Source organism: Mediterraneibacter catenae (genome assembly GCF_008691045.1).
GTDB classification, from domain to species: Bacteria; Bacillota; Clostridia; order Lachnospirales; family Lachnospiraceae; genus Mediterraneibacter; species Mediterraneibacter ornithocaccae.
This window is the reverse complement of record NZ_VMSO01000008.1, coordinates 57,672-115,342: the sequence shown is the minus strand read 5'-3', so window position 1 is coordinate 115,342 and position 57,671 is coordinate 57,672. Positions and strand designations below refer to the sequence as shown.

At 42.5% G+C, this 57,671-nt stretch carries 59 protein-coding genes, 3 tRNA genes and 1 pseudogene (2 of these 63 cut by a window edge); 45 read left to right on the top strand and 18 right to left on the bottom strand.

The genetic code is table 11. The features are described 5' to 3' along the window. The 7 genes from FNY66_RS08085 to FNY66_RS08055 form a co-directional block, all read right to left on the bottom strand. Nucleotides 1-505: the 5' portion of a DUF5688 family protein gene (locus FNY66_RS08085; RefSeq protein ID WP_150310797.1), read on the bottom strand. 554 nt of this gene lie to the left of the window's left edge; the window shows 505 of its 1,059 coding nt (coding positions 1-505); its start codon is at nt 503-505; its stop codon lies off the left edge, out of view. Nucleotides 506-883: 378 nt separating this feature from the next. Beyond that, a tRNA-Arg gene (locus tag FNY66_RS08080) sits at nt 884-957 on the bottom strand. A gap of 379 nt (nt 958-1,336) precedes the next feature. Then, nucleotides 1,337-2,212, bottom strand: a complete 876-nt coding sequence (locus FNY66_RS08075) for a DUF3881 family protein (protein WP_087149879.1) — start codon at nt 2,210-2,212, stop codon at nt 1,337-1,339. 36 nt (nt 2,213-2,248) lie between these two features. After that, complete coding sequence (gene serS / locus FNY66_RS08070) at nt 2,249-3,535, bottom strand: serine--tRNA ligase (RefSeq protein WP_087149878.1); 1,287 nt, start codon at nt 3,533-3,535, stop codon at nt 2,249-2,251. A gap of 22 nt (nt 3,536-3,557) precedes the next feature. Then, nucleotides 3,558-4,085: a DUF4446 family protein gene (locus tag FNY66_RS08065; protein WP_087149877.1), complete on the bottom strand. Its 528-nt coding sequence runs from the start codon at nt 4,083-4,085 to the stop codon at nt 3,558-3,560. Between the two features lie 71 nt (nt 4,086-4,156). Further along, nucleotides 4,157-5,074 (bottom strand): ParB/RepB/Spo0J family partition protein, encoded by a 918-nt coding sequence (locus FNY66_RS08060; RefSeq protein ID WP_150310796.1) that lies wholly within the window; start codon nt 5,072-5,074, stop codon nt 4,157-4,159. 2 nt (nt 5,075-5,076) lie between these two features. Next, entirely contained in the window at nt 5,077-5,844 is a 768-nt protein-coding gene (locus FNY66_RS08055) for a ParA family protein (protein ID WP_087149875.1), read from the bottom strand. Nucleotides 5,845-6,109: 265 nt separating this feature from the next. On the opposite strand from FNY66_RS08055, the gene FNY66_RS08050 reads away from it, so the two are divergent. Next, nucleotides 6,110-7,081: an alpha/beta hydrolase gene (locus FNY66_RS08050; protein ID WP_408631285.1), complete on the top strand. Its 972-nt coding sequence runs from the start codon at nt 6,110-6,112 to the stop codon at nt 7,079-7,081. A gap of 166 nt (nt 7,082-7,247) precedes the next feature. Here FNY66_RS08050 and rsmG read toward each other — a convergent pair whose 3' ends face one another. From rsmG to rpmH, 8 genes are all read right to left on the bottom strand, one after another. Further along, nucleotides 7,248-7,961 carry a 16S rRNA (guanine(527)-N(7))-methyltransferase RsmG gene (rsmG, locus tag FNY66_RS08045; protein WP_150310795.1) on the bottom strand — a complete coding sequence of 238 codons (714 nt, stop codon included), beginning with the start codon at nt 7,959-7,961 and terminating at the stop codon, nt 7,248-7,250. 99 nt (nt 7,962-8,060) lie between these two features. Further along, nucleotides 8,061-9,947 carry a tRNA uridine-5-carboxymethylaminomethyl(34) synthesis enzyme MnmG gene (mnmG, locus tag FNY66_RS08040; protein ID WP_150310794.1) on the bottom strand — a complete coding sequence of 629 codons (1,887 nt, stop codon included), beginning with the start codon at nt 9,945-9,947 and terminating at the stop codon, nt 8,061-8,063. After that, nucleotides 9,913-11,283 carry a tRNA uridine-5-carboxymethylaminomethyl(34) synthesis GTPase MnmE gene (gene mnmE, locus FNY66_RS08035; protein ID WP_150310793.1) on the bottom strand — a complete coding sequence of 457 codons (1,371 nt, stop codon included), beginning with the start codon at nt 11,281-11,283 and terminating at the stop codon, nt 9,913-9,915. Before mnmE ends, mnmG begins: the two co-directional genes overlap by 35 nt. A 120-nt stretch (nt 11,284-11,403) precedes the next feature. After that, nucleotides 11,404-12,300: an RNA-binding cell elongation regulator Jag/EloR gene (gene jag, locus FNY66_RS08030; RefSeq protein ID WP_150310809.1), complete on the bottom strand. Its 897-nt coding sequence runs from the start codon at nt 12,298-12,300 to the stop codon at nt 11,404-11,406. A 64-nt stretch (nt 12,301-12,364) separates the two neighbouring features. Next, entirely contained in the window at nt 12,365-13,705 is a 1,341-nt protein-coding gene (locus FNY66_RS08025) for a YidC/Oxa1 family membrane protein insertase (protein ID WP_150310792.1), read from the bottom strand. A gap of 12 nt (nt 13,706-13,717) precedes the next feature. Continuing rightward, a complete protein-coding gene (yidD, locus tag FNY66_RS08020; protein WP_205131081.1) occupies nt 13,718-13,930 on the bottom strand; it encodes a membrane protein insertion efficiency factor YidD in 213 nt (70 codons plus the stop codon). A 20-nt stretch (nt 13,931-13,950) separates the two neighbouring features. Beyond that, a complete protein-coding gene (gene rnpA, locus FNY66_RS08015) occupies nt 13,951-14,304 on the bottom strand; it encodes a ribonuclease P protein component (RefSeq protein ID WP_150310790.1) in 354 nt (117 codons plus the stop codon). A gap of 59 nt (nt 14,305-14,363) precedes the next feature. Beyond that, complete coding sequence (gene rpmH / locus FNY66_RS08010; protein WP_004847680.1) at nt 14,364-14,498, bottom strand: 50S ribosomal protein L34; 135 nt, start codon at nt 14,496-14,498, stop codon at nt 14,364-14,366. Nucleotides 14,499-14,929: 431 nt separating this feature from the next. Here rpmH and dnaA point away from each other — a divergent pair, with 431 nt between their 5' ends. From dnaA to FNY66_RS07905, 21 genes are all read left to right on the top strand, one after another. Continuing rightward, complete coding sequence (dnaA, locus tag FNY66_RS08005; protein WP_150310789.1) at nt 14,930-16,300, top strand: chromosomal replication initiator protein DnaA; 1,371 nt, start codon at nt 14,930-14,932, stop codon at nt 16,298-16,300. Between the two features lie 339 nt (nt 16,301-16,639). Next, nucleotides 16,640-17,749, top strand: coding sequence for a DNA polymerase III subunit beta (gene dnaN / locus FNY66_RS08000; RefSeq protein WP_087149867.1), 1,110 nt, complete (start codon nt 16,640-16,642; stop codon nt 17,747-17,749). A gap of 13 nt (nt 17,750-17,762) precedes the next feature. Continuing rightward, nucleotides 17,763-17,975, top strand: a complete 213-nt coding sequence (locus FNY66_RS07995) for an RNA-binding S4 domain-containing protein (protein ID WP_087149866.1) — start codon at nt 17,763-17,765, stop codon at nt 17,973-17,975. Between the two features lie 88 nt (nt 17,976-18,063). Continuing rightward, nucleotides 18,064-19,152: a DNA replication/repair protein RecF gene (recF, locus tag FNY66_RS07990; protein WP_150310788.1), complete on the top strand. Its 1,089-nt coding sequence runs from the start codon at nt 18,064-18,066 to the stop codon at nt 19,150-19,152. A gap of 11 nt (nt 19,153-19,163) precedes the next feature. Next, a complete protein-coding gene (gyrB, locus tag FNY66_RS07985; protein WP_150310787.1) occupies nt 19,164-21,101 on the top strand; it encodes a DNA topoisomerase (ATP-hydrolyzing) subunit B in 1,938 nt (645 codons plus the stop codon). A 265-nt stretch (nt 21,102-21,366) separates the two neighbouring features. Beyond that, nucleotides 21,367-23,874 carry a DNA gyrase subunit A gene (gene gyrA / locus FNY66_RS07980; RefSeq protein WP_087149863.1) on the top strand — a complete coding sequence of 836 codons (2,508 nt, stop codon included), beginning with the start codon at nt 21,367-21,369 and terminating at the stop codon, nt 23,872-23,874. A gap of 254 nt (nt 23,875-24,128) precedes the next feature. Next, nucleotides 24,129-24,581: a DUF2975 domain-containing protein gene (locus tag FNY66_RS07975; protein WP_150310786.1), complete on the top strand. Its 453-nt coding sequence runs from the start codon at nt 24,129-24,131 to the stop codon at nt 24,579-24,581. A gap of 12 nt (nt 24,582-24,593) precedes the next feature. Then, the gene (locus FNY66_RS07970; RefSeq protein ID WP_087149861.1) at nt 24,594-24,812 is read left to right on the top strand and encodes a helix-turn-helix domain-containing protein; all 219 of its coding nucleotides are present in this window, start codon (nt 24,594-24,596) and stop codon (nt 24,810-24,812) included. Next, complete coding sequence (locus FNY66_RS07965) at nt 24,805-26,379, top strand: DUF4153 domain-containing protein (protein WP_190324809.1); 1,575 nt, start codon at nt 24,805-24,807, stop codon at nt 26,377-26,379. The genes FNY66_RS07970 and FNY66_RS07965 overlap by 8 nt, the downstream gene beginning before the upstream one ends. A 97-nt stretch (nt 26,380-26,476) precedes the next feature. Then, nucleotides 26,477-26,686: a pro-sigmaK processing inhibitor BofA family protein gene (locus FNY66_RS16140; protein ID WP_087149859.1), complete on the top strand. Its 210-nt coding sequence runs from the start codon at nt 26,477-26,479 to the stop codon at nt 26,684-26,686. 204 nt (nt 26,687-26,890) lie between these two features. Then, nucleotides 26,891-27,982 (top strand): P-loop NTPase family protein, encoded by a 1,092-nt coding sequence (locus FNY66_RS07955; protein ID WP_143449234.1) that lies wholly within the window; start codon nt 26,891-26,893, stop codon nt 27,980-27,982. Continuing rightward, on the top strand, nt 27,979-29,193 hold the full coding sequence (locus FNY66_RS07950) for a CpaF family protein (RefSeq protein WP_150310784.1): 1,215 nt from the start codon (nt 27,979-27,981) through the stop codon (nt 29,191-29,193). The genes FNY66_RS07955 and FNY66_RS07950 overlap by 4 nt, the downstream gene beginning before the upstream one ends. Nucleotides 29,194-29,266: 73 nt before the next feature. Then, nucleotides 29,267-29,896 (top strand): type II secretion system F family protein, encoded by a 630-nt coding sequence (locus FNY66_RS07945; protein WP_229409477.1) that lies wholly within the window; start codon nt 29,267-29,269, stop codon nt 29,894-29,896. 28 nt (nt 29,897-29,924) lie between these two features. Beyond that, on the top strand, nt 29,925-31,178 hold the full coding sequence (locus FNY66_RS07940) for an immunoglobulin-like domain-containing protein (RefSeq protein WP_150310783.1): 1,254 nt from the start codon (nt 29,925-29,927) through the stop codon (nt 31,176-31,178). 18 nt (nt 31,179-31,196) lie between these two features. Next, on the top strand, nt 31,197-31,418 hold the full coding sequence (locus FNY66_RS07935) for a Flp1 family type IVb pilin (RefSeq protein WP_150310782.1): 222 nt from the start codon (nt 31,197-31,199) through the stop codon (nt 31,416-31,418). Nucleotides 31,419-31,445: 27 nt separating this feature from the next. Next, nucleotides 31,446-32,903: a DUF5702 domain-containing protein gene (locus FNY66_RS07930; RefSeq protein ID WP_150310781.1), complete on the top strand. Its 1,458-nt coding sequence runs from the start codon at nt 31,446-31,448 to the stop codon at nt 32,901-32,903. 113 nt (nt 32,904-33,016) lie between these two features. Then, on the top strand, nt 33,017-33,841 hold the full coding sequence (locus tag FNY66_RS07925) for a pilus assembly protein (RefSeq protein ID WP_150310780.1): 825 nt from the start codon (nt 33,017-33,019) through the stop codon (nt 33,839-33,841). Beyond that, the gene (locus tag FNY66_RS07920) at nt 33,820-34,302 is read left to right on the top strand and encodes a prepilin peptidase (protein WP_229409476.1); all 483 of its coding nucleotides are present in this window, start codon (nt 33,820-33,822) and stop codon (nt 34,300-34,302) included. Before FNY66_RS07925 ends, FNY66_RS07920 begins: the two co-directional genes overlap by 22 nt. Next, on the top strand, nt 34,289-34,678 hold the full coding sequence (locus FNY66_RS07915) for a TadE family protein (protein WP_229409475.1): 390 nt from the start codon (nt 34,289-34,291) through the stop codon (nt 34,676-34,678). Before FNY66_RS07920 ends, FNY66_RS07915 begins: the two co-directional genes overlap by 14 nt. Nucleotides 34,679-34,684: 6 nt before the next feature. Next, nucleotides 34,685-35,551: a DUF6382 domain-containing protein gene (locus tag FNY66_RS07910; protein ID WP_150310779.1), complete on the top strand. Its 867-nt coding sequence runs from the start codon at nt 34,685-34,687 to the stop codon at nt 35,549-35,551. A gap of 73 nt (nt 35,552-35,624) precedes the next feature. Next, the gene (locus FNY66_RS07905; protein WP_087149851.1) at nt 35,625-36,209 is read left to right on the top strand and encodes a rhomboid family intramembrane serine protease; all 585 of its coding nucleotides are present in this window, start codon (nt 35,625-35,627) and stop codon (nt 36,207-36,209) included. A 4-nt stretch (nt 36,210-36,213) separates the two neighbouring features. On the opposite strand, the gene FNY66_RS07900 is transcribed toward FNY66_RS07905, so the two are convergent. Then, on the bottom strand, nt 36,214-36,945 hold the full coding sequence (locus FNY66_RS07900) for a sensor histidine kinase (protein WP_150310778.1): 732 nt from the start codon (nt 36,943-36,945) through the stop codon (nt 36,214-36,216). Nucleotides 36,946-37,145: 200 nt separating this feature from the next. Between FNY66_RS07900 and FNY66_RS07895 the strand changes: the two genes are divergently transcribed. Next, nucleotides 37,146-37,553: an HIT family protein gene (locus tag FNY66_RS07895; RefSeq protein WP_150310777.1), complete on the top strand. Its 408-nt coding sequence runs from the start codon at nt 37,146-37,148 to the stop codon at nt 37,551-37,553. Between the two features lie 12 nt (nt 37,554-37,565). Further along, a complete protein-coding gene (locus FNY66_RS07890; RefSeq protein WP_087149848.1) occupies nt 37,566-38,117 on the top strand; it encodes an RNA polymerase sigma factor in 552 nt (183 codons plus the stop codon). A 56-nt stretch (nt 38,118-38,173) separates the two neighbouring features. Here the strand turns inward: FNY66_RS07890 and FNY66_RS07885 are convergent, their stop codons facing one another. Next, nucleotides 38,174-39,244, bottom strand: a complete 1,071-nt coding sequence (locus FNY66_RS07885) for an undecaprenyldiphospho-muramoylpentapeptide beta-N-acetylglucosaminyltransferase (RefSeq protein WP_087149847.1) — start codon at nt 39,242-39,244, stop codon at nt 38,174-38,176. Between the two features lie 94 nt (nt 39,245-39,338). On the opposite strand from FNY66_RS07885, the gene FNY66_RS07880 reads away from it, so the two are divergent. Both FNY66_RS07880 and FNY66_RS07875 read left to right on the top strand, forming a co-directional pair. Further along, on the top strand, nt 39,339-40,124 hold the full coding sequence (locus FNY66_RS07880) for a DUF4367 domain-containing protein (protein ID WP_150310776.1): 786 nt from the start codon (nt 39,339-39,341) through the stop codon (nt 40,122-40,124). 64 nt (nt 40,125-40,188) lie between these two features. Beyond that, on the top strand, nt 40,189-40,683 hold the full coding sequence (locus FNY66_RS07875) for a DUF6147 family protein (RefSeq protein ID WP_150310775.1): 495 nt from the start codon (nt 40,189-40,191) through the stop codon (nt 40,681-40,683). 263 nt (nt 40,684-40,946) lie between these two features. Here FNY66_RS07875 and FNY66_RS07870 read toward each other — a convergent pair whose 3' ends face one another. Beyond that, nucleotides 40,947-41,189, bottom strand: coding sequence for a TIGR03905 family TSCPD domain-containing protein (locus tag FNY66_RS07870; RefSeq protein WP_087149844.1), 243 nt, complete (start codon nt 41,187-41,189; stop codon nt 40,947-40,949). 464 nt (nt 41,190-41,653) lie between these two features. Between FNY66_RS07870 and FNY66_RS07865 the strand changes: the two genes are divergently transcribed. From FNY66_RS07865 to FNY66_RS07775, 19 genes and pseudogenes are all read left to right on the top strand, one after another. After that, the gene (locus FNY66_RS07865; RefSeq protein WP_150310774.1) at nt 41,654-42,697 is read left to right on the top strand and encodes a hypothetical protein; all 1,044 of its coding nucleotides are present in this window, start codon (nt 41,654-41,656) and stop codon (nt 42,695-42,697) included. A gap of 133 nt (nt 42,698-42,830) precedes the next feature. Next, complete coding sequence (locus tag FNY66_RS07860) at nt 42,831-44,177, top strand: glucose-6-phosphate isomerase (RefSeq protein ID WP_150310773.1); 1,347 nt, start codon at nt 42,831-42,833, stop codon at nt 44,175-44,177. Nucleotides 44,178-44,381: 204 nt separating this feature from the next. After that, nucleotides 44,382-45,458 (top strand): 6-phosphofructokinase, encoded by a 1,077-nt coding sequence (locus FNY66_RS07855; RefSeq protein WP_087149841.1) that lies wholly within the window; start codon nt 44,382-44,384, stop codon nt 45,456-45,458. 82 nt (nt 45,459-45,540) lie between these two features. After that, complete coding sequence (gene dnaX, locus FNY66_RS07850; RefSeq protein WP_150310772.1) at nt 45,541-47,175, top strand: DNA polymerase III subunit gamma/tau; 1,635 nt, start codon at nt 45,541-45,543, stop codon at nt 47,173-47,175. Between the two features lie 3 nt (nt 47,176-47,178). Further along, entirely contained in the window at nt 47,179-47,532 is a 354-nt protein-coding gene (locus FNY66_RS07845) for a YbaB/EbfC family nucleoid-associated protein (protein WP_150310771.1), read from the top strand. A gap of 2 nt (nt 47,533-47,534) precedes the next feature. Beyond that, nucleotides 47,535-48,131, top strand: a complete 597-nt coding sequence (gene recR / locus FNY66_RS07840; protein WP_150310770.1) for a recombination mediator RecR — start codon at nt 47,535-47,537, stop codon at nt 48,129-48,131. Between the two features lie 48 nt (nt 48,132-48,179). Further along, complete coding sequence (locus FNY66_RS07835) at nt 48,180-49,322, top strand: LacI family DNA-binding transcriptional regulator (RefSeq protein WP_150310769.1); 1,143 nt, start codon at nt 48,180-48,182, stop codon at nt 49,320-49,322. Between the two features lie 211 nt (nt 49,323-49,533). Beyond that, nucleotides 49,534-50,187 (top strand): fructose-6-phosphate aldolase, encoded by a 654-nt coding sequence (gene fsa, locus FNY66_RS07830; RefSeq protein ID WP_087149836.1) that lies wholly within the window; start codon nt 49,534-49,536, stop codon nt 50,185-50,187. Between the two features lie 56 nt (nt 50,188-50,243). Next, on the top strand, nt 50,244-51,080 hold the full coding sequence (locus FNY66_RS07825) for a transketolase (RefSeq protein ID WP_150310768.1): 837 nt from the start codon (nt 50,244-50,246) through the stop codon (nt 51,078-51,080). Further along, complete coding sequence (locus FNY66_RS07820) at nt 51,068-52,009, top strand: transketolase family protein (protein ID WP_087149834.1); 942 nt, start codon at nt 51,068-51,070, stop codon at nt 52,007-52,009. Before FNY66_RS07825 ends, FNY66_RS07820 begins: the two co-directional genes overlap by 13 nt. 185 nt (nt 52,010-52,194) lie before the next feature. Next, nucleotides 52,195-53,388, top strand: coding sequence for a LysM peptidoglycan-binding domain-containing protein (locus FNY66_RS07815; RefSeq protein ID WP_150310767.1), 1,194 nt, complete (start codon nt 52,195-52,197; stop codon nt 53,386-53,388). Between the two features lie 77 nt (nt 53,389-53,465). Beyond that, entirely contained in the window at nt 53,466-54,662 is a 1,197-nt protein-coding gene (locus FNY66_RS07810) for a DUF5711 family protein (RefSeq protein ID WP_150310766.1), read from the top strand. 8 nt (nt 54,663-54,670) lie between these two features. After that, nucleotides 54,671-55,489, top strand: a complete 819-nt coding sequence (locus tag FNY66_RS07805) for a CvpA family protein (protein ID WP_087149831.1) — start codon at nt 54,671-54,673, stop codon at nt 55,487-55,489. Between the two features lie 68 nt (nt 55,490-55,557). Beyond that, a tRNA-Ala gene (locus FNY66_RS07800) sits at nt 55,558-55,630 on the top strand. A 44-nt stretch (nt 55,631-55,674) separates the two neighbouring features. Further along, nucleotides 55,675-55,747 (top strand) — tRNA-Asn (locus tag FNY66_RS07795). A gap of 308 nt (nt 55,748-56,055) precedes the next feature. Beyond that, on the top strand, nt 56,056-56,577 hold the full coding sequence (locus FNY66_RS07790) for a DUF5720 family protein (RefSeq protein WP_087149830.1): 522 nt from the start codon (nt 56,056-56,058) through the stop codon (nt 56,575-56,577). A gap of 28 nt (nt 56,578-56,605) precedes the next feature. Continuing rightward, nucleotides 56,606-56,887: pseudogene (locus FNY66_RS07785) on the top strand (helix-turn-helix domain-containing protein); the annotation flags it as partial. 79 nt (nt 56,888-56,966) lie between these two features. After that, nucleotides 56,967-57,356, top strand: coding sequence for a hypothetical protein (locus FNY66_RS07780; protein WP_229409474.1), 390 nt, complete (start codon nt 56,967-56,969; stop codon nt 57,354-57,356). 236 nt (nt 57,357-57,592) lie between these two features. Beyond that, on the top strand, nt 57,593-57,671 hold the 5' end (the start) of the coding sequence (locus tag FNY66_RS07775; RefSeq protein WP_150310765.1) for an RNA-binding domain-containing protein. 1,235 nt of this gene lie beyond the right edge of the window; only the first 79 of its 1,314 coding nucleotides appear in the window; the start codon lies at nt 57,593-57,595; its stop codon lies off the right edge, out of view.

The window sequence follows — 57,671 nt, the reverse complement described above, 5'->3', positions numbered from 1 at the left end:
GATGAAGCTGATCCTGTGTAAGACCATAATTACGCATCATCTCATTTGTGATAAGAACCGATGCATTTCCGTTCTCCGTTTCACCGAGATCAATCCGGTAGACTGCAGCGAGATCTTCCATTTCCTGATGCGGTACAGACTGAAGCATCTCGGCATTCTGATCTTTTCCAACCACTTCTACTGTGAGCATATTTTTCACCGCACTGTAATCCGCAAGGAATCCAAGATCAAACTGATTCCGTTCTCCCAGTGTTCCTACAAGCGTATCTGCCAGTCTGTTCATCACTGCGGTAAACTGGCTTCCCGTCTGATAATCCAGAAAAGCGTCTTCCAGATTGATACTTACTCCTACACGGCTTCCTTCCGGCGTAATAGAGATTCCCGAATACGATTCGCCCTGCAGCTTGTTCACGGCAGTATCTTTGATCTCCGCGTTTCTAAGATCGTCCGTGAGAAAGTCCGGCAGAGCTACCTTCACCTTTTCTCTGAATTCATTGAATTCCATACTGTTCCTCCTTCGAATCTGATTTTGAGCAAAAATATAGAGCACTCATGCATTTCATTCATTGAAAAAGCATAAGTGCTCTATGTATTTATAACGCTATTTACTTTGATTTATTTTCATTGAAACAGGAACGTACAACTTTTTGATTAGCAGGATTTTTTGCAGAAATTTTGCTCTGATTAGCAGGAAGCCGTTTTTCATTAGCAAAAATCCTTTCATTTCTGCTAATTATTAGCAGCTAATGGAATTGTACAGTTCAGAGTCCGATTAGCAAATTGTGAACTGCTAATCGCCGTTAGGTTTAGTGTTCGGATTTTTTCAGAAATTGAAAGAAGCCGAAAACCTTGATTTTTCAAGGAATTTTCGGCTTCTCGGTTACGTTCCTGGGCGGATTCGAACCGCCGGCCTTCCGCTTAGGAGGCGGACGCTCTATCCTGCTGAGCTACAGAAACTTATATAAAAACAGCTTTTTATCGCTGTTTTTAACTATTTTGTTGAACTGTTGACTTTTTTCCTCTTTGACTCAGGCGGACGTTCCGACGTCACCTTAGGAGGCGGACGCTCTATCCTGCTGAGCTACAGAAACTTATATAAAAACAGCTTTTTATCGCTGTTTTTAACTATTTTGTCGAACTGTTGACTTTTTTCCTCTTTGACTCAGGCGGACGTTCCGACGTCACCTTAGGAGGCGGTCGCTCTATCCTGCTGAGCTACGGAAACTTATATAAAAACAGTCTGTGATACAACTGTTTTTATCTTATATTATTTTTACATCTGTCCCAGACGCATTATTTAATATACCATATTTCTTTGTATTTCTCAACAACTTTATCAGAAATTAATATACCCCTGCAGCCAGATCGTACCTTTGTATCTCCGTCCGATTTCCGGCTCTCCCATTACTGACTCTGTCGGTACACAGACATCAAACTGCAGTTCATTTACATTCAGCTTCATCTGGTACACTTCTACTCCGGTCAATGTATTTTTCCTCTTTCTGACAGCCAGAATTTCACCCATGATTGAATATAAATCACATTCTATTCCATACGGCATAAAATACGTATCAACAATGGAGAATACATCTTCATTTACAAGTCTTCGTGACACCTGAGAATAAGTATCAATATCGTCCAGTGTCAAGGTTTCTATCGCTGTCTGATCTCCGTTTCTCGCGGCATTCAGAAGCATCTTTCTGTTATCAGAAGCTTCTCGTTCGCTCTTGAGACGACTTTCATCTTTTATCACCGGAAGCAATATAGTACCTGAAAGAGATAATCCTGAGAGCGTCACTGAAGTCGTCAGATTATCTACAAACCCTGCCTGACGCTCTCTCATATACTCAATTCCATTCTGCAGTGTAAATATCAGGCTGATCCCGATTCTGGAATCCTCGCACATTCCGACATACTGTTCTTTTTCTATCTTGCGTTCTACTGCAATTTCTGAATAAGTACTAATTCCGCTTCCCTGGAAATATGGAAAATAATATGCCGGTTCAAAGACATCATTTTCATCCAGCTCTCCACACAGAGATATTCCCATACACTGTCCATAGTCCTTTCTGACCTCACAAAAGTCTTCGCCGGGACGATAGGATACGATTGTCTGATGATTAAAATTCTCCTGTACATCATCAAGTATGCTGATAAGATCATTTCTTGCCCGGATATTATTGAATCCGATTGCTTTTAGATATTGATGCATTTGCTTTTTATCTACCTCATATTCTTCTGCCCCAGACTATTTTTTCGGAATGATCTTTTCATTCCCGCCCATATACGGTCTCAGCACCTCCGGAATGCGTACAGAGCCGTCTGCCTGAAGATTATTTTCAAGGAATGCAATAAGCATTCTTGGCGGTGCGACTACCGTATTATTTAATGTGTGAGCAAAATAATTTCCGTTTTCTCCTTTGACACGGATTCCGAGTCTTCTTGCCTGAGCATCACCTAAATTTGAGCAGCTTCCTACCTCAAAGTATTTTTTCTGACGCGGAGACCATGCCTCGACATCGACAGATTTTACTTTAAGATCCGCAAGATCTCCTGAACAGCATTCCAATGTACGTACCGGAATATCCATCGAGCGGAACAGATCTACAGTATTTTTCCATAATTTATCATACCACTCCATACTTTCTTCCGGTTTACATACAACGATCATCTCTTGTTTTTCAAACTGATGAATTCTGTATACACCTCGTTCTTCTATACCATGCGCGCCTTTTTCTTTTCTGAAACATGGTGAATAGCTTGTCAGTGTCTGAGGAAGCTGATCTTCAGTAAGCTGTGTATTGATGAATTTTCCGATCATGGAGTGCTCACTTGTACCGATCAGATAAAGATCTTCTCCTTCGATCTTGTACATCATAGCGTCCATCTCTGCAAAACTCATAACGCCTGTTACTACATTACTTCTGATCATAAATGGCGGCACGCAGTACGTAAATCCTCTTCCGATCATAAAATCACGGGCATACGCAATAACTGCTGAATGAAGTCTTGCAATATCTCCCATCAGATAATAGAATCCGTTTCCTGCAACTTTTCTGGCACTGTCAAGATCGATTCCTTCAAATGATTCCATAATATCAGTGTGATATGGTATCTCAAAATCGGGTACGACAGGGTCACCGAATCTCTCAAGCTCAACATTCTCACTGTCATCTTTTCCAATCGGAACAGACGGATCAATGATATTCGGAATTGTCATCATGATCTTTTTGATCTTCTCTTCTACTTCTTTTTCCTCGACTGAAAGTTCATCGATTCTTCCTGCGCTCTCGGATACTTTCTTTTTTAATGCCTCTGCTTCATCAAATTTTTTCTGTGCCATCATAGCACCGATCTGTTTTGAAGCTTTGTTCTTCTCAGCACGAAGTGCCTCCACTTCCTGCTTAATCTCTCTGTTTCTCTGGTCAAGTTCGATTACTTCATCCACCAAAGGAAGCTTTTCATCCTGAAATTTATTCTTGATATTTTGCTTTACAATATCCGGATTTGTTCTTAAAAATTTGATGTCTAACATATTGTTTGTCCTCTCATTCTTCTTATTCTTTCATATCTTTTATATCATATTCTTCCTGATAGATTGCTTTTTCCAGGCATTGCTGCTCTTCTTCTGAAAGTTCGATATAACTTTCACCTTTTACGATTTCTTTAATATAGGTATAACAACCTTCTCTGCTGTGCATGGCATTGAAAATCCATCCATTGTCATTCTCATCCAGCATAGTAAGTGCAAAGCTTAAGTTTCCACCCATTTCGTGAAATGCATCGTACTTTACGATTCCTACTTTCTGGTAATGACTTTCCATTTTTTTAGAGATTCCTTTTATTTTCTCTTCATTTTCTCTTACAAGTTCTGATATTTCTTCCAGTTCTGCAAATTTTTTAAAGATGCTTTTTTCAAGATTTTTTCCATTTCTCCCTTTCATAAACGTCGAGTAGCTTTTCTGCAAACGCTTATATTTATTATATAATATAACAAGAAGAACAATCAAAACTATCTGTAATATAAATACAACTATAAACAAATAAAAAGGGTCAATCCCAAGACTCCCCAGTATTCCATTCATCTAATATACATCTCCTTTTAATCATATATCTCCCTCTTCTTCACCGTCTTTTTCCCTTTTCTTTTCTCCATTTATTTATTCTGAATAGACATTATCAGATCGTATATTCTTTCCAGTTCATCTTCTGAATAATATTCTATCTCTATTTTTCCTTTTCCATTCGCTTTTGGATTGACACTTACTTTCGTTCCAATGATATTTTTCATATGATCTGCAAGATCATTGTAGACGAACATGCGTTCTTGTTTGATTTTTTTTACTTCTTTCTTAGGATTTTTTAGTGTCTTAACCAGTTTTTCCGTCTCACGTACACTCAATTTTTCATCAAAAATCTTATTTGCAAGCATATATTGCTGTTCTTCGTCATCGATAGCAAGAAGAGCTCTTGCATGTCCTGTACTGATCATGTCATCCACGATCATTTGCTGTACACGCTCACTGAGCTTTAGGAGCCTCATAGAATTAGTAACCGCAGTTCTGCTCTTTGACACTCTTTCAGCCACTTCATCCTGCTTAAGGTTAAATTCTTCAAGGAGTCTCTTATATGCCATCGCTTCTTCTATTGGATTCAGATTTTCCCGCTGAATATTTTCGATAAGGGAGATTTCTACTATTTCCTGGTTGGTGTATTCCTTTACTATAATAGGAACTTCTTTTATACCTGCCAATTTGGCAGCTCTCCATCTTCTTTCACCTGCTATGATTTCATAATAGTCTTTCTTCTTCTGAACTATAAGAGGCTGTAAAATGCCGAATTGCTTAATAGAGTCGGCAAGTTCCATAAGGGAATCTTCATCAAAATCCTTTCTTGGCTGATCTCTATTTGGCTCTACCTCGTTAATTTTGACCAGAATTTCCCCTGTACCTGTACTTTCTTCTGCTTTTTCAGTATTTGGAGTCTGCTTTTCATCAGATGATGGTGCTTTACTGCTTTTATTAGGGATCAGGCTGTCCAGACCTTTTCCCAGTCCATTTCTCTTTACTGCCATATCTATTCTTCTCCTTTATTGATTACTTCTTCTGCTAACAGCATATAGCTTTCTGCTCCTGTAGATTTTGGATCATAGAGATTAATTGGCATACCATAACTCGGCGCCTCTGCAAGCCTGATATTTCTCGGTATTATAGTTTTGTATATATTCTGGTTCAGATTATCTTTTACATTTTCAACAACCTGAAGTGACAGATTTGTTCTTGCGTCATACATAGTGAATACGACGCCTTCTATTTCAAGATGCGGATTCAGTCTCTCTTTTACCAGTTCTATTGTATGTATTAACTGGCTCAATCCCTCAAGTGCGTAGTATTCACACTGTATAGGTACGATAACTGAATCAGCAGTAGTCATTGCATTTATTGTCAGCATGCTGAGAGCCGGCGGACAATCTATAATAATAAAATCATAATTATCTTTGACTTTATCAATTTCATTTTTAAGAATATATTCTTTATTGTCCACGCCTATTAATTCTATCTCTGCTGCAGAAAGATCAATATTAGATGGCAGCACATCTATATTTTCCAATGCATCTCTACAAATGCACTCTTCTACCCCTGCATTGCCTATAATAAGATCATAAACTGTCTTTTCAGCTTCATCCTTATCAACACCTAATCCACTAGTCATATTTCCCTGTGGATCCATATCAAGTGAAAGTACTTTTTTGCCCATACTGGCAAGGGATGAAGAAAGATTAATGGCAGTAGTTGTCTTTCCTACTCCACCCTTTTGATTGGCAATTGCAATAATTCTCCCCATGTTTGCCTCCTAATACAACTCATCATAGTAGATACTTTTATATTATATCATATTTTCATTATTATTCCATAAAATGTTTCACGTGAAACATTTCTTTTTATTGTACATTTTTCATAATTTTTCAGCACAGCAATTTACTTTTGATTTGCACACAAAAAATCTATTGCTGAAATTATAAATTTAATGTTTCACGTGAAACATTAAGAAGTGATTGCTTTACTTGACCCATGACCTGTAGTATAATAATTATAAATATTGAAAGTAGGTGATATTTTTGGGCTGGAAAAGAAAAGTTGGTTTTGTTGCTACATTCACAGGTGCTATGCTGGGAACAATGCATATTATTAATAGAGTTTTTTCCTATATTGCAACTGCAGACGATTATTTAAATAAAGATTCATATAAATACTACAATTGGAGATTCGGAAAAATTGCCTACAAAAAGAAAGGAAACGGATCTCCTATTCTTCTTGTACATAATTTTAATGTCTGTTCATCTTCTGATGAATGGAAAAATATCGAGGGAGAACTTTCAAAAACAAATACAGTATATTCTATTGATTTATTAGGCTGCGGATGTTCGGATCATCCGGCTTTAACATATACAAATTTCTTATATGTGCAGTTGATTACTGATTTTATCAAACATGTGATTGGAGAGAAAACTGATATTATTGTATCCGGCGATTCTTCGTCATTTGTACTGATGGCGAGTGCAAATGATGAAACTATCATTAATCGGATTACTATGATCAATCCTCAGAATCTTATCTCACTTGCCAAGGTACCGACTAAACGCACAAAATTAATTAAACATCTGCTCTTTACTCCTGTTATAGGCACTTTTATATACAATATGAAAATAAACAAGCGCACAATTTCACAGGATTTTAAGTCTTCCTATTATTATGACCAGAATGCTGTGAGTGAAAAAGATATTTTGACATGCTTTGAATCTTCACACAAAGACAGAGGACGTTCAAAATATCTCTACGCATGTCAGAAATCAAGATATACAAATGCAAATATATTATTCTGTCTCAGTAAATTAAACAACAGCATATTTATTATTATTGGAAATGGAAATCCTGAAAACACACTTTCCGCAAGTCAATACCAGAATCAATTACCTTCTATAGAAATAGTTGGAATAGATAATACAAAACAACTTCCCCATGTGGAAAAACCTGATGAATTTATAGAACAAATCAGAATACTATTTTCAGATGAAGAATAAAATTCGAGATTTATTAAAGAAATAACATCATTGCACAAATTAGGAATACAGTGAAATAAAAACAGGCATCAAAAAAGAAGATACTGCGTAATAAATGCAGTATCTTCTTTTTTCTGTCGGATCCAGACAACAATACTGTTTTCTTAGTATTATTGAACTTATACAGTTAAAGCGGTTCCTTCGAAGGAACTCCTGCTTTCCTCGGATATTTTTGCGGTGTGTTCTTATCTTTTTCAATAACTACGAGTGCTCTTCCCATATCAGACCCCGGAAGCATAAACTTATCAATTTTACTGATTTTTCCTCCCAATATAGAAATTGCTTTTTCAGACTGGTAAATTTCTTCATCTGAATCTGCACTTTTATACGAAACAAAGCATCCGCCTTTTTTGACAAACGGGATGCAATATTCTCCTAGTGTGGATAAGTTTGCTACTGCCCTGGATACGCACATATCAAACTGTTCTCTATACTCTGCTTTTTTAGCATAATCTTCTGCTCTTCCGTGCAATGTCTCTACATTATCCAAATTAAGTTTTTCCACAACTTCATTCAAAAATTTAATTCTTTTATTAAGAGAATCAAGAAGAACTACTTTTATATGTGGAAAAGCAATCTTTATCGGAATTCCCGGAAATCCGGCTCCTGTACCTATATCGATCAGGGTAGATACATTTTTCATGTTATTAATTCTTACAATTGTAATACTATCTGTAAAATGTTTAAGATTGACTTCTTCATACGCTGTGATTCCGGTAAGATTCATCACCCGATTCCACTCGATCAGCAATTCATAATATCTGTCAAATTGCTCTTGCTGTATATCCGACAGATGAATTCCTAATGTATCCAGTTCTTTGATAAATTTGCTGTTATCCATCGATTTTATACTGATCCTTCCTTTTTACATTTTATCGCAGCAATTCAGCCATCTTCGTCCTGGCGGCTGAACTGCTTTCCTTATTCGTTTACATATTCATTATTTCAAGTGTACAAGCAGGACAGATACATCTGCCGGAGATACCCCTGATATTCTTGATGCCTGACCGATAGAAGCCGGTCTTATCTGGCTCAGTTTCTGCTTTGCTTCTATCCTCAGACTTTTAATCTGATTATAATCGATATTATCCGGAATCTTTTTATTTTCAAGTTTTTTAAACTGCTCGACCTGACGCATCTGACGCCTGATATACCCGTCATATTTGATATTTATATTTACCTGTTCTTCTACGTCATACGGAAGATCCGGTCTGTTCTCATCAATATCAGCAAGTTTATCGTAAGACAATTCCGGACGCCTGATCAGTTCTGCGAGTGTAGTTCCTGAATTAAGAGGTGTGCTCCCGTAAGATTTCAGGACTTCCTGTACTTTCTCAGAAGTTCCGATATTAGTATGATTAACTCTGTCTGTTTCTCTCTCGATCATCTGCTCCTTTTTTAAAAGTCTCTGATATCTTTCCTCGTCAATGAGTCCGACTTCATAGCCGATCTTTGTAAGACGCAGATCAGCATTATCCTGACGCAGGAGAAGGCGATATTCAGCCCTCGACGTCATCATCCGGTAAGGTTCATGGCTCTCTTTCGTCACAAGGTCATCGATCAGAACTCCTATATAGCCCTGTGAGCGGTCGATTATAATGCCATCCTTTCCCTGCAGTTTTCTGGCAGCATTGATTCCCGCGATCAATCCCTGTGCGGCTGCCTCCTCATACCCCGAACTTCCGTTAAACTGGCCTCCGCTGAACAAGCCCTCTACCGATTTAAATTCAAGTGTAGACTTTAACTGCCGTGCGTCGATACAGTCATATTCGATAGCGTAAGCATTTCTCACGATCTTTGCATGTTCGAGACCGGGTACGCTGCGGTACATTGCATACTGTACATCTTCAGGCAATGAACTTGACATTCCGCCTACATACATTTCTGTCGTGTGTATGCCTTCCGGTTCAATGAATACCTGATGCCTGTCTTTATCAGGGAATTTCACTACTTTATCCTCAATGGAGGGACAGTATCTCGGTCCTGTTCCCTCTATCGCTCCGGAGAACAACGGAGACCGGTCAAGATTACTGCGAATAATCTCATGCGTCTTCTCATTCGTATATGTGAGCCAGCAGGATACCTGGTCGATCTGCACATCTTCCGGATCAGTCGTAAAAGAAAACGGCACAACTCTTTCGTCACCTTTTTGTTCCTCCATCTTGCTGAAATCTATAGAATTTCTGTCTATTCTGGCAGGAGTACCGGTCTTGAAGCGATACATCCTGATTCCAAGAGACTTCAGGCTGTCTGTCAGATAATTAGCGCTCTGCAGACCATTCGGTCCTGTATAAGTACTCACATCTCCATAAATACATCTCGCTTTAAGATATGTTCCCGTACATAGGATAACAGCTCTGCAGCGATACACAGCACCCGAATAAGTCTGTACCCCTGTCACTCTGCCGTCTTCAGTCAGTATATCTGTCACCTCCATCTGACGGATATCAAGCCGTTCCTGATTTTCCAGTACCTGACGCATCGCTCTGCTGTAATCTGCTTTATCAGCCTGGGCACGAAGCGAATGTACGGCCGGTCCTTTTGATTTATTGAGCATTTTTGACTGGATAAATGTACGGTCTATCACCTTTCCCATTTCACCGCCAAGTGCATCCACCTCTCTTACGAGATGTCCTTTTGAACTTCCACCTATATTGGGGTTGCATGGCATAAGTGCAATACTGTCCACACTTACGGTAAACATGACTGTCCGAAATCCAAGCCTTGCCGTGGCAAGTGCTGCTTCACACCCTGCATGTCCTGCACCGATTACCGCTACATCATATTCATCTTTATTTTCCCATACAGAATTTGCTGAATATTTCATTGATCAAATCTTCTCCTACTGATTCTCCTGTTATGCTGCCGAGAGACTCATATGCATCCATAAGGTCGATGGAATAGAAATCTTCCGGCATGCCGTCCTCTATGCTCTGAATTACTTTTTTCATACTTTCCAAAGCCTGCTCGAGAGCATTTTTCTGCCTTACATTTGTTATATATATCTGATCATTAAATGAAATGTCTCCCTTTAAAAACATTTCTTTGATCTTATCCTCAAACTCTCTGATTCCCTGTTCTTCCTTGGCCGATACAGATATGACCGGAATATTTCCTGCCCTTTCTTTCATTTGCTCTGCCGATATCACTGTATCAAGATCCGACTTATTCAGAAGGATGATCGTATTTTTATCCTGTATAAGTCTCATGATCTTCTCATCATTTTCATCAAGCTCTTTCGACGCGTCTGCTACATAGATAATGAGATCTGCATTTTGAGCATACTCCAGTGCCCGGTCCACACCTATTTTTTCGACCACATCATCCGTCCTGCGTATTCCAGCCGTGTCGATCACATTCAGACTTACTTCCCCCAGCCTGATCTGTTCTTCCAGAATATCTCTTGTCGTTCCTTCTATATCTGTGACTATGGCCCGTTCGTGTCCGGAGAGCACATTCAGAAGGGATGATTTTCCGGCATTCGGCTTCCCGACTATGACAGTATTGATTCCTTCTTTCATCACCCTTCCGTTATCTGCAGAACGTATGAGAGCTTCCAGCTCCTCCGTAATCTCCTCCGCCACTCTTTTTAATGTATCTCCGTATCCGTCCACACTGATATGTTCCGGATCATCCAAAGCAGTCTCAATAAAAGCTGTGTGGTATATTATTTTATTTCTTATATCATTAATTTTATTTTTTATATTTCCTTTTAATTGACTTATAGAACTTTGGAGGGCATATTCACTTTCTGAGTTTATCACATCGATAACCGCCTCCGCCTGGGATAGATCCATCTTCCCGTTTAAAAATGCCCTTTTTGTAAATTCTCCCGGTTCTGCAGCCCGGGCTCCGTTTTTCAGAACAGTCTCCAGAACACGTTTTACTACGAATGTTCCTCCATGGCAGTTTATCTCTATTGTATCCTCTCCCGTAAATGTTCTCGGAGCTCTCATTACCATTACAAGCACTTCATCTATTATCTCCGGACCGTCAATTATATGTCCATAATGGATCGTATGACTCTGGGCCTCTGTTATCCTGTCTTTTCCTCTGTATACCTTTTCAGCAATATCAAACGCTTCTGCTCCGCTGATCCTGACGATCCCTATACCTGAATTTGTCATTCCCGTCGATATTGCAGCAATCGTATCACTCTTCATATAATCTCCTATCTACCGAAAGTCAAGACTTCGATCTGGATTGCGCTTTGCGCAATCATTATACCATATCCGTAAAAAAGGAAAAAGGACGTTTTAAACGCCCTTTTCTTGTTTTCCCTATTATCGTTTCAATGTCACTACGACTTTTCTGTAAGGTTCCTCTCCCTCACTGTGAGTCGTCACATAAGGATCTGACTGAAGTGCTGAGTGGATGATTCTTCTCTCGTAAGGATTCATCGGCTCAAGTGCAACAGGTCTTCTGTTTCTCTTTACTTTATGAGCGATATTTTTTGCAAGATGTTTTAATGTCTCTTCTCTTCTCGCCCTGTAGTTTTCTGTGTCAAGTTTTACTCTGACATATCCGTCCTGATGCTTATTTGCAACTCTGTTAGCCAGATACTGAAGAGCATCAAGTGTCTGTCCTCTCTTGCCGATCAGGATACCCATGTGTTCACCTTTCATGTCAACACAGAGAGCTCCGTCCTCGTCGATCGATGAAGCGATCTCCACTTCCATATTCATTGCCTTCAATGTATCCTTGACAAATTCCTCTACGGCTTTGATCGTCTGTTCTTCTACTTTTGCAAGTTCCTGCTTTTCTTTCACAGGCGCTTCACTTTCAGGTGCTTCAGCAGCCTGCTCTTTTACGGTGTTTTCTTTCACCGTTTTTTCCTTTGCAGGTTTCTCTTTCTTTTCCTGTGAAGAGAACTTTTCTTTCTTCTCTCTTCTTTCCTTTTTCTCTTTCTTTGGCTGGATCTGTTCCTTCTTCTCGTTTTCTTTATCTAATGAGAAGGACATTTCTTCTTTAATGATCTCTCTGATGTCCGGTTCCGGCTCTTCTTCTTCTTTTCTCCACGCCTCTATCACAGCCTGTTTCATACCGATTCCAAGGAATCCGGCACTTCCTTTTTCTATTACTTCATACTCAAGTTTATCACTGGTAACTCCGAGCTGGATCAATGCTTCTGTGATCGCGTCGTCCAATGTCTTTGCTGATACTCTGATACTACCTTTCATCCCGATTCCTACCTTTCTCATATGCAGCCCGTCTTCGTTTCACGGTCTGCTCTGGAATAGATAACTATTTCTTCTTCTTTTTATCTTTTGCCTTATCAGCCTTATCCTCAGTATCTTCAGGAGCTTTTTCTTCTGTCTTCTGACCGCTGTTATATCTGCTTACAAGATAAGCCTTTGATGTAAGACTTCCCGGTTTTGCATTCTTTGCGGACTCCTGAGCCTGTCTGATCTTCTCTTCCTTTGCCGGATCAGCAAGCTCTTTTCCTGACTTCGAAGAAGTTCCCACATTTCTTGTACTCTTCGTCGCCATCTTGTTGATTTCTTCTGCAGAAGTTCCTTTTTTCTCCCTCTTCTTCTGAGCCTTCTTGCGGTTCTCTTCGATCATATCTTCCACGCTCTTGCTCTTGAGATACTTATTAACCGCCAACTGCTGTACGCTTCGTACCGCTGCACTGGCCACCCAGTAAAGACCAAGACCTGCCGGAAGTGTGAAACCGAACACAACAGAGATCAGTGGCATCGTATATGTCATAGTCTTCATGGAATTCATCATCGGGTTGTCCGAATCCTGTGAAGATGTTGTTGTGTTCATCTGGGAAAGCTTCACACTGATAAACTGTGTCAGACCTGCCAGTATCGGAATGATGACTGCAAGGATAACTCCCACTACAGCTCCCGCCGCAAGCGCATCTTTAAGCAGTTCCCACGGATGAGATCCGATATCGATGCCGAGGAAATTGTTGAGGTGTCCCACTTCCCGAAGCGTCTCTCTCGCCGTATTCTCTACACCCGGCATCTTGTCGATCAGCGCTTCCCATGTACTGTTCTGGAACTTATACAGAGCCGTCATAATTCCGTCTGCCGTAGAGAAATCATACAGAGAAGCCGATGAACCTGCCACTTCTGTCAGTATATCCTTATATCCTGCTACAGCCTGTATCTTCTCGACAAGCGGTTCATATACATTTCTTACCTTTGTTACATATTCGGGAATGTTCTGAACTACAGGATACAGACCGAACAGGATTACGATCTGCATCAATGACGGGAGACATCCGCTGGACATCTTTACACCATATTTTTCATATACCTGATTTGTCTCTTCCATCTGCTTCTGCTGTGAGACCTGATCCTTTTTTCCGGCATATTTCTTCTGGATCTTCTGGATCTCAGGGTTCATCACAGCAGTCATTTTCGAAAATTTCTGCTGCTTGATCGTAAGCGGAAGGAGTATTGTGTATACAATGATCGTAAATATGATGATACTTACACCAATATTTTCGATCCCGATCGCGCTCATTACATTGTAGATTCCATTCATGACCTGACCTAAGATCCATGAAATCTGCTTTATGACCGGCCAGTCATAAATTCCTCCGCTGGCTAAAAGCCCATAAACTTCCATTACTTGTCCTCCTTAAGGTACCGGATCATATCCGCCTTTTGAAAATGGATTGCAGCGCAGGATTCTCCAGACGGCAAGTGCTCCGCCTTTTAATGCACCATACTTTTCAATTGCTTCAAGTCCGTACTGTGAACACGTGGGATAATACTTACATGTACTGTATCCCTTCAGACCTGACAGATACTTTCTGTAAAAACGGATCATCCATAACAGGATTTTCTTCATCCGCGCCACTTCCTTTTTGTTCAGGACATTTCTTTGTCCTGTATATATATTTTATGAAGTTTTCCGAGGTGGATCAAAGCGCTCTCAATCTCATGATAATCTTTATCTTTTGCGCTTGTTCTTCCTATTACAACAATATCATATCCACACCGGAAATGTTCTTCCGACAGTCTGTAACTTTCTCTTACAAGCCGTGTCAGATGATGTCTGACGACACTGTTTCCTACTTTTTTACTTACCGAGATCCCAAGTCTGTTTTTATCAAGTCCGTTTTTGAGAATATACATTACAAGACAGCTGTTTGCAAGGGATCTTCCTTTTTTATAGACATTCTGGAAATCTTTATTTTTCTTTAAAGATTCAGAGAATTTCATATAAAAACCTCTTCCTTATACTTATCTCTGAATAGAAGAAAAGGCCACATATATGCGGCCTAAGCTGATAACTGTTTTCTTCCTTTTGCTCTTCTGGCAGCTAAAACTTTTCTTCCGCCCGGTGTGCTCATTCTTGCTCTGAAACCATGAACTTTAGATCTTGATCTCTTCTTTGGCTGAAATGTCATCTTCATCCCCAATACACCTCCCTTTTTCTGATACTTATAATAAAGTATTCACATGATTAACAACTTCTTTTTGCCTTATCCTAAAAAGACGCGCATTTAATTATAGAGAAAAACCCCCGATAAGTCAAGCAAAATCGGGCTAAACTGATATTTTTTGTTACAGTTTACCGTAACCTGTTTTTATCCACATTATTAACAATTGTTATTCACACTCTGGGGATAACTCTACACAATGTGGATAACCTGTGAAAAACTGCAAAATAAAGTGTTGATAAAAAATAATTTCTTTTCAGAGCCATTATATTTTGTGTATTCATGGCTGTTGATAAAGTTATACACATTATTTTTCGTTGATTCACACCCTTTTTTGATGTAAAATGTAGTAGAGAGACTCTGCCTGAAGATCTCTCTATTCTATTGATTAGGAGTTACTTTCGATGAACATTGTAGAACAGAATTGGGAACAGATATTAAATAAGATGAAGCTGGAATACTGCTCATCCAACATTTCTTATAACACCTGGATTGCGCCTCTTACAGTTTATGAGGTCACGGATGATACTGTATATATCCTCGTAAAATTAAGAGCAAGCCTTGAACATATTGAGGAGAAATATCTGCTTCCTTTTAAAGTATGTATCGCGGAAGTAACAGGTATTGAATATGAAGTTGCTTTTGTGACTGACAATCAGACTGTTATACAGGAAAAGAAAGATAATATTATAAAGAAAAACAGAGTCAACACTCTCTTTGAGAAGGCTAACTTAAATCCTAAATATACATTTGACACTTTTGTTGTGGGCAGCAATAACAATTTTGCACATGCTGCTTCTCTGGCCGTAGCCGAATCACCTGGAGAGATATATAATCCTCTTTTTATTTATGGAGGAGTCGGACTTGGAAAAACACATCTTATGCATTCCATTGCACATTTTATCCTTGAAAATGATCCGACAAAACAGGTTCTCTACGTGACCAGCGAGACATTTACCAACGAGCTGATCGACGCACTGAAAGCAGGTAAGACAGGCAGTGAGCTCGCCATGACAAAGTTCCGTGAAAAGTACAGGAACAACGACGTACTTCTTATCGATGATATTCAGTTTATTATAGGAAAAGAAAGTACGCAGGAAGAATTCTTCCACACATTTAATCATCTCCATGTATCAGGAAAGCAGATCATCATCTCAAGTGATAAGCCCCCGAAAGATATCGAGACGCTTGAGGCGAGACTCAGAACGAGATTCGAGTGGGGACTGATCGCAGACATACAGGCTCCTGATTATGAGACAAGGATGGCGATCTTAAGAAAGAAAGAAGAACTTGACGGTCTGGACCGATACCATATACCGGATGAGGTCATGCAATACATAGCAAATAATATTAAGTCAAATATCCGTGAACTTGAGGGATCTTTAAATAAACTGATCGCTCTCTCGAACCTCGAGAACAAGCCGATCGATATCTCTCTTGCCGCTGAGGCTCTGAAAGATATGATATCTCCGGACAACAACCGGCCTGTAACACCGGAGCTCATCATTGATATCGTATCAGAACATTTCAATATTCCTATATCTGAGCTTAAAGGTAAAAAGAGGAATGCTGAGATCGTACTTCCTAGACAAATCGTGATGTATCTCTGCAGAACACTGACCGATACGCCTTTAAAGGCAATCGGTGCTCTGTTAGGAGGAAAGGATCACGCTTCCGTAAATCACGGAGTCAAGAAGATTGAAAATGAGCTTAAGTCAGACGAAGCTCTCAATAACACTGTTAATATAATAAAGAAGAAAATTAATCCGATATAAACCATATAATGTGGATAACTCTGTAGACAAACTGTGGAATATGATGTGTATAACATATTTTTATTACATTCACTTTGAAAAAGCTCATAATTTATTCCCACCGTTTCCTCATTCTGTCTCATAGTGCTCCACAGAGTTATTAATACGGCAAACCCTTTATTTCAGGGGCTTTGAAGCAGTTATTAACATATTCACAGCCCCTAATAATACTAAGGCGGAATTGATATCATACCATACTGCATAATACGCGTCCGCCGGATCTTTTCCACACACCAACAAATCACCTCAGCGATATGCCGTGATGTTCACGGTCATAACGAAGAAAGGAGTTATAATCACATGAAGATCATCTGTACAAAAAGCAATCTGTCTAAAGGAGTAAGCATTGTATCTAAGGCAGTTCCATCCAAGACAACAATGCCAATCCTTGAATGTATTTTGATCGATGCATCTACGGATGTAATTAAACTGACAGCTAACGATATGGAACTGGGAATCGAGACATCCATAGACGGAGAGATCGTTGAAAGAGGTATTATAGCCCTGAATGCAAAGATATTTTCAGAGATTGTAAGAAAGCTGCCGGACAATGAAATCGTAATCGAAACACAGGGGGACAGCCAGGTCCTTATCACATGTGAAAAGGCTAAGTTTAACATTGCTGCGCAGCCGGGAGATGAATTCTCTTACCTTCCGGCGGTAGAGAAAGACGACTTTATTACGGTGTCCGAGTTCACGTTGAAGGAAGTGATCCGTCAGACAATTTTCTCTATCGCTGACAGTGATACGAACAAGATGATGACAGGTGAACTCTTTGAAATTGAGGACAATATTCTGAAAGTGGTGTCACTTGACGGACACAGGATTTCAATCCGTAAGATAGAGCTTAAAGATTCCTATTCGCCGAAGAAAGTGATCGTACCGGGCAAAACACTTCAGGAGATCAGTAAAATCATCGGAGGTGAAGCAGAGGCGGACGTGGATATCTCGTTTACTAGAAATCATATTGTGTTCGAATTTGACCGGACAGTTGTAGTGTCAAGACTGATCGAAGGAGAGTATTTCAGGATCGATCAGATGCTTTCAAGTGATTATGAGACAAAAGTAAGGATCAATAAAAGAGAACTGCTGGATTGTATCGACAGGGCAACTCTGCTCATCAAAGAGGGAGACAAGAAGCCGATCATCATTGATATCAAGGATGAATCCATGGAATTTAAGATCAAATCACAGATCGGTTCAATGGACGAAGAGATCATGTGTATCAAAGAGGGAAAAGATCTGCTTATCGGATTTAATCCCAAGTTCCTTATCGATGCCCTGCGTGTCATCGATGATGAGGAAGTGGATCTTTATTTCATGAATGCAAAGGCGCCGCTGTTTATCAAGGATGAGGAGCAGAGCTATATTTATCTGATCCTTCCTGTAAACTTTAACGCAGCAATATAGAGGAGAAAAATATATGGAGAAATTTCAGTTGAGAGCCGGAGAAGATTTTATCCGGCTCGGACAGGTTTTAAAAGCAGCCGGATTCGTGGAGTCCGGTGCGGAGGCAAAAGAGGTTATACAGGACGGTCTGGTCAGTGTGAACGGTGAGACAGAGACGAGAAGGGGAAGAAAGCTGCATAAAGGCGATATAGCGTCTTATGACGGAAGAGAGATAGAGATCGGATGATTGACTGTTACAAACTTACCCGTAAGTTTTAGTCCCATACATTGAAAAAAATATAAAAAAAGTGTAAAATAATTTAGATGGGAAAGTTATGGTAATCAAATCTTTAAAGCTGAAAAATTACAGAAATTACAATCTGTTAGATTTAAATTTTGATCCGAATACCAACATACTGTATGGTGATAATGCGCAGGGAAAAACCAATATACTGGAGGCATTATATCTGACCGGTACAACGAAATCTCACAGGGGTACTAAAGACAGAGACATCATACAGTTTGGTTATGATGAATCCCATATAGAGACAATCGTAGAAAAAAGGGGAATCTGTTTTCAGATCGATATGCACCTGAAGAAGAACAGCCCGAAAGGAATCGCTATTGATAAAGTTCCGATCAGGAAGGCAGGAGAGTTGTTTGGCATCGTACATTTTGTGTTTTTTTCTCCTGAGGACTTAAATATCATAAAAGAAGGCCCGGCGGGGAGAAGAAGATTTATCGATCTTGAATTGTCTCAGCTTGATAAAATATATCTCAGCAACCTTTCAAATTATAATCGTATCATAAATCAAAGAAATTCCTTGCTTAAAGATATATATGGACAGAAGAATCTGTTAGATACTCTCGATATATGGGATATGCAGCTTGCTGCATACGGAACCAAAATACTGGAGAGAAGAAGAGAATTTATAAAGCAGGTAAATGAAATAATTTCTGATATTCATTATAAGTTAACGGGGAAAAAAGAAAAAATCTCTATTTCCTATGAAGCGAGCAGTGGAAATGTGTCTCTGGAAGAGGCATTAAAGAGATACAGGGATAGAGACATAAGGATGAAGAGCACGACAGTGGGGCCGCACAGGGACGATATATGCTTTACTACTGACAGCAGACTGGATGTCCGCAAGTTCGGTTCGCAGGGACAGCAGAGAACAGCGGCGCTGTCATTGAAATTATCTGAGATAGAACTGGTAAAGAAAGTGATCAGGGATACCCCTGTCCTGTTACTTGACGATGTTTTGTCTGAACTGGACAAACATCGGCAAAACTATTTATTGGACAGTATTCATGATATACAGACGATAATCACATGTACCGGTCTTGATGAATTCGTAAATCACAGATTTTCGATAAACAAGATATTCCACATCAAGAACGGTCATGCAGTAAACGCAAATTAGGAGGTTATTAAATGGGTGCATCAAGTACAGAATTTGACGCTGAATACGGCGCGGATCAGATCCAGATCCTCGAAGGTCTGGAAGCCGTAAGAAAAAGACCTGGTATGTATATAGGCAGCACTTCATCGAGAGGACTTCATCATCTCGTATATGAGATCGTGGACAATTCAGTTGATGAAGCTCTGGCAGGCTACTGTGATGAAATCCAGGTAGATGTCAATAAAGACGGTTCTGTTACCGTAAGCGACAACGGAAGAGGTATTCCTGTGGGAATCAACCATAAGGCAGGGCTTCCGGCAGTGGAAGTCGTATTTACGGTCCTGCATGCCGGCGGAAAATTCGGCGGCGGAGGATACAAAGTATCCGGAGGTCTGCACGGAGTAGGTGCATCTGTTGTAAATGCCCTCTCTGAATGGCTGGAAGTTGAGATCTACCATGAAGGTCAGGTATATAAACAGCGATACGAGAGAGGTAAAGTAGTATATAAACTGAAAGTAGTGGGAACATGTGAGCCTGAACGGACAGGTACAAAGGTTACATTTTTCCCGGATGCAGAAATATTTGAAGAGACGGTATTTGACTATGATGTATTAAAGCAGCGTTTCAGGGAAATGGCATTCCTTACAAAAGGGCTCAAGATTGTATTAAGAGACTGGAGAGGGGAAGAACTCAGAGAGCATACATTCCACTACGAAGGCGGTATCAAGGAATTTGTCACATATCTGAATCGCAGCAAGACGCCGCTCTATGACCAGATCATATACTGTGAGGGCATGAAAGACGGCGTCGCAGTGGAAGTGGCCATGCAGCACAACGATTCATACAGTGACAATACGTACGGTTTTGTAAATAATATTACGACTCCTGAGGGAGGAACTCACGTAGAAGGATTCCGAAGCGCGCTGACAAAGACATTTAATGATTATGCAAGGAAAAACAAACTGTTAAAGGACAGCGAACCGAATCTTAAAGGTGAAGACATAAGAGAAGGACTTACGGCAATCATAAGTGTTAAAATCGAGAATCCGCAGTTCGAGGGACAGACAAAACAGAAGCTCGGAAACAGCGAGGCAAAGGGGGCTGTAAACAGCGTTCTTTCCAGCCAGCTTGAAATATTCCTGGAACAGAATCCGAACGTTGCAAAGATGACGATCGAGAAATCTGTTCTGGCACAGAGAGCCAGGGAAGCTGCAAGAAAAGCGAGGGATCTGACAAGAAGAAAATCAGCCCTCGACTCTACATCTCTCCCGGGAAAACTGGCAGACTGCTCCGATAAAAATCCGGAAAACTGTGAGATCTATATCGTAGAGGGAGATTCCGCCGGAGGCTCTGCAAAGACAGCCAGAGACCGTGCAACCCAGGCTATCCTTCCGCTGAGAGGAAAGATCCTTAATGTTGAGAAGGCACGCCTCGACAAAATCTACGGAAATGCTGAGATCAAGGCAATGATCACTGCTTTCGGAACAGGCATCCATGAAGATTTTGATATCAGCAAACTCAGATATCACAAGATAATAATAATGACAGATGCCGATGTAGACGGTGCTCATATCAGTACGTTATTATTGACATTCCTTTATCGTTTTATGCCAGATCTTATCAAAGAAGGATATGTATATCTGGCACAGCCGCCGCTGTATAAGCTGGAAAAGAATAAGAAAGTATGGTATGCATACAGCGATGAAGAACTGGCGCAGATCATCAGCGAGGTAGGAAGAGACAGCAACAATAAGATCCAGCGTTATAAAGGGCTGGGAGAGATGGATGCAGAACAGCTCTGGGAGACTACGATGGATCCCGAACACAGAATCCTCCTGCGTGTGACGATGGATGAAGAGACATCGTCCGAACTGGATCTGACATTTACAACCCTGATGGGAGATAAAGTAGAACCAAGACGTGAATTTATCGAAGAAAATGCTAAATATGTCAGAAACTTGGATATATAGCGATTAACAGCGACCGGCCATATGGTCACTGTGAGGCAGAAATCGAGTTTACTCAGATTTCTGCCTCAGAGGGAGCATGTGGGTTGGCATTGGAAATGCCAACCCAGTTCAAAAAACGTAGTTTTTTGAACTGGAGACCGGGAGCGGACGAAGCCAAACCGCAATTTTTTGAAGCGAAAGCCGGGAGCGGACGAAGCCGATCCGCAGTTTTTTGAACTGGAGGCCGGAAGCGGACGAAGCCAATAACTCATAAAGGAGACAAAATATGGAAGATAATATTTTTGATAAAGTTCACGAGGTCGACCTGAAAAAGACGATGGAGAATTCATACATCGACTATGCGATGAGTGTTATCGCATCCCGTGCTCTTCCAGATGTAAGAGACGGTTTAAAGCCGGTGCAGAGAAGGATCCTTTACTCAATGATAGAACTGAACAATGGTCCGGACAAACCGCATCGTAAGTGTGCACGTATTGTCGGTGATACAATGGGTAAATATCACCCGCATGGCGACAGCTCTATCTACGGAGCACTGGTAAATCTTGCTCAGGAATGGTCCACAAGATATCCTCTCGTGGATGGTCATGGAAACTTCGGCTCCGTGGACGGCGACGGCGCGGCTGCCATGCGTTATACTGAGGCGCGTCTGAGTAAGATTTCTATGGAGATGACGGCAGATATCAATAAAGATACTGTTGATTTTTCTCCCAACTTTGACGAGACGGAAAAAGAGCCGGACGTCCTTCCGGCAAGATTTCCGAACCTTCTTGTAAATGGAACATCAGGTATCGCAGTCGGTATGGCCACGAATATCCCGCCTCATAACTTAAAAGAAGTGATCAGTGCGGTGGTAAAGATCATAGATGATCAGATCGACGAGAACGGAGAGACATCGATCGAAGATATTTTAAAGATCGTAAAGGGACCTGACTTCCCGACAGGAGCTGAAATACTCGGAACAAGAGGAATCGAAGAGGCATACAGGACAGGACGCGGCAAGATCAGAGTCCGCTCGGTGACAAATATAGAGCCGATGGCAAACGGCAAGAACAGGATCATTGTCACAGAACTTCCGTATATGGTAAATAAGGCAAGACTGATCGAGAAGATCGCAGAGCTTGTAAGAGATAAAAAAATAGACGGAATTACTGATTTAAGTGATCAGTCCAGCCGTGAAGGAATGAGAATCTGTATTGAGCTGAGACGTGATGTGAATCCGAACGTTATATTGAACCAGCTTTATAAACATACACAGCTTCAGGATACATTCGGAGTAATCATGCTGGCGCTCGTAAATGGAGAGCCAAAGGTCATGAATCTTCTGGACATGCTGAAATATTATCTTCAGCATCAGGAAGATGTTGTGACACGCAGAACAAAATATGATCTAAACAAAGCAGAAGAAAGAGCTCATATTTTACAGGGATTACTGATTGCGCTTGATAATATTGACGAAGTGATCAGGATCATCCGCGGCTCAAAGACCGTTCAGATAGCGAAAGCTGAATTGATGGAGCGATTTGAACTCTCGGATGCCCAGGCTCAGGCAATCGTAGATATGCGTCTGAGAGCTCTGACAGGTCTGGAACGGGAGAAACTTGAGACAGAGTATGCGGAACTGATGAAAAAGATTGAAGAGTACAGGGCAATCCTTGCGGACCGTAAGCTGCTCCTCGGCGTCATCAAAAAGGAAATCCTTGTGATTTCCGAGAAATACGGCGATGAAAGAAGAACCCATATTGGATATGATGAGTTTGACATCTCTATGGAAGATCTTATTCCGAGAGAAAATGTTGTGATCACAGTCACAAATATGGGGTATATCAAGAGAATGAGCATGGATACCTTCAAGAGCCAGAACCGCGGCGGAAAAGGTATCAAAGGGATGCAGACTCTTGAGGATGACTTTATAAGAGAACTCTTTGTCACAACAAGCCATCACTATATCATGTTCTTTACAAATAAAGGACGCGTGTACCGCCTTAAGGCATATGAGATACCTGAAGCGGGCAGGACTGCAAGAGGAACGGCAGTCATCAATCTGCTGCAGCTTATGCCTGAGGAGAAAATTACGGCGACAATACCAATCAAAGAATACGAAGATGGCAAGTATCTTTTTATGGCGACACAGAAAGGACTTGTAAAGAAGACTCCGATCAAAGAATACATGAATGTCAGAAAGACCGGTCTTGCAGCAATTGTTCTAAGAGAAGATGATCTGTTAATAGAAGTAAAAGTGACAGACAATGATCAGGATATCCTGCTTGTTACGAAATATGGACAGTGTATCCGTTTCCATGAGACAGATGTGCGCTCAACGGGAAGAGTTTCCATGGGTGTGCGCGGTATGAATTTAAGTGATAATGATGTTGTTATCGGCATGCAGATGAGCAGCCAGGGCAAAGACCTTCTGATCGTGTCAGAAAAGGGTATGGGCAAGCGCACAAGCATGGATGAGTTCACACGGCAGAACCGTGGCGGTAAAGGCGTGAAGTGCTATAAGATCACTGAGAAGACCGGAAATGTCGTTGGTATGAAAGCTGTAGACGATGACAGCGAGATCATGATCATCAATACAGAGGGAATAGTTATCCGCATGAAGTGCGAGGATATTTCCGTATACGGAAGAATCACTTCCGGAGTGAAACTTATCAATCTGCCTGAAAATGATATCGTGGCCAGCGTGGCTAAAGTAAGAAAAGCTTCTGCTGAGATAGACGGAGAACAGGTAGAGATAAAAGATGAGACGGATGAGGAAGAATCCGGGAAATAAAGATATTCTGTTATAAATGAAATATAAAGACTGCCATATGTTGTTGGGATAAGATGATGTGATCCCGGTACAGCATATGGCAGTTCTTTTATATTATCTATATGTTGTTTGGTTTTATATCGGTTAAATTAATAGTATTGAAAAACAATCATTATTTATTGAAAAACAATAAAAATATATTGACAAATAATAATACTAAACATATAATACGGTCATAAAGCATAGTTATCAGTAATAGAAAAGGAGATGGTATTATGTATGAGAACAGGATTATCATATTCACAAAATATTTATTAAATGTCATGTTTTATACGGGAATTCTGGTTGTTGTATCGCTTCCGTATACATTAAAAATGGCAGGAAAATATTATTCTGCAGATTTTAAAGAACATTATATTTCTATGCTTATTATTTTCCTGATATCCGGAGTGTGCGGACTGATCATAGTGTTTCAGCTCAAAAAGATGATGGGGACAGTTATAGATAAAAATTGTTTTGTGGATAACAATACAAAAAGTCTCAAAATAATGGGGAAAGCTGCATTTGTGATAGTTGTGTTCTTTCTCGCAAAATTATTCATACTTCCTACACCGGCTACATTTATCATAATTCTTACATTCTTCATCGCCGGATTATTCAGTTATGTTCTGAGTTTTGTATTTTCTGAAGCAATCCGATATAAAGAAGAAAATGATCTGACAATATAGGGAGGGGATAAGATGGCTATCGTAGTGAATCTTGATGTCATAATGGCAAAGCGGAAGATGAGTGTGACAGAACTGGCGAACAAAATAGATATTACAATGGCAAATCTGTCCATATTGAAGAATAATAAGGCAAAAGCGATAAGGTTTACAACTCTGGATGCGATATGCAGGGCGCTTGACTGCCAGCCGGGGGATATCCTGGAATATGTGGAGGAGGAAGAAGATGGATAGTATTTTTAAAAGGAGAATGAAGGAAAATCATAAATGGTTTCTGTATATGAGTCTTATCTATGGTGGGATATTCGTATTTTGTATGTACAGAAATCTGTCGGGGATCACATTTCCGATAGTTATTGCAGCAGCACTCGGATTTTCCATATTATTCTTAAAGAAAACCGATATTACTCTGCAGAAAGGTACAATACGTTATTTTATCGGGATTATTCTGCTGGGAATATCCACAGTACTGACGGATAACGGTTTCTTCCATTTCTTTAACGGTGTGGGAATCCTTCTGTTATATATGATGGCGATGGTCCATCAGCTCTATCAGGATCAGCAGTGGGGATTTACAGAATATGTGAAAAAGTTTTTTATCCTTTTTGGAACATGGGTTATATCTGTGGGGGATATATTTCACGGCAGAGAGAAAAATAAAGACGGGAAAACAGAAAGAGCTGTTGCCGATGAAACAAAAAGTGCAGAGAAAACAGAGATACAGGAAGAGAATAACAGTGTGGATAAATCACAGCATATGTGGATAAAAAGTAAAAATGTCAGAGCTGTTTTGATAGGAATTCTGGCGGCAATTCTGATGCTTGCTGTAGTACTGCCATTACTGATGACGTCTGATCGGGTTTTTTCACAGATTTTCAACAGCTTTTTCAGTATAGTAAATCCCTTCCGCCTGCTTGAAGAGATTGATATCTGGAATATAGCAGGAGTTGTTTTAACATTTTTATTTGGAATGGTGTCACTCTATGCTTTCTTTGCAGGACTCTTCCGCATGAACCTTGGCGGAACAGATACAAAAAAACCGGGAAAAAAGAATCCGGTTACGGGGATTACATTTACAGGTATCATGGCGGCAGTCTATGTGCTGTATTCGGGAATACAGATTGTAGTTCTGTTCCTCAGACTGGATACCGGTCTTCCGGACGGCGTGACTTATTCACAGTATGCACATGAGGGATTCTGGCAGCTTTTATTTGTCAGCATTATTAATTTTGTTACAGTTCTTATCTGTGCGAATATATTTGAGGAGAACAGGAGTCTGAAGATACTTCTTACTGTACTTTCGATATGCACATGCATTATGATCATATCTGCAGCTTATCGGATGATTCTCTATGTGAATGAATATAACCTGACATTTCTGCGAGTACTGGTGCTCTGGTTTCTGGCAGTCCTGACGGTTATCTTTATTGGCGTCATATACAGTATCTACAGGAGAAATTTCGGACTGTTCCGGTATATGACAGCGGTAGTGTCGGTCGGATATATACTGTTATCACTTGGCCGCCCGGATGCACTGATTGCAAATTATAACATAGAGAATACTACGGAAATGGGAGAAGAAGATCTGTATTATCTCATGTATGGGCTTTCAGATGATGCGGCGCCGGAGATTGCAAAAATAGATTGTACAGAAACTGAAAACATATGGATGATCCAGCATCTGGACAGCTATTTCAGGATGGTCAGAGGAAAGAATGATGATACATCCCTCCGCGAGTGGAATTATTCCCGGGCGAGAGCGGAAGAAACAGCCCGGAGCTGGATTCAGAAAAATGAATAAAAGTCATTTGAACGGAATAAATTATATCAGATACCACCGAGCGGGGCAGAACATAAATGAAGTAATCCGCAAATGACAGGAAAGGGTGAAGGGGGACTTGGAAAAGAAAATCTTATCGGCCGTGATCAATTTTTTCATACGTGCGGCTGTGGGAATGGCACTTATTTTTTTTATAAATCAATATATAATTCCACCGGATTCTTCAATTAATGTGGGATTGAATGCTGTCTCCTTTTTGACATCCGGAACCCTTGGAATTCCGGGCGTCGGACTCCTTTACGGGATTATGTGCTATCAGATTTTGTGAGTTTTTTACAAAAAGCGGCGGATTTTATTTTTGGACTGGACAAAATAATTTCCGCCGTTTATAATGCGTCTTACACAACAGGAAGTCACCTGTTGTCACACCGGCTTTTGAGGGAAAGCGTGAGGTGTCAGTTTGTCGGTTCGGATGGAACCGGCTGTCATTGTCTTTATTCGTGCTGCAGGAATTCGCGGCAAAATTCAGATTATGTCAGATGAAAAAAGAATAAATATGTCGGGCAATTTTGTGGTCTGTGATGTTCAGGAAGAATATATAGAACATCTTTTCGGTATCCTGTCGGAACAACTTCCGGGAGCATATCAGTTTTATCTTTTTCATGATTCTGAAAAGATGATGGAATTTATAGAACAGACAGAGACAGACGTCCTGCTGACCTGTGAGGAATACAGGGAGAAGATAAGATATGTTCCCGGCATACGGAAGAAATTTATTTTTACGGAGAATAGAAAAAAGCACAGAGATACGGGAGATATACCTATTTTTCGTTACCAGCCGGCCGGGAAGATATTAAGTGAGATAAAAAACGGTATCAGGGAGTCTGCACAAATAAATGTGACTGCGGAGATTCCTGTCCGGAAGAGACCGGAAGGAAAATCATATCCGCAGAAGAAAGGCAGAGAAAGGATAAGAGCTGAACCGGAACAGATAAGAGCGCGCGGCCGGCCTCAGAGAAATATAATGCGTGACGAGACACAGGTCAGAGGAATAATAGGGATATATTCCCCTGTACACAGAATAGGAAAGACACGGTTCGCCATGCGCATGGGACAGAAAATTGCTGAGAAAATGCCGGTACTTTATCTTAATCTCGAGGGATATTCGGGCGGAAATCATTATTTCCCGGAGAAGACGACACAGAATCTGGGGGATCTGATTTACTGCATGAAGCAGGAAAGGACAGATTATGGACTAAAGATCAGTTCAATGACCGGTCAGGCAGGAGGAATGGATTACATACTGCCGATGGAAAATGAGTCAGATCTAAGAACAATCAGGGGAAATGAGTGGCTGCGTCTTTTTGAGGATATTCTCGAAAAATGCATATATGAAGTATTGATCCTGGATCTTGGCGACTGTATTGACGGTCTGTATGAAATACTGAGAAGCTGCGTGAGAGTTTATACCCCTTATATCAGGGAGAGTGCGGCAATGGCCAAGATGGAGCAGTATGAGCAGAATCTGATCGCGACAGGATATGGCGATGTATTGAGCCGGACAGTAAAAAAACAGATGCAGATGAGAGCCCGCGAAGAGGAAAGGGATGAGTATATGAGATGATAAAGTCGGAACTGTTGTATGAAAAAGTGATGCTTCGGCTGGATATGACAAGAGAAACAGGAGAAGAAGAACTCCAGGAGATCATCCTTACTGTTTTAGAGGAGGCTGCAGAAGAGGAATTTCTGCCGTTAAATGAAAAGATACGTATCAGCAGAGAATTGTTTAATGCCTTTCGCAGACTGGATATTCTTCAGGATCTGATCGAAGATGAATCTATAACAGAAATCATGGTAAATGGCACGGAGAATATTTTTTATGAGAAGGGCGGAAGGCTGTATCGCACGGACAGGCATTTTATCTCAGAGGAGAGGCTGTGCGATGTCATTCAGCAGATAGTGGGTGAGACAAACCGGTATGTAAATGAATCATCTCCCGTTGTGGATGCAAGACTTAAAGACGGATCCCGTGTCAACGTAGTGTTAAAGCCGGTCGCTGTCAATGGTCCTATCATGACGATCAGAAAGTTCCCGTCAGAGGCGGTCACGATGGAGCAGCTTATACGGTGGGGGAGTCTTACAAGAGAGGCGGCAGAGTTTGTAGAGAGGCTGGTGGAAGCAAAGTACAATATTTTTGTCAGCGGAGGAACAGGAGCCGGAAAGACGACATTTCTAAATGCAATGTCTGATTATATACCCAAAGAAGAAAGAATCATAACGATCGAAGATAATGCAGAACTGCAGATACACGGCGTGGAAAATCTTGTTCGCCTGGAAGCAAGAGGAGCCAACCCGGAAGGGGAGGGGGCCGTAACAATCCGAGATCTTATTCGTTCTGCCCTCAGAATGAGACCCGACAGAATTATTGTAGGCGAGGTAAGAGGGGAAGAGACTGTGGATATGATTTCATCCGCAATGCTGAACGGTCACAGTGGTTCCATGTCAACCGGACATGCCAATAATCCCATTGATATGCTGCACAGACTGGAAACTATGATGATGATGGGGATAGATCTGCCGCTTCAGGCAATTCAGAGACAGATAGCTTCTGCCCTGGATATTATCATCCATCTGGGAAGGCTCCGTGATAAGAGCAGGAGAGTCCTGCAGATTGAAGAAGTCCTCGGGTACAGTGACGGCAGGATCATAACCGGGACACTATATGAATTCAGGGAGGAGGGAATGAAGAATGAAAAGATTGAAGGCGGCCTTGTGAAGGTCAGCGACATCAAAAATACAGAAAAACTTATGGCTGCGGGATATAAGAACATCTGAATATATCTGCGGATTTATTAAGGCAACAGTAATTTACATTTTGATCTTATATGTATTTTACGAAACATTTGTGATGGCGCCTGTATTAATTCCGGTCTGGTTTCTTTATATGCGGGACTGGCTGACAGACATGGTAAGGAAGAAAGAGTATCAGTTCAGGATACAGTTTCGTGACAGTATCCAGGCAATGTCAGCTGTGCTCAAAGCAGGATATTCAGTGGAGAACGCAATCAGAGAAGTAGGCAAAGAACTGGCTCCGATGTATGAGAAGGATTCCAGGATCAGGAAAGAATATGGCAGGATGGCTTATCAGCTTGATATGAAGATGCCGGCGGTCAATGTCCTTGAAGAATTTGCAGAACGCACCGGTCAGGAAGATGTGGAGGATTTTGTTACTGTGTTTGCCGCAGCAAAGAAAAACGGAGGAGACAGCATAACAATTATTAGAAATGCTGTCAAAATTATCAGTGAGAAGATAGACACGGAAAAGGAGATCCAGACTATGATCGCTTCCACAAAGCTTGAATTTGAGATCATGTGTGCTGTGCCGTTCGCGATCATTCTCTACATGAAATTGACTTTCGGAGACTTTCTGAGTGTCCTGTATGGAAATTTAGCCGGAATGGTCATTATGACAATCTGTCTGTGTGTGTATCTCGGAGCGTACAGCATAGGCAGAAGGATCATCCGGATCGAAGTGTAAGGCCGCATAAGGGGGAAATACGGATTATATGAAATGGAAAAGTATCAAGAGAAAGATAAGGAAAAATCCAATTTATCTGACAGCAGGAGTTATGTCCGCAGTCTCATTGTGCTGCTTTGTATGTGTATATATGTGGGACAACAGCGGGGAGATCGTGACAAACGGTAATGGTGAAAAGATTCTTGAGAGAAAAGAAAACGGAGAAGATCAGACCCGCGAGATGAAAGTCCGCATCGGGGATAGAGAAGAGGCTGTGAAGATATCAGTGTCCGGCAGAGAATACAATGAGGAAGAAATACGGGAAGCTTTTAAAGAGGCAGAAGAGAAAATAGAAACTCTTATCTTGGGAGAAAATGAGAAGCTTGATGAGGTGCGGCATGATCTTGTTCTGATCACGGAAATTCCGGATACGGGAATCTCAGTCTCATGGCAGATGGACAGATCTGACGTGCTGGACAGTCAGGGAAAGATAAAAGAGGATAGTGTAACAGAAGAAGGATCGATCGTAAAACTGACTGCCGTTATGTCATACAACGAAGAAAAAACTTCCCACGAATTTTATGTAAAAGTTTTTCCACCTATATTGAGTACGGATGAAAAAGTGATGAAAGCTCTTGAGCAAAGTCTTTTGGCGGCAGATGAGGAGACAAAAACAGAAGGTTACATGGTACTTCCAAGTGAAGTATACGGGGAAAAGATACAGTGGGAGTACGCGATCGAGACGAGAGCAGCAGCTATCCTCATTCTCGGTATAGGAACGGCGGCTGTACTTGTTGTATCTGACAGCCAGAGAAAAAAGGAAGATGAGAAGAAATCGGTGAGACAGATGAAACTGGATTATCCGAAGATCATTAACAAGTTTAATTTATATATACGGGCAGGGATGACAATACGGAGGGCATGGTTTCTTATTGCGCAGGATTACGAAAAAAAGCGTACAGATTACAGCAGGAGAAAGGCTTATGAAGAGATGGTTTCTGTCATGCATCAGATAAGCGGAGGAATACCGGAAGGGGAGTGCTATGAAAATTACGGAGTAAGATGCCGTATATCATCTTACAGAAAATTTGGAACCATGCTCTCACAAAATTTAAGAAAAGGTTCTGGCGGCCTTACGGAACTTCTGGGACGTGAGGCAGAAGAAGCCTTCGAGGAAAGAAAAAATTTGGCAAAAAAACTGGGTGAAGAGGCCGGAACAAAACTGATGATCCCTATGTTTCTCATGCTGATCATTGTCTTTGCAATAGTGATCGTACCGGCTTTTATGTCCATTCGGTTTTAAAATTAAAGGAGGATACAGATGGCAGTTTATATTAAAAAAATAAAACAGAAGACAAAATCAGTAAAAAACAGGTGGAAGGAAATATATATGCGTCACCGGTATGTATCAGGCATTACCGTGATAGAGCTTGTACTGATTCTCGTGATCATAATCGCACTGCTATTAATATTTAAAAATCAACTGATCGATCTGATCAATACTATATTTGACAAGATCATTTCGGAGAGCTCGGGGATCTGACGGGGATAACCGGGAAAGGAAGCTTGCATGAGAAAAGCGGAGATCACGGCATTCTTGAGTATGGTTTTTGTTCTCCTTGTGTCTTTTGTTTTGGGAATTCTTGAAATTTCTTTTATACAGACATCTAAAAATCTGAGTCGTCTTTCTGCAGACAGGGCCGTATTTTCTGTATTCGGAGAATACCATGAAAAGCTGCTCAGTGATTACCATATTTTTGCAATAGAAGGAAGTTACGGAACAGGAGAATTCAGTGAGGAAAAACTGACTGAAAGGATGCAGTATTACGGCACCGGAGACATGAAATATGATGTCACGGGAATCCAGTATCTCACAGACCGGCAGGGACAGCCGTTTCGAGAGCAGGTACTGCAATACATGGAAGAGAAATATGGAATCTCTATTATCCGTGACTTTACAGGTCTGACAACCGAGTGGAAAGAACAGGCCGTCCTGGGGAAAGAAATGGAAGAAAAGGAGAAGGGAATCCTTGAAGAAGCGGATAGTCTGATGGAGAATGCACAGATTCCGGAAAAAACAGAAGAGAACGGCGGCAGTGATATTTCGGAAACAGACGGAGAAAATACGGAACAGGGAAATCCCTTTACGTGTATTGAACAGATAGAAAAATCAGGCATACTTTCTGTCGTAATGCCAAAGGATATGGAGCTGTCAGGAAAGGAAATTGATCTTGGCGCCCAGGCGTCGAACAGAAGTCTGAATACTGGAAGAGGAACCTTTCCTGTGCGGCAGGGAACGGACGGTCTGGAAGAAAAGCTGCTGTTTAACGAATACATACTGAACAATTTATCCAATGCGGTGTCCGATCCGGCGGCGCAATCATCCGAAGGTGTGGGAATCACTTCTGAAAACAGTGATCGATCGCTTTCATATGAGACGGAATATGTAATTGAAGGGAAAGCTTCTGATAAAGAAAATCTGGAATCATTCCTTATGAAGTTACTTCTGGTGCGTATGGCTCTTAATTATGTATATCTTATTGGGGATTCAGAGAAACAGTCAGAAGCTGCTGCTTTTGCCGCAGCAGTGACGACAGTCCTTTTGATTCCCGAAGCTGCCGGGGCGTTAAAGCAGCTTGTTCTTCTCGCCTGGGCGGCAGGCGAAAGTATTGTGGATATCCGTACACTGCTTTCCGGAAAAAAGGCGGCACTTGTAAAAAGTTCTGATACGTGGCAGCTTCCTCTTTCATCTCTTTTGACACTGGGAAGTTCAAATGAACAGATCGGTGGAGAAGATGTACCCGGAGGAGTTGAGTATAAAGACTATCTCAGAATATTCCTTTTTCTCGAAAATCCTGATGATGTGAATATGCGGCTCCTGGACCGCATTGAGGAAAATATAAAGACAGAGTATGGAATGGATTACTTTAAAGCAGATCAATGTGTAACAAAACTGGAGGCGGACAGTACGTCAGAGATATTAGGAGGCATAACATACGAATTCCCCGTTTATTTCGGATATGAATGACGGCTTTTGATTATCCCCGGTACAGATGCCCTTTCATCCTTACCGCATTCCCTCATGCGGATCTCTCGAAACTTTAAAATTATTATAAATATGAAAGGAAAAAATCGGCGGCGATGATAATACAACCGAATAAAGATATAAATCTGTTGAAACCGGAAAGGGCATCTGTACCGGGGATAATAATCAGAAATATTAAAAGACAGCGAGGCAGTGTCACGATAGAGGCATCCTTTGGAATTCCGTTATTTTTATTTGCCGCATTATGTCTGATCTGGCTGATCGAGATCCAGAGTATCAGGATAAGTATTACTAATGCAGCTCAAAATGCGGCAAAAAGTGCTGCTGAGGACACCGCAATCATACCGGTGCTAAATACAATAAAATTAAAATCAGATATTGTAGCCCTCATTGGAGAAGAGCGGATCGGGCGGAGTATCATACAAGGCGGCAGTTCGGGAATCTCCTGCTGGAAGTCATACGTCTCCCCAACAACAGGGGAAATGAATGTAAAGGTAGAATATAAAATCCTGATTCCTCTGCCGGTCATGGGGAGTCCGTCTGCAGAGCTTGAAGAGTCATTCAAAATAAGCTCATGGAACGGATATCAGAGTAGTGGAATGGATGGGGAAGATTCAACAATCGTATATGTGACCGAAAATGGTTCTGTCTACCATGAAGATTATAACTGCTCATATCTGAGACTCTCTATCCGATATATTCCGTATGAAAATGTGGGAGGCATAAGAAACAAAGATGGAGGAAAGTATCACGCCTGTGATAAGTGTGTGATAGGATCAGCTATGACAGGAGTATATATTACAGAAAGTGGAAATAAATATCATAATTCATTGAGCTGCAGCGGACTGAAACGTACGATCCATGCGGTTGAAAAATCAGAGACAGGAGGAATCAGAGCATGTTCCAGATGTTCGGGATAGATGAATTGAAGGCTTTGTTTACAGACTACAGCTGGATTCTGTGCCAGGTGCTGTTTGCAGGGTATATGACAGTACTTGCAATTATGGACATAAAATGGAAACAGATCAGTCTGGCATTACTGCTTTCAGGATTAATATTTGTGGCAGCAGGATTATTCTGCAGCAGAAACATTTCTATATTCCTCCCGGCAGCAGGAGCGGCGGTTGGAATTGTATTTATTATTATCAGCAGAGTAACTGAAGAATCTTTTGGTTATGGAGACAGTATTCTTATTTTGATAATGGGCGGATTTCTTGGATTATGGAATATACTGTCTCTTCTGATAACGGCATTTTCCATGGCGGCATTATTTTCCGTTTTTATGCTGATAAGAAAAAAGTTTCACAGAAAATCGACATTTCCTTTTGTTCCTTTCCTTACAGCGGCATATATAGGAGGGATGTTTGTTGGCATGTATTAAGAGAAAGAGTCTCAAAGGGAGTGCGGTTATTGAGATGTCTTATATTATCCCCTTGTTTCTCGGGTTATTTGTTCTTATCATGCATACGGTCTTCTATTTTCATGATAAGGCAATATTAAATGGGGCTGCGAGTGAGACGGCAGTTCTCGGAGCACAGGCAGAGCGAAGAGCAGGTACAGAGTATGATCTTGAAGAGTTCTTCAGAGAACGGACAGACGATAAACTGATATATATGACAGAGGTTACCGTAGAAGTACGTGAGACCGGAAAAGAGATTACTGTGTCGGCAGAGGCTTATAAAAATTTTATGGGAATAGAAGTATCCCAGAAAGCTTTGATCGTAAAACCGGAGGAAAATATCAGACTGATGAGGTGAAAAAAAGTGAATGTAACATATGAAAATAACTGGGAATATATGGACATCCATGTTGATCTTCCGGTCCCGTATGAAGAAAATTATCAACTCAGGATGCTCAATCACAATAATATTGCAGGTCTTTTGAAAGTGAAGGGCAGCGGGAGAGACGGGCAGAGCAGATATACATACCGCACCAATGGCGGAATTACTATGAAGAAAGCATTCGAAGGAAAGGAGATGAGAAAAGAAGACGTTATACGTTTTACTGAAAGCCTTATAGAAGCAGTTGATGATGTAAGGGAACATCTGTTAAATCCGGACAGCCTCCTGTTGTCACCTGAACTTATATTTTTAGAAAGAGGAAAATTCAGATTCTGTTATCTTCCGGTATCAACGGGAGAAATGAGACAGTCTTTGTGCTCATCATTTCATACAATGACAGAATATTTTGTTAAGAACCTGGATTATCAGGATACGGCCGGGATTTTCTTTGTGTACAAAATGCATAAGGAGACTCTGAAAGAAAATTATGAATTAAAAAAGATAATCGAAGAGTGCCGGACAGAAGAAAAAGAATGGAAAGCTGCACAGAGAACAAAGCGCAGGGAAGAACAGCAGAAAAGAAGGAAGGAGCAGCCCGTAAGTAGAGAAAAAAGGATGATAGACACGCAGAGCAGTCTGCCGGAGAATGCGGTGTTTTCTATAGATACTGAAGATGAGGAAGAAGAAAAAATATATCACAGACAATCAGATACTGAAATGGTAAGAGAAGATACCGGGAAATACGGCACTTTCAAAAAAGCGGTAAACAGAATAAAAACAGGACGCTGGGGAAACTGGGAAGACTTGATTACGGAAATGGATGGACATGGAGCTAAAGGACATTTATAATGTGGAGTATCAGTTCAGTCATACTGATGATAGTACATGGCAGTATTATTATAAATGAAAAGAGGAGATATCAGTGAGACAGAAGCCGGAAGCCATATGCACAGTGGCGTTGATCGTTATAAATGCAGCAGTTTTTTTCATCCTTACATTATTTGGAGATACTGAAGATGCACTATTTATGCTGCAGCATGGAGCAATGTATGAGCCTTATATCATTGACGGTCACGAGTATTACAGGATATTTACATGTATGTTCCTTCATTTTGGTATCAGCCATCTGCTTAATAATATGGTATTGCTCGGAGCATTGGGATGGAATCTGGAACTGGAAATCGGCAAAATCCGTTTTCTTATTATCTATTTAGGAAGCGGAATAGCAGGAAATATAGTTTCGCTCATCTATGATATTTCGTCAGTGCAGCCGGCTGTATCAGCCGGAGCATCAGGGGCCATTTTCGGCCTTATGGGAGCGCTTCTGTATGTTGTGATCGCGAACAGGGGAAGACTGGGAAGGCTCTCTGGCCGTGGGATGCTGTTCATGGTCGCACTGAGCCTCTACTTTGGATTTACAAGCGGTGGTGTGAATAATCTTGCACATATCGGGGGTGTTATCTCAGGATTTATACTTGCAGTCCTTCTGTACAGAAAGAAATACTGATCCGTCAGACAGGCAGAGTGACAGTAAAAACGGTTCCGGATTCAGAAGAAGATTCAGCCTGTATCGTCCCTCCATGTGCTTCAGTGATCCGTTTGGCTGAAGATAATCCGAGACCTGTACCATTTTCCTTGTAAGTGACGAAAGGATCAAATATCGTTTCTATCTGGTCTTCAGATATGCCGCAGCCGTTGTCCTGACAGCAGATTACAATTGTATCATTTCTGCGTTCGGCGGACAATGAGATCCTGCCCTCAGCACCAACGGCGTCCTTTGCATTCTGAAGAAGATTGAGGAACACTTCTTCCAGTTTTATTTTATCTCCGGTAAAATCACCCATTCCGGGTATGATCTTTGAAGAAAACTCGATGTGACTGTCTGCGGCGTCCAGAGAAATTGCAAAAGACACTGCGATATTTTTCAAAAGTTTTTCTATAGAAAAAACAGAGTGATGGAGAGTGCTGCTGTTATTAAAAGAGGACAATTCGTTCAGCAGGTCGCACATAAAACGAACATCTTCCATAGTCTGACTCCAGTTATGGAATTCTTTGACTTCGGGATGCTGAGCCTCTATGATCTGAAGTGATGAGGAGACAAGAGTCAGAGGATTGCGGATTTCGTGCGCAATCATAGATACGGAAGTGTGATGATTTTCCAGAAGCTGGGTTATGATCTGTTTTGCGTCTTTATTTTCTTCCATTAAACGGTTCATCTGATTAATATCTATATTATTGAGCATAGTAATCCCTTCTTTCCTGACATTGATAAAAATACAGAGAAGTATCCACTATCTTTCAGTGTATCATGGACAATCTTTACATTCAACAAAATTCGTTCGACCAATTTCGACGCTGATTTCAACGAAAACAAAAACTTCTCTTTTTCCAGAAAATGGTCTATACTACTAACATAAATAATCTGTGGAAAAGAGGAATGATCATGAGAGACAAAGATTGTATTTTCTGTAAAATTGCAGCAGGGGAGATCCCGTCTGCGACACTTTATGAGGATGAGGATTTCAGAGTAATTCTTGATCTGGGTCCGGCATCAAAGGGACATGCACTTATCCTCCCGAAAGACCACTTCAGAAATCTGTACGACATTGATGAAGAAGTGCTTGCTAAAGCAATGGTACTTGCGAAAAAAATGGTGAAGAAGATGACGGATGTGCTTGGCTGTGACGGGTACAATATCGTACAGAACAATGAGGAGTGTGCAGGTCAGACAGTATTTCATTTCCATATGCATCTGATCCCGAGATATAAAGATGATCAGGTGGGACTGGAATGGAAAGTAGGAGAACTGACCGAAGAAGTGAAAAATGAGATATTGGAAAAAATGAAATAAACCGGAGTAATTATGTTGACAGGTAATCGTGAATTTAACGAGATTTATGAGAAGTATAAGAATCTCGTCCTGAAAGCGGCATACATTTATTCAGGTAACAATTACGATGTGGCAGAAGACATTACTCAGGATACTTTTCTGAAACTGTACACAAAATTTGATGATCTCAAAGGAGGAAATCTGTCGGCGTGGCTCTTTACAACTGCGAAAAATGCGGCATTGAATTATAAGAAGAAACATGACCGTGAAATATTATCTGTGGATGATGAAGAGTATACGGACGACGAACCATACCGGGAGAGTACAGAAGAGGAATATGCGGAAAATGAACTGGAACGGGAAAGAGCAAGACTTCACGACAGGATTTTCCAAGGTCTGATGGAGAAAAATCCACGGTGGTATGAAGCAGTGTTCCTTGCATATTACATGGAAATACCGCAGGAGAAAGTTGCTCAAATGATGGATATCCGTCTGGGTGTTTTACATAGTATACTGCACAGAGCAAAGAAGTGGATCAGAAAGACATACGGTGTAGAATACGAAGAGATGAACCGAAAAGAATGAAAAAATCAGCAGGTGCCGGACAGACACCTGCTGAGAAACAGGTAATATCAAAAAGATTACCTGTCGGATGCAGCCTCTTCGATCAGAGAAACAATCGTATCGATGGAATCCTGCTGATCGGAATTCCTCATTGCATCAATGAAGGTTCCGCGATTGTCATAAAGTTCATGAACTGCAGAGACGAGGGAGACATCAGTAAGCTCTTCCTCTTCAAGCACCATACTGAAGCCCTGACGCTCAAAAGAACGAGCGTTTAATATCTGATCACCACGGCTCGCCTTGGCGGAAAGCGGGATCAGAAGATTGGGCTTACGGAGAGCAAGCAGCTCACAGATGGCGTTTGCACCGGCTCTTGAAATCACGATATCAGCGAGAGCAAAGATATCCCTGAGCTCGTCTTTGATATACTCAAACTGACAGTAGCCTTTTGTATCCTTCAGTGAGTCATCCATCTTGCCTTTACCGCAGAGGTGGATGATCTGGAAGTCTTTCAGCAGGTCCGGCAGGCTTTTGCGAACTGCATTGTTTACGATGACAGATCCGAGACTTCCGCCGATCACGAGGATGACGGGCTTGTCTGCAGTAAAGCCGCAGAAATCCATAGCTGCGATTTTATTTCCCGACATAAGTTCCTGACGGATCGGAGATCCTGTAAGAACAGCCTTCCCCTTCGGAAGAGCGTCCAGAGTTTCAGGAAAGTTACAGCATACTTTTACTGCGGACGGAATTGCTATTTTATTAGCAAGACCGGGAGTCATGTCCGACTCGTGTATGATTACCGGGACCTTGCATTGTTTGCCAGCTAGTACAACGGGTACAGATACAAATCCACCTTTAGAGAAGATCACATCAGGCTTCAGATCCTTGATCAGTTTTTTGGCTTCACCGAAGCCTTTTAATACCCGAAACGGATCTGTGAAATTCTGTACGCTGAAATAACGGCGAAGTTTGCCTGAAGAAATTCCGTGGTAAGGAACACCGAATGGTTCGATGAGTTCCTTTTCAATGCCGTTGTATGAACCGATATATTGGATATCATATCCCAGATCTTTGAGTTTGGGAATCAGGGCGATGTTCGGAGTAACATGTCCGGCGGTACCGCCGCCGGTTAAAATGATTCGTTTCATAAAAAGTAACCTCCAAATCGTATTAAAGCTAATTTCATCTTAACCTTATTTGATGAAAAGTCAAGGAAAAGATAGGACAGAAAAGGTGTAAAGAATGAAAGAACTTAAAAAGTTATCACTGAAAGAAGAAGTCGACAGACAGGCACAGAAGATAGAAGAAGAAGTCCGGAACAGAGATGATCTGGATGATATTAAAGTGTCCGAAGATATGGAAACTTCTCTTTTCAATAAAATACAGGAATACGAATATGATAAGAGAATCAAAAAAGTGGTGCACCGCAGCAGGAAAAAACGCCGTCTCTTTCTGGCGCTTGCGGCTGTGCTTATTCTTGTATGCGGAAGTGTGATAACCGGTACGGGGAGCAAGTCGTATTGGAAGGTACTATGGGAAAGAGTCGCGGGAGATGAAGAATTATCAGTTGTTAATGTAGAAAATATGGATGCTCAGGAAGCAGCAGATTTGGACGAAGTACAAGTGTATAACAAAATAAGAAAAGAAATGGGGATTTTACCTGTAAGATTTGGATATATGCCTAAAGGTATGATTTTTATAGGGCATGAATTAGATGATGAACAGAGCAGAGCTGTTTTATTTTATAAATATAATGGGCAAATTACAAGATACTCTATGTATATGAACAATACAGATTCATCATATGGAAGGACAGAAGTGGATGAAGTAATAGACGAATATCAAATAAAGATAGAAGATAAGGTCATCGTAGAAATAAAAGAGTATAGAGTTACAAATTATGAGAAAAACAGGTATGTGGCCGAATTTGAATATAAAGATGTACAATATCAGCTAATAGGAACAATGGAAAAAAGTGAATTTAATAAAATGATAGAAAATTTATTTTTTTATGATGGAAACACGTAAGTTTTTCTAAAGTTAGTTGTTTAATAAATAGAAGCGCAAAAATGTATTTATAGGAATGAGAAAAATGAAAAAGAAATTTTTATCAATTTTGTGTAGCATGGTAATTTTATGTACTATAACAACGATATCAGCATTTGAGGTTAAAGCAGAAGAGTTAAAGGTAGTAGATGGTTCGGCTCTTACCATGGATGAAAGTTCGACAGGATATTCATCCTCATCACTTTTAAGAGGTGAATATCTTATGACAGGAGAAAGTACAATTTCTAAAGCAGGATTGACGAGGGTATATGCTTATGCTGCTACTACAGCTAATAAGCAAGTAGACTACATAGCAACATTAGTTTATGTGGAAGAGTACATTGAAGAAGAAGATGGCTGGGGACAGGTTGCTTGGTGGGTAGAAGAGACCCATGATGACTACTTCCTTTCTACGGCAAAATCTGTGAAAGTTGACAGAGGACATTATTATAGAGTTCGAGCAAATCATATAGCAGGAGATTATGATGATTTTCCATATGATGAAACAGCATCTGTAACAGATGGAATTTATCTTCCATAAATAGCAACTGAATATTACCCTCCATTAAACCCTGAGAGCAGCCGCCAAGTGCGCCACGGAAACTATTAACAATCAGATTAATTAAATATTTGAGTAACCTGTTCCGAGAAACACCACAAAATATAGGCTGTACATATGGCGGCTGCTCTCAGGGCTTAATGGGGGGAGTTTTTTATATCAGTATTTATTATCCCATGTTCAGAATAAGAATTCAATAACGAAACAGTTAGATTGTTGAACTGTAAGATGCAGAAGGCAGCCGGTTATTTACCGACTGCCTGTTTTAATGCCTGTGCAAGCTGATCCGGACAGGATGTTGATTTGAATCCGCACTTGATTCCGTCGATGCGGGAGATTGCCTCGTCTACATCCATTCCTTCGATCAGGCGTGATATGCCCTGCAGGTTTCCATGACATCCACCTTTGAAGGACACATTTCTCACTTTGTTGTCTATAATATCAAAATGAATCTGCCGTGAACAAACACCTTTCGGCTGATAATCCATCTGTTACACCTCCTTTATCTTTCGAAACAGACGCGGAAAGCCCTCTGCGCACAGTTTTAAGAGAAGTTTCCGAAAGCATTCCGTTATGTGCAGAGGACATTATAACAAATTGAAAAAGAAAATTCAACGAATCAAAATTTTTGTGCGTCAGCTTTCGTGTGAACATGACCCGATATGACATCTGCAGTCCGGAAGGAAAATCCCCAATAAATATGAAGATAAAAGCACTTCGGATCAATGATTTCCAGGTTGATATTAGGTCCTTAAGAGCTTGAAAAAAATGCCGGAATGTAAAAAGCGGACAGCCGCCCTGTGTAGAAATATGTAGAACGGTTTTTGCGGACAACCTGCCCGCAATGGACTATAATGACGACAAACACAATACGAACCGTCGATAAGGACAGGTGCATCAGCCGATGCACGAGGGAGCATTGTGGGAGAATTATATAACAGGAGGGTTTGCTATGTTACAGGGATTAGCAGCAGATACCAGCGTCATTGCATATCTGATGGCGGCTGTCGGGGTACTGGGGATTCTGGCCAAGATCATCAATCAGTTCACTCTGTACAGGCTGGTGAAGGCGGCAGGAAACATGCCGAAGAGCACGCACAGACTGATAAAGCTTGTAAGATCAAAGTACGAACACGCATGTATGATCCGCGATTCAGTGGAAAATATTGATGCGTTTGTGGAAAAATATATTTATGAATATCGCGGATTTGTGTTCCGCATACATACATGGAGACAGATAGAGATTTTATCTGTATGGTTTGCCGGGATACTGGCGGCCCTCGGCGCGTCGGTACTTTACTTTTATTCCGGGTTCTCGGAATCCGTTTATCAATATATTGCTGCGGGAATCGCTGAGGTGGTGCTGCTTTCCGTAGTTATGCGCCTGAGCGATGAGCCGTATAAGGTAAACGCAGTGAAGATGTATATGATAGATTACCTTGAAAATATATGCACGTTCCGCCTGAAACGGCAAAGTGCAAGAGAGAGGGAATTTATCGATGTAATATCTGCGGAAGGAAGTGCGAAAAATACACAGAACGTGGAAGAAAATACGGATTATGCGAGGCAGGAAGCTAAGACGGGGCGAGGGGGAAGAAGCCTGAGGACCGGAAGAGCAGCTAAAAATCTGGCGGAACCGGCATATGCGGGAGCAGATATTCCGGCCGATACAGAACCGACTGGAGGAACAGCAAGGCTGTCGGCGGGTGAAGAAAGATTGTTATCAGAGAATGACAGACTGCAGGCAGCGGCAGATAAAAATTCGTCCGGCAATGATAAAGCGTCCGGACGGAGCGACAGGGGATTTGACAGGGGAAAGAAAGCAGCCGAGGGAAACGGACTTCCGATCAACATCGAGGGTGAACCGAGAAACACCGCGAAAGGCGAGGCGGCGAGAGAGGCAGTCCGCCAGGCGGCACAAGGCCGGACGGACGACGACAGACCGGCTCTGAGAGAGGAGGCGATCCGGCAGATACTGGAAGAATTTCTGGCATAATTGCTTTTAACTTGAATAAGGTATACAGATTTGTTAAAATATGCATAGAGTATCGGCATCGGCTTACGTCTGCCATTGCCGGGATTCAAATGATGATATTGATATCAGAGAATATCAGAGAGGAAGGATTAAGATGAGCAAAGTAACATTTGATTATTCAAAGGCATCCAGTTTTGTACAGGACCATGAGATGCAGTACATGAGCGAGCTTGCCGCACAGGCGAAGGATAAGCTGCTCGCAAAGAACGGAGCAGGAAATGATTTCCTTGGATGGATCGATCTCCCGGTTGATTATGACAAAGAAGAGTTCGCCCGCATCAAAAAAGCGGCGGAGAAGATCCGTGAGGATTCAGAAGTCCTTCTTGTGATCGGAATCGGCGGTTCCTATCTGGGAGCCAGAGCTGCCATCGAGTTCCTCGGACATTCTTTTGCAAATGTAGTATCCAAAGAGATCCGCAAATCTCCGGAGATCTATTTTGTAGGAAACAGCATCAGCAGCACTTATATCAAAGATCTGATCGATGTGATTGGAGACAGAGATTTCTCGATTAACATGATCTCCAAATCAGGAACAACTACAGAGCCTGCGATTGCATTCCGTGTATTCAAAGAGATCATGGAGAAGAAATATGGCAAAGAGGAAGCGGCTAAGAGAATCTATGCGACAACAGACAGAGCAAAGGGAGCACTCAAGAATCTTGCCACAGAAGAAGGATATGAGACATTCGTAGTGCCGGATGATGTAGGAGGACGTTTCTCTGTGCTGACAGCAGTAGGGCTTCTCCCAATCGCTGTAAGCGGCGCTGACATCGACAAACTGATGGAAGGTGCGGCAGCGGGAAGAAAAGCTGCGATCGAGAATGATTTTGCAGAGAACGATGCAATGCAGTATGCGGCAATAAGAAATATCCTTCACAGAAAAGGCAAATCGGTAGAGGTTCTTGCAAACTATGAGCCGAGCCTGCACTATGTATCCGAGTGGTGGAAACAGCTCTATGGCGAGAGCGAGGGCAAGGACCAGAAGGGTATCTTCCCGGCATCTGTAGACCTTACAACAGACCTGCACTCCATGGGACAGTTCATCCAGGACGGCAGCAGAATTATGTATGAGACTGTACTCAATGTAGAGAAGTCCAGAGAAGAGATCATTATCAATGAAGAGCCTGTTGATCTGGACGGCCTGAACTATCTTGCAGGAAAAGATGTTGATTTTATCAATAAGAGTGCGATGAACGGTACGATCCTTGCACATACAGATGGAAATGTTCCGAACCTGATGGTTAAGATTCCGGAACAGAATGAATTCTATCTGGGCGAATTGTTCTACTTCTTCGAGTTTGCATGCGGTGTGAGCGGATATCTACTCGGCGTTAATCCGTTCAACCAGCCGGGTGTGGAGAGTTACAAGAAGAACATGTTCGCACTGCTCGGTAAACCGGGATATGAAGAGCAGAGAGAGGCTCTTCTTAAGAGACTGTAATTCATAGATTACAGTATGAACTGTAACGTTCATCAATAGTTCGATATTTAAGCGTGCCCTGTTATTGAATGGAATTCGTAAATGGGGTATAATAATAAGCAGTCGGAAAAAAGCCGGCTGCTTATTCTGTTATCTACAGGATCGCTCAGAACTGCATGGAACAGGCAGAATCAGGCGGCGGCGTAATAAAGGAGGAAATATGATATGTTACGTATCGGAATGTTGACAAGCGGCGGAGACTGCCAGGCGCTCAATGCAGCTATGCGAGGTGTCGTAAAAGGAGTGTGTTCCAAGAGAGACGACGTTGAGATATACGGCTTCAAAGACGGATACAAAGGTCTGATCTATGCTGATTTCAGTATGCTCACATCCAAAGATTTCTCAGGGATCCTGACGCGGGGCGGTACGATCCTCGGTACATCCAGACAGCCGTTCAAACTGATGAGAGTACCGGACAAGGACGGTCTTGACAAGGTAGAGGCTATGAAGCATACATATCATAAGCTGAACCTGAACTGCCTTGTTATTCTCGGAGGAAACGGCACACACAAGACAGCCAACCTTCTGAGAGAAGAAGGGCTCAATGTCATCACACTGCCGAAGACCATCGACAATGACCTGTGGGGAACGGATATGACATTCGGCTTCCAGAGTGCTGTAGACATTGCAACAGATACGATCGACAGGATCCATACGACAGCTACATCCCACAGCCGTGTCTTCATTATCGAGGTTATGGGACATAAAGTGGGACATGTTACTCTTCATGCAGGTATTGCAGGCGGCGCGGACATCATCCTTCTTCCGGAGATTCCGTATGACATCAAAGCAATCAAGAAAGTAATCGACGGACGCAGCAAAGCGGGCAAGCCGTTTACGATCCTGGCGGTGGCAGAGGGCGCTATCTCAAAGAAAGATGCTAAACTGTCCAAGAAAGAGTATAAAGAGAAGCTGGCAAAGAGAAAATACCCGTCTATAGCTTATGAACTCGCAGAGCAGATCCAGAAAGAGACAGATAAAGAGGTGCGCATTACAGTTCCGGGACATACACAGAGAGGCGGATCCCCGTGTCCGTATGACAGAGTGTTCGCGACAAGAGTAGGTGCGAAAGCTGCTGAGCTTATTCTGGAAGAGAAATACGGTTACATGGTAGCCATGAAGAACGGAGAGACGACGAAAGTACCGCTGGCGGAAGTGGCAGGCAAATTAAAGACGGTAGATCCAAAGTGCGGCCTGATCAAAGAGGCAAGGATGACAGGCATCAGCTTTGGTGACGAGTAAGATAAAAAATATACGCAGGCTGGCGCAGCTGGAATACAAAAGTGCGCTGACCTGCGTAAAAAAGTTAGAAGAGGTGTGATTCATGTCGTATACGGCACTTTACAGAAAGTTCCGCCCGTCCGAGTTTGCGGATGTGAAAGGGCAGGACCATATCATTACAACACTGCAGAACCAGATCAAGGCAAACCGTATCGGACATGCGTATCTTTTCTGCGGAACCAGAGGAACCGGGAAAACAACGGTGGCGAAGATATTTGCGAAAGCGGTGAACTGCGAACATCCGGTGGATGGAAGTCCCTGCGGGGAATGTGAGACGTGCAGATCTATTGCAGCAGGTACTTCCATGAATGTGATCGAGATCGACGCAGCGTCCAACAACGGTGTCGATAATATCAGAGAAATCCGTGAGGAGGTGGCGTACCGCCCGACAGAGGGACGGTACAAGGTCTACATTATCGACGAGGTGCATATGCTGTCCATAGGAGCATTTAACGCACTTTTAAAGACGCTTGAGGAGCCGCCCGAGTATGTCATCTTTATACTGGCGACTACAGAGGTCCACAAGATTCCGATCACCATTCTGTCCCGGTGCCAGCACTATGACTTCAAGAGGATCAGCATCGAGACGATCACAGACAGGATGAAAGAGCTTATGGATGCAGAACATGTCGATGTGGAGGACAAGGCGCTCCGATACATCGCGAAGGCTGCGGACGGTTCCATGCGTGATGCATTGAGTCTTCTGGATCAGTGTATTGCGTTTTATATGGGGCAGAAGCTGACATATGATAATGTACTGGAAGTTCTCGGAGCTGTAGATACGGATGTGTTCAGCCGGCTGCTGCGCAAGGTGATCGAGAGAGATGTGGCAGGAGTGCTGGATGTGGTGGATGACCTTGTCATGCAGGGACGCGAACTGACCCAGCTGGCGGCTGATTTTACATGGTATCTGAGGAACTTGCTTCTGGTAAAAACTTCTGATAATATAGAGGATGTTCTGGATGTATCGACGGAAAATCTGGCACAGCTGAAGGAAGAAGCACAGATGACAGAGCCGGATATGCTGTTCCGCTACATCCGCATTTTTTCCGAATTGTCCAATCAGCTCAAATACGCGACTCAGAAGAGAGTGATGCTCGAGGTGGCTCTTATCAAGCTGTGTACTCCGGCAATGGAGAGCACACAGGATTCTCTGCTGGATCGTATCCGCGCGGTGGAGGAGAAGGTAGAGAAAGGCATCGGAGCCGGCCTGCAGGCACAGGGCGGATATGCCGGACCCGGCCAAAACGGATATATGCAGGATCAGGGAGCTTACGGACAGGCGGGTGTCCCGGGCGGATCTTACGGGGCGCAGGGAGTGGGCGGAGCAGGAGTTCCGCGTGAGCTGCCCAATGCGATCCCTGAAGATGTGCAGGAGGTGGTTAAAAACTTCCGTTCCATCGCCGGTGAAGCATCAGGTATGGTCAGGGGCTATCTGAAGAAAGCACGGCTGAGTCTCGGCGGAGATAACCGACTGATGATCGTGCTTCCGGACGCTCTGGCTGAAAGTGTGGTCGGAAGAGAGGATCATGTGCAGGAACTGGAGAGCCTGATCGAAGAGCGGATCGGAAAGAAAGTGGAAGTAGAAGTGCGGCATGTGGAAGAAGGACGGCATTTTGAAGATACATTCGTAGATATAGAACAGAAGATCAACATGGAGATAACAGTGGAGGATTAGATAATGGCAAAACGAGGAGGATTTCCGGGCGGCGGAATGCCGGGGAACATGGCAAACCTTATGAAACAGGCGCAGCGCATGCAGCGCCAGATGGAAGAGCAGCAGAAAGAACTTGAGGCAAAAGAATTTACAGCTACAGCTGGCGGCGGAGCAGTTGAAGTGACTGTTTCCGGCAAGCGTGAAGTGCTGAAAGTAAAACTTGCCGAAGAAGTAGTCGATCCCGATGATATCGAGATGCTCGAGGATCTGATCGTTGCGGCGACGAACGAGGCACTTCGCAAAGTGGAAGAAGAAAGCGGAGCTGCAATGTCCAGGCTGACAGGCGGACTCGGCGGCGGTGTTCCGGGGATGTTCTAAAGATGGATTATTATAGTAATCAGATCAGCCGGCTGATCGAAGAGTTTTCCCGACTGCCGGGCATCGGGAACAAGTCGGCACAGAGACTGGCATTTCATGTGATCGATATGCCTGTAGACCAGGTTGAAGAACTTGCCAGAACTATAGTGGATGCCCGGAAGAATGTGAGATACTGTAAAGTGTGCTGCACTCTTACAGACCGCGAGACCTGCCCGATATGCAGTAATCCGGACAGAGATAAGAAGACGATCATGGTTGTCGAGACTCCGAGAGATCTGGCGGCCTATGAAAAGACGGGAAAATATAACGGCGTCTATCATGTACTTCACGGAGCAATATCTCCGATGCTGGGGATCGGCCCCGGTGATATTAAGTTAAAAGAGCTGATGGAGCGTCTGCAGGGAGATGTGGATGAAGTTATTATTGCCACGAATTCAAGTCTTGAAGGAGAGACGACAGCTATGTATATCAGCAAGCTTATCAAACCGGCGGGAATCAAAGTGAGCAGGATCGCCAGCGGTGTTCCCGTGGGCGGAGATCTGGAGTATATTGATGAGGTTACACTTCTGAGAGCACTGGAAGGAAGGACAGAACTGTAGCATATGCAGGATATACAGCATTTTGACAGATTGATATGAGAGGTTCACATGAGCGGTAAGAAAGTGACGTCATCGGATGTGGCAAAACGCGCCGGAGTGTCGCAGGCCACGGTCTCGATGGTATTAAATAAGAAATATAACGTTTCATTTTCAAAAGATGTTATCCGGAAAGTGGAGGAAGCGGCACAGGAGCTGGGGTATGAACTTCCGAAGCGCAAAAAGCGCAGGGAGGAGCGCCGTCAGAATCTGCTCGTAGTCATCAGCCCGAATCTTACGAACCCGTACTATGTTATGCTGCTTCAGGGAATCGAGTCGAGAGCCGCAGAACAGGGATTTGGAATCTTTGTGTGCAACACGCAGAGAGACCTGAAGCTTGAAGAGAGGTATCTGAAAATGATATCATCGCTCAATCCGCAGGGAATCATCTACATGTGCAACCCGAGCCAGTGCTTTATGGAGCAGGTGGAAGATCTGTCAAAGAGGATTCCGGTCGTAGTCATAAACAATCAGAACGAAAAGCTGAGTGTGGACGCGGTTGAGCTGGATAATTCCAAACTCGGCCGTTTGATGGCCCGCCATCTGCTTGAACTCGGCCACCGGAAGGTCGGATATATCGCTCCGCCGCTTACTGTGAGACAGAAACAGCGCTCCAAGAGAGTGGAGGGGTTTTTGAAGGAGTTCCAGAGTGCGGGTTTGAAAGAAAACGTGGTGATCAAAGCCGCGGACGAGCAGATTGACAAGGATGTGCCGGGAATAGACTCAGAATACAGGATCGGGTATGATCTGACCAAGGAACTTTTAAAAGAGCATCCGGAGCTGACTGCCATTGTGGGACTCAACGATATGATCGCATTCGGAATTATGGATGCGCTTTATGATGAGAAATACAGAGTTCCCGGAGATATGTCCGTCATGGGGTGTGACAATACACTGTTTGCAAAAGTAAAAGAAGTTTCCCTTACGACAATCGAACACTTTGTCATATATAAGGGAATGGATGCATGCGATATCATTATGAAAAAGATGAATTCGCGCATCAAAAAGTATACAGAGATCGAACCGGTCAGTATCTATCACGTAGAGTATGAACCTAAGCTCGTGGTGCGTGGGACAACTTCATATCCACGTTCTGAAAAAAGAAAAATTAATAAAAAAAGAAAAAATATTATTAATAAAGAAAAAGACGTCTGACAGGTAAGTCCTGAATAATCCTTAAAACTCGTCACTTGATAAAATTCAGATTGTTAAATATTATTAATTATTATTAAAATGATGTGATAATCTGATTTATTAAGTGGCATTTCTCTGTTAATAATTTTTGAGTCGGTTGACCGGAGATTTTTTAACAGATATAATCAGAACAGATACAGTTAATTTTGTCCAGTTTTAAGGAGGAACGAAGATGAGATTTTTTATTGACACAGCGAATGTAGATGACATCAGAAAAGCAAATGATATGGGTGTGATATGCGGTGTTACGACGAATCCGTCACTGATCGCAAAAGAAGGACGTGTATTCGAAGAAGTAATCGCAGAGATAGCATCTATCGTGGACGGACCGATCAGCGGCGAGGTAAAAGCTACGACGACAGATGCTGAGGGAATGATCAAAGAGGGACGAGAGATTGCGAAGATCCACCCGAATATGGTAGTAAAGATTCCGATGACAGCAGAGGGGCTCAAAGCGGTCAAAGTGCTTTCAGCTGAGGGAGTCAAGACAAATGTTACACTGATCTTTACGGCAAATCAGGCACTTCTTGCGGCAAGAGCAGGCGCGACATATGTATCACCGTTCCTCGGACGTCTGGATGATATTTCTGTAAGAGGCGTTGATCTGATCAGTGAGATTTCTGAAATCTTTGATGTGGCAGGAATCGAGACAGAGATCATCGCGGCCAGCGTCCGCAATCCGATCCATATCACAGACTGTGCGCTTGCAGGGGCAGATATTGCAACAGTGCCGTATAAAGTAATCGAGCAGATGACACATCATCCGCTGACAGATGCAGGTATCAAGAAATTCCAGGAAGACTATATCGCTGTATTCGGCGAATAATAGAGAATGCCGGATTATAACAAAGTTTTCCGAAAACTGAAAAAGAGGAGAAATAAATGGACAAGCTTAAATTGATGAAGACTGCAAACGAAGTCCGTAAGGACATTGTGACGGCAGTACACAGCGCAAAGGCCGGACATCCGGGCGGTTCGCTGTCAGCAGCAGATATTTTTACCTATCTTTATTTTGAAGAGATGAATATAGATCCGAAGGATCCGAAGAAAGCGGACAGAGACCGGTTCGTACTTTCCAAAGGACATACGGCTCCGGGACTTTATTCTGTACTGGCTGAAAGAGGATATTTTCCGAAAGAGGATTTAAAGACTCTGCGCCATACAGGATCTTATCTTCAGGGACATCCGGATATGAAGCATATCCCGGGAGTTGATATGTCGTCAGGTTCCCTGGGACAGGGGATTTCCGCGGCAGTCGGAATGGCGATCGCGGCGAAGATAACAGGAGCTGATTACAGGGTATATACACTGCTCGGCGACGGTGAGATCCAGGAAGGTCAGGTATGGGAGGCTTCCATGCTTGCTGCTCATAAGAAACTGGACAACCTTGTAGTGATCGTGGATAACAATAATCTGCAGATCGACGGCGCGATCACAGAGGTTAATTCTCCGTATCCGATCGATAAGAAATTTGAAGCATTTAATTTCCATGTGATCAATATCGATGGAAATGATTTTGATCAGATCGACGCGGCATTTAAAGAGGCGAAGACAGTGAAAGGACAGCCGACAGCCATCATTGCAAAGACAGTGAAAGGCAAGGGCGTATCCTACATGGAGAACCAGGCAGGATGGCACGGGAAAGCCCCGAATGACGAACAGTATAAGATCGCTATGGAAGATCTGGAAAAGGCAGGTGAAGCGTTATGTCAGATGTAAAGAAGATTGCAACGAGAGAGAGCTATGGAAATGCGCTGGCTGAACTCGGTACAGAACATAAGGACGTCGTCGTACTGGACGCTGACCTTGCGGAAGCTACGAAGACAGGTGTATTTAAGAAAGCACATCCGGAACGTTTCATTGACTGCGGTATTGCGGAGAGCAATATGATGGGTGTGGCAGCAGGTCTTGCGGCAGCAGGAATGGTTCCGTTTGCAAGTTCTTTCGCAATGTTCGCAGCAGGACGTGCATTTGAGCAGGTGAGAAATTCCATCGGATATCCGCACCTTAACGTAAAGATCGGAGCGACACATGCAGGTATCTCTGTCGGAGAGGACGGAGCAACGCATCAGTGTAACGAAGATATCGCTCTAATGCGTACGATTCCGGGTATGGTAGTTATTAACCCGTCCGATGATATAGAGGCAAAGGCTGCAGTAAAAGCGGCATATGAACATCAGGGGCCGGTTTACTTAAGATTCGGACGCCTGGCAGTTCCGGTGATCAATGACAGACCTGACTATAAGTTCGAACTCGGAAAAGGAGTTGTCTTAAGAGAAGGAAAAGACCTTACGATCATCGCGACAGGACTTCCGGTCAATAACTGTCTCGAGGCAGCTGAGAAACTTGCTGCAGACGGCATTGATGCGAAAGTGATCAATATCCATACGATCAAACCGCTGGATGAAGAACTCGTAACAGCGGCAGCAAAAGAGACGGGAAAAGTCGTTACAGTTGAGGAACATTCCGTGATCGGAGGTCTTGGAAGTGCCGTGTGCGATGTGCTCGCTGAAAAAGCACCGACAAAGGTAATGAAGATCGGTATCAACGATACATTCGGAGAGTCCGGACCGGCAGTTGAACTGATCAAGAAATATGGACTTGATTCGGAAAGTATATATCAGAAGATAAAAGAATTTTCAAAATAGTTTTTAAATTGTATTCGGGGACGTAGTAAAATCGGATTTTACTACGTCCCCGATTGCGTTTTGACCTGTCCCTGATTGAATTTGTCGAACTTACCTGACATTAACTGATAAATTCAGCTATTTCTCTGTGCTATTCTCTTTACGACGCCGGGAAAACATCAATATCAGGAAGGTGGAGTATAACCATGGAAAGACAGATACCTAAAAATGTTCGACAGATCGGGAATGTGAGCGACAGCCCAAAGATATATGTAGAGGACTATGTGGATACATTTTTTGCCCAGCTATGTGAAAAGAGTGAAAAGGCAAAAGTGCCGATAGGAGCGTTTCTTGTGGGAGATATACAGTCCGGGGATGATGAGGAATATGTATACATATACGGAGCTATCCAGATGCATGATCTGAAATTGTCTGGAAATGAGTATGTAATCGATGACAGCACATGGAAACATGCATACGAGGACTGCAAGCAATTTTTTGAGGATGGTGAGATGCTGGGATGGTTTGTGGCACATCCGGGGGTGCCGCTGTCTCCGGAAGCTTCTACTGTAAAATTACATAAGAAGTCATTTCCGAAGAAGAATTCGGTATTTATCATGAAAGATCCTGTGGAAAAGGATGAAACATATTATGTGCATAAAATGAATGATCTGATGGAGATAGGAGGGCACTACACATATTATGAAAAGAACCCGTGTATGCAGAATTATATGATCTCCAGTCGAAAAAAAAATGGGGCAATCTCATCAGAGACTGTGGAAGACAGAGCTGCGCAGGACTTTCGTGATCTGGTTAGAAAGCGGGGGGAGCACCAGAAACGCAGGAAGGCAGGAGGTATGATGTATGTTGCAAGCGCATGTCTTGTGCTTGTCCTGATCATTATGGGAGTATCAATGGTCAATAGTTTTGACAGGATGAAATCTGTACAGAGTACACTGGAGGCTCTGGCAGATACATCGGATACCGTAGAGACGAGAGAGACGAGCGGATCAGTGACGGCAGTTACATCAGAAGAACAGGCCGGGGATGGACAGGCTTCGGAAGAAGATGAGGCACAGAGTAATGAGAATCAGTCTGCAGAACCTCAACTCGCAGAAAATCAGCCCGATGGCAGTCAGTCTGATGACGTACAGACAGCTTCTTCCGATGCAGAAAGTTCCGGAACATCTGAAACAGACAGTGCAGCGGAAAATCAGAGTACAGCTTATACCGGTGAAAATGGGAGCGATGGAGTATATGTTGTAGAAGAAGGCGATACGCTTGCCATTATCAGCAGGAAAATGTACGGTGATGTAAGTCATGTAGATGCAATCTGCAGAATGAACGGTATCACAGACGGCAATCTGATTTATGTGGGTCAAAAATTGCTATTGCCATAAAAGCATGTTATAATAACTGCGTTGTACACATATGCACAGATTTTGAAAGATGAAAAACAGCAGTAAGGGGAGTTAGAATGACGCAAAAGAAAAAGCCATATCTCAGGATATTGACGCCCCCGGATGATCTCAGCGGGATCATGAAGAAAGTACGCAGGATCCGTTATGAAAAAGCGAGGAAGATACTTGTGATCGCAGTACTGCTACTCCTCGCGGTATGCGGAACTTATCTTCTTATGAAAAACCAGTCATACGGAAGGGCGCGTACGGCCGCACAGTACTCTGCCGATATTTCGGATACGAGCAGCTATGCGCAGTTTGCGGACGGTATTGTGAGATATAACCGTGACGGAGTAGCTTTTCTGAACAAGAAAAATGAAGAACAGTGGATGCAGTCCATGCAGATACAGAATCCGGTTATTGTGGTAAAAGAGGATTCATTTGCCGTAGCGGATAATGGCGGAAATAATATCTTCGTATTTTCGAAAGATGGATTAAAAGGTGAGATAGAGACGACACTTCCGATCGAGAAGATTGCGGTCTCGGATCAGGGAGTTGTCAGTGTGCTTCTGAGAAACGAGACTACACCGACGATAATGGTTTATGATGCAGCAGGAAATACTCTTGCAGAGATGCAGGGCTCTCCTGGAACAACAGGATATCCGACAGCGATGGAAATGTCAGATGACGGAAGCACACTGGCAGTGTCTTATATTTATTTTGAGGGCACGGCTGAAAAATCAAGAGTCGTCTATTATAATTTCGGTGAGACTGGGCAGGATAAGACCGATAATATCGTTAGTTCAGAGGAGTATGCTGATACCATTGTGGGAGATATTTTCTTCATGGGGGATGACCGGTCTGTAGTTGTCGGTGATAATTCGCTGGTGATTTATCAGGGAATTGATGCACCCCGGGCAGAGAAAGTGATCAGTCTGGATCAGGAAATACAGAGCGTATTTCATTCGGATGAATATATAGGACTGGTTCTGCTGAACCGGGAGAAATCAGGATATGAACTTCGTCTGTATAACCGTCTCGGAGAAGTGATGATCGGAAGGGATATACCAGGAAAGTATAGTAATGCCAGAATAGACGGCGATGAGATTGTCATGTTTGACGGGAGCAGATGCTGCATCGTTACAGTGACGGGAATTATCAAATATCATGGAAATCTCGATGTGGAAATCCAGGAGATGTTCCGTGCTTTCGGTGTAAACAGATACTATGTGATGAGCGTCGATGAATTGCGGATAATTTATCTGACGAGGTAGGAGAAATTATGGATAACTGGCTTTTGATTATTGTTGCAACAATATTTATTATCTGTATTGTAGTGGGATATGTCAGGGGATTCCTCAAGCTGGGGATATCGCTCCTTTCGACTGTCCTGACTCTTGTACTTGTATCGATCCTGTCGCCTTATGTTGCAGACGCACTGGAAAATTATACACCGGTGGACGACTATATCGAAGCACAGATTGTAGAGGCGTTTATGCCGGAGATTACGGAAGAACAGCTTTCACAGATTGATTTGAGCGGTACGCCTCTGGCTGGCCTGTCTGAAGAAGATCTTGAGAATCTAAATAATCTGGATTGGGATATGCTGGGCATTACGGCGGATGATATTCTGAATCTTATCGGGGAAATACCGAAAGACACGCAGATCCAGGAGATAGAGAATGCTCCTATACCGCAGTTCCTGAAAGACCAGCTTATAGAGAATAATAACAGCACTATATACGGTGAACTGGGAGTAAACAGTTTCCCGAGCTATGTGGCAGCGTACATATCAAGACTGGTGCTGAACCTGCTGTCCTTCCTTGTTACATTCCTGCTTGCCATCATTATCGTAAAGGCGCTGATGTTTGCAGTGAATATTATCGGAGAACTTCCGGTGCTCGGTCTTGTGAATCATATTGCCGGGGGTGCGCTCGGTCTTGTACTGGCGCTGGTCATTGTCTGGGTCGGATTTCTGGTCATGACGCTGGCATATACAACAGGTCCCGGAGAGGCATGTTTTAATATGATGGAGAAGAGTCAGGTACTCCGGTTCTTGTATAATACAAATCCGCTGCTTATCAGATTGTTGGGATTTTAAATAAAATATCTTGACATCCTTTGGGAAATATGGTATCTTATAAAAGTTCTTACAAGAACATATTTCCCGGGGGATTAGCTCAGTTGGGAGAGCGCCTGCCTTGCAAGCAGGAGGTCACGAGTTCGACTCTCGTATTCTCCACTTGGCAGAAGCAGAGAAGTGCCGATGCCGTAACAATTAAATATTCCTCCTTAGCTCAGTCGGTAGAGCATTCGGCTGTTAACCGAAGTGTCGTTGGTTCAAGTCCAACAGGGGGAGCTCACAAAGCCCGTAAATTCAACGTTTACGGGTTTTATTTATTTCCGCGGGCAACGAGCCAGGCGGACATGCTTGCATGTCCATTTGGCGACTGCTGCGAGAGTCAAAGACCATCGTGGTCTTTGACTTTGCAACATGCCCCTCGGGGGCAAAATAGACCGTCTGCTGAAAAAGCAGGCATTAGATTGTTAACCGAAAAATGAACCGGAATTGCGTTGCTGGATGGGTTCCGGTATGTTGCCCGATGGTAAATTTTAAGTTTTACTGTCGGGCTTTTTTTGTGCCTTTTTTAGAAAGGGGAACACAGTATGGAATTGAATGAATTGGAAAAACGGCAGCTCTTTCAGGTCGAGGGAGACTGTCAGACAAAAGTGCTCAATGAGCTTTATCTTACAGCCCGGTATACGACAGATCCTAAGCAGCGTGAAGCGGCTCAAAGTCTGGCAGATAAGCTGCGGAATATGTCGGCGGATGAATGTATGGATCTAGTGAAAGATATTCAGAGCAATTACAAGCTGCCTTATCCTCCCCGCACAGTCGGAGAAATGATTGCGGAAGCAAGACGGCAGTCCCGGGCGGATAAACTGAAAGGACATGACATTATGGCTCTGGAGAGATTTGCAGAGGATACAAAGCACATGATCGTCTTTGATGTATTATCTTCTGACTCTCCAATTGGAGATAAAGGAGACCGGATGCGTCTTTTCCTGACGGATGAAGGGTATAAGAAAGCCCTGAAAAATCAGGAGAACAGGCATATTAAGATCAGAAATCATGCAAAGGTATCAGCAGGGCATCTGCATTATGAGCATAGAGACCGCGATTTGTAAATAGGACAACAGAGAGGAGGCGCGCAGTATGGCTGTATTCCGTGTGGAAAAGACAAAAGATTTTACGATTATGAGCAACCATCATCTTCGCAATCCGAAGCTGTCTTTAAAAGCGAAAGGGCTTTTATCGCTGATGCTGTCGCTCCCGGAGGATTGGGATTATACCACGAAAGGGCTGGCGCAGATCTGTAAGGAGGGAGTTGATTCTATCGGTACTGCGCTGAAAGAACTGGAACGGTATGGATATCTGACGAGACGGCGCCTCCGGTGTGAAAATGGTCAGTTGGGAGATATTGAGTACACGATACATTGTCACGTTACCGGGATATGTCCATCTATACCGTTCTCTCCTGCGCTTTTATGAGATGCCGGAAAATGAGGTGCGGGAGATGCTGTATCTTTTGAATACGGCAAATCTGGAATGTTATGAGTATTATCATCCGGAGCGGGTTATTGTCGAGAGCGGTCCTGTGGCTTTCTGCAGATGGCTGGAGAAAAAAGGATACCGGCCTTACCGGACGGAAGTTCAGCTGTATAAATCGCTGTTATTCTTAAAGCGCAGCATTGACCGGGAGCTGATCATTACGTCACAGAGGGAGGCTTTGCAGACGCTTCGTTGTATCCTTTCCAATCTGGAGTACCGTTTCTATAAGGCGTACCGAATGGAGATTGAGGATAAGCGCACAGTGTTCGGGGAATGCAGCTACCGGCTGGTTCCCAGAGAAGATGAGCCGAGCGTGTGCCTGATGCGAGACTGGATCGAGCTGCCGAGCGCCTGAAAGAAAACAATAATAATCTGTTGTGGTCAGTTTTCTATTCTAACCATAAAATGAAAGGAATGGTTAGAATATGCCACGAATAATCTATAATATACGTGACAAAATCATGGTATATGGGTTTTGGGCACAGGTTTTATCCTCTATTTGGCTATTCTAACCACTTTTCTAACCAATAATTGACAAGAGTGGTTAGAAAGGTTAGAATGTGGGTAGAATAGTTTTGGGAGGGAGAGAAGATGGTTTTTAAGGAAAGCGAAACAGTGGAATTAAAATCTGTTGTGGTGGATGATATAAAAAAAGAAATTATAGCGTTTG

Coding starts and splice junctions, on each gene's coding strand:
- FNY66_RS08075 (WP_087149879.1), bottom strand. CDS start 2,212: ATGCATCAATATCTAAAAGCAATCGGATTCAATAATATCCGGGCAAGA.
- serS (WP_087149878.1), bottom strand. CDS start 3,535: ATGTTAGACATCAAATTTTTAAGAACAAATCCGGATATTGTAAAGCAA.
- FNY66_RS08065 (WP_087149877.1), bottom strand. CDS start 4,085: ATGAATGGAATACTGGGGAGTCTTGGGATTGACCCTTTTTATTTGTTT.
- FNY66_RS08060 (WP_150310796.1), bottom strand. CDS start 5,074: ATGGCAGTAAAGAGAAATGGACTGGGAAAAGGTCTGGACAGCCTGATC.
- FNY66_RS08055 (WP_087149875.1), bottom strand. CDS start 5,844: ATGGGGAGAATTATTGCAATTGCCAATCAAAAGGGTGGAGTAGGAAAG.
- rsmG (WP_150310795.1), bottom strand. CDS start 7,961: ATGGATAACAGCAAATTTATCAAAGAACTGGATACATTAGGAATTCAT.
- mnmG (WP_150310794.1), bottom strand. CDS start 9,947: ATGAAATATTCAGCAAATTCTGTATGGGAAAATAAAGATGAATATGAT.
- mnmE (WP_150310793.1), bottom strand. CDS start 11,283: ATGAAGAGTGATACGATTGCTGCAATATCGACGGGAATGACAAATTCA.
- jag (WP_150310809.1), bottom strand. CDS start 12,300: ATGAAAGGTAGTATCAGAGTATCAGCAAAGACATTGGACGACGCGATC.
- FNY66_RS08025 (WP_150310792.1), bottom strand. CDS start 13,705: ATGGAAGTTTATGGGCTTTTAGCCAGCGGAGGAATTTATGACTGGCCG.
- yidD (WP_205131081.1), bottom strand. CDS start 13,930: ATGAAGAAAATCCTGTTATGGATGATCCGTTTTTACAGAAAGTATCTG.
- rnpA (WP_150310790.1), bottom strand. CDS start 14,304: ATGAAATTCTCTGAATCTTTAAAGAAAAATAAAGATTTCCAGAATGTC.
- rpmH (WP_004847680.1), bottom strand. CDS start 14,498: ATGAAGATGACATTTCAGCCAAAGAAGAGATCAAGATCTAAAGTTCAT.
- dnaA (WP_150310789.1), top strand. CDS start 14,930: ATGAACATTGTAGAACAGAATTGGGAACAGATATTAAATAAGATGAAG.
- dnaN (WP_087149867.1), top strand. CDS start 16,640: ATGAAGATCATCTGTACAAAAAGCAATCTGTCTAAAGGAGTAAGCATT.
- FNY66_RS07995 (WP_087149866.1), top strand. CDS start 17,763: ATGGAGAAATTTCAGTTGAGAGCCGGAGAAGATTTTATCCGGCTCGGA.
- recF (WP_150310788.1), top strand. CDS start 18,064: ATGGTAATCAAATCTTTAAAGCTGAAAAATTACAGAAATTACAATCTG.
- gyrB (WP_150310787.1), top strand. CDS start 19,164: ATGGGTGCATCAAGTACAGAATTTGACGCTGAATACGGCGCGGATCAG.
- gyrA (WP_087149863.1), top strand. CDS start 21,367: ATGGAAGATAATATTTTTGATAAAGTTCACGAGGTCGACCTGAAAAAG.
- FNY66_RS07975 (WP_150310786.1), top strand. CDS start 24,129: ATGTATGAGAACAGGATTATCATATTCACAAAATATTTATTAAATGTC.
- FNY66_RS07970 (WP_087149861.1), top strand. CDS start 24,594: ATGGCTATCGTAGTGAATCTTGATGTCATAATGGCAAAGCGGAAGATG.
- FNY66_RS07965 (WP_190324809.1), top strand. CDS start 24,805: ATGGATAGTATTTTTAAAAGGAGAATGAAGGAAAATCATAAATGGTTT.
- FNY66_RS07955 (WP_143449234.1), top strand. CDS start 26,891: ATGTCAGATGAAAAAAGAATAAATATGTCGGGCAATTTTGTGGTCTGT.
- FNY66_RS07950 (WP_150310784.1), top strand. CDS start 27,979: ATGATAAAGTCGGAACTGTTGTATGAAAAAGTGATGCTTCGGCTGGAT.
- FNY66_RS07945 (WP_229409477.1), top strand. CDS start 29,267: ATGGCGCCTGTATTAATTCCGGTCTGGTTTCTTTATATGCGGGACTGG.
- FNY66_RS07940 (WP_150310783.1), top strand. CDS start 29,925: ATGAAATGGAAAAGTATCAAGAGAAAGATAAGGAAAAATCCAATTTAT.
- FNY66_RS07935 (WP_150310782.1), top strand. CDS start 31,197: ATGGCAGTTTATATTAAAAAAATAAAACAGAAGACAAAATCAGTAAAA.
- FNY66_RS07930 (WP_150310781.1), top strand. CDS start 31,446: ATGAGAAAAGCGGAGATCACGGCATTCTTGAGTATGGTTTTTGTTCTC.
- FNY66_RS07925 (WP_150310780.1), top strand. CDS start 33,017: ATGATAATACAACCGAATAAAGATATAAATCTGTTGAAACCGGAAAGG.
- FNY66_RS07920 (WP_229409476.1), top strand. CDS start 33,820: ATGTTCCAGATGTTCGGGATAGATGAATTGAAGGCTTTGTTTACAGAC.
- FNY66_RS07900 (WP_150310778.1), bottom strand. CDS start 36,945: ATGCTCAATAATATAGATATTAATCAGATGAACCGTTTAATGGAAGAA.
- FNY66_RS07895 (WP_150310777.1), top strand. CDS start 37,146: ATGAGAGACAAAGATTGTATTTTCTGTAAAATTGCAGCAGGGGAGATC.
- FNY66_RS07890 (WP_087149848.1), top strand. CDS start 37,566: ATGTTGACAGGTAATCGTGAATTTAACGAGATTTATGAGAAGTATAAG.
- FNY66_RS07885 (WP_087149847.1), bottom strand. CDS start 39,244: ATGAAACGAATCATTTTAACCGGCGGCGGTACCGCCGGACATGTTACT.
- FNY66_RS07880 (WP_150310776.1), top strand. CDS start 39,339: ATGAAAGAACTTAAAAAGTTATCACTGAAAGAAGAAGTCGACAGACAG.
- FNY66_RS07875 (WP_150310775.1), top strand. CDS start 40,189: ATGAAAAAGAAATTTTTATCAATTTTGTGTAGCATGGTAATTTTATGT.
- FNY66_RS07870 (WP_087149844.1), bottom strand. CDS start 41,189: ATGGATTATCAGCCGAAAGGTGTTTGTTCACGGCAGATTCATTTTGAT.
- FNY66_RS07865 (WP_150310774.1), top strand. CDS start 41,654: ATGTTACAGGGATTAGCAGCAGATACCAGCGTCATTGCATATCTGATG.
- FNY66_RS07860 (WP_150310773.1), top strand. CDS start 42,831: ATGAGCAAAGTAACATTTGATTATTCAAAGGCATCCAGTTTTGTACAG.
- FNY66_RS07855 (WP_087149841.1), top strand. CDS start 44,382: ATGTTACGTATCGGAATGTTGACAAGCGGCGGAGACTGCCAGGCGCTC.
- dnaX (WP_150310772.1), top strand. CDS start 45,541: ATGTCGTATACGGCACTTTACAGAAAGTTCCGCCCGTCCGAGTTTGCG.
- FNY66_RS07845 (WP_150310771.1), top strand. CDS start 47,179: ATGGCAAAACGAGGAGGATTTCCGGGCGGCGGAATGCCGGGGAACATG.
- recR (WP_150310770.1), top strand. CDS start 47,535: ATGGATTATTATAGTAATCAGATCAGCCGGCTGATCGAAGAGTTTTCC.
- FNY66_RS07835 (WP_150310769.1), top strand. CDS start 48,180: ATGAGCGGTAAGAAAGTGACGTCATCGGATGTGGCAAAACGCGCCGGA.
- fsa (WP_087149836.1), top strand. CDS start 49,534: ATGAGATTTTTTATTGACACAGCGAATGTAGATGACATCAGAAAAGCA.
- FNY66_RS07825 (WP_150310768.1), top strand. CDS start 50,244: ATGGACAAGCTTAAATTGATGAAGACTGCAAACGAAGTCCGTAAGGAC.
- FNY66_RS07820 (WP_087149834.1), top strand. CDS start 51,068: ATGTCAGATGTAAAGAAGATTGCAACGAGAGAGAGCTATGGAAATGCG.
- FNY66_RS07815 (WP_150310767.1), top strand. CDS start 52,195: ATGGAAAGACAGATACCTAAAAATGTTCGACAGATCGGGAATGTGAGC.
- FNY66_RS07810 (WP_150310766.1), top strand. CDS start 53,466: ATGACGCAAAAGAAAAAGCCATATCTCAGGATATTGACGCCCCCGGAT.
- FNY66_RS07805 (WP_087149831.1), top strand. CDS start 54,671: ATGGATAACTGGCTTTTGATTATTGTTGCAACAATATTTATTATCTGT.
- FNY66_RS07790 (WP_087149830.1), top strand. CDS start 56,056: ATGGAATTGAATGAATTGGAAAAACGGCAGCTCTTTCAGGTCGAGGGA.
- FNY66_RS07780 (WP_229409474.1), top strand. CDS start 56,967: ATGCTGTATCTTTTGAATACGGCAAATCTGGAATGTTATGAGTATTAT.